This window comes from Neorhizobium sp. BT27B (genome assembly GCF_050455485.1).
Taxonomy (GTDB): domain Bacteria; phylum Pseudomonadota; class Alphaproteobacteria; order Rhizobiales; family Rhizobiaceae; genus Neorhizobium.
In genome coordinates, this window is record NZ_JBCIYT010000001.1 from 314,923 (window position 1) to 371,872 (window position 56,950).

55 protein-coding genes (2 of these 55 running past the window's edge) are annotated in these 56,950 nt (G+C 59.8%); 28 read left to right on the top strand and 27 right to left on the bottom strand.

Features of this window, described 5'->3' with window-relative positions; genetic code table 11:
• The 3 genes from AAIH70_RS01685 to AAIH70_RS01695 all read left to right on the top strand — a co-directional run.
• Window positions 1–63, top strand: partial view of a YjhX family toxin gene (locus AAIH70_RS01685; protein WP_132273261.1) — the end only. 195 nt of this gene lie to the left of the window's left edge; 63 of the gene's 258 nt are visible here — the last part of the coding sequence; its start codon lies beyond the left edge, outside the window; its stop codon occupies window positions 61–63.
• Between the two features lie 73 nt (window positions 64–136).
• Window positions 137–331 (top strand): hypothetical protein, encoded by a 195-nt coding sequence (locus tag AAIH70_RS01690; protein ID WP_132273260.1) that lies wholly within the window; start codon window positions 137–139, stop codon window positions 329–331.
• Complete coding sequence (locus tag AAIH70_RS01695) at window positions 315–611, top strand: type II toxin-antitoxin system RelE/ParE family toxin (RefSeq protein ID WP_348639718.1); 297 nt, start codon at window positions 315–317, stop codon at window positions 609–611. The genes AAIH70_RS01690 and AAIH70_RS01695 overlap by 17 nt, the downstream gene beginning before the upstream one ends.
• 4 nt (window positions 612–615) lie before the next feature.
• On the opposite strand, the gene AAIH70_RS01700 is transcribed toward AAIH70_RS01695, so the two are convergent.
• The 3 genes from AAIH70_RS01700 to gatC form a co-directional block, all read right to left on the bottom strand.
• The gene (locus AAIH70_RS01700) at window positions 616–888 is read right to left on the bottom strand and encodes a hypothetical protein (RefSeq protein WP_132273743.1); all 273 of its coding nucleotides are present in this window, start codon (window positions 886–888) and stop codon (window positions 616–618) included.
• 82 nt (window positions 889–970) lie between these two features.
• Window positions 971–2,452 (bottom strand): Asp-tRNA(Asn)/Glu-tRNA(Gln) amidotransferase subunit GatA, encoded by a 1,482-nt coding sequence (gene gatA, locus AAIH70_RS01705; RefSeq protein WP_132273259.1) that lies wholly within the window; start codon window positions 2,450–2,452, stop codon window positions 971–973.
• A gap of 62 nt (window positions 2,453–2,514) precedes the next feature.
• Entirely contained in the window at window positions 2,515–2,802 is a 288-nt protein-coding gene (gene gatC / locus AAIH70_RS01710) for an Asp-tRNA(Asn)/Glu-tRNA(Gln) amidotransferase subunit GatC (protein WP_132273258.1), read from the bottom strand.
• Between the two features lie 256 nt (window positions 2,803–3,058).
• On the opposite strand from gatC, the gene AAIH70_RS01715 reads away from it, so the two are divergent.
• Window positions 3,059–3,916, top strand: coding sequence for a M48 family metallopeptidase (locus AAIH70_RS01715; RefSeq protein WP_132273257.1), 858 nt, complete (start codon window positions 3,059–3,061; stop codon window positions 3,914–3,916).
• A gap of 53 nt (window positions 3,917–3,969) precedes the next feature.
• On the opposite strand, the gene AAIH70_RS01720 is transcribed toward AAIH70_RS01715, so the two are convergent.
• Complete coding sequence (locus AAIH70_RS01720; protein ID WP_132273256.1) at window positions 3,970–4,677, bottom strand: metal-dependent hydrolase; 708 nt, start codon at window positions 4,675–4,677, stop codon at window positions 3,970–3,972.
• A 227-nt stretch (window positions 4,678–4,904) separates the two neighbouring features.
• On the opposite strand from AAIH70_RS01720, the gene AAIH70_RS01725 reads away from it, so the two are divergent.
• Together AAIH70_RS01725 and ruvX are read left to right on the top strand one after the other, a co-directional pair.
• Entirely contained in the window at window positions 4,905–5,210 is a 306-nt protein-coding gene (locus AAIH70_RS01725; RefSeq protein WP_132273255.1) for an alkylphosphonate utilization protein, read from the top strand.
• 14 nt (window positions 5,211–5,224) lie between these two features.
• Complete coding sequence (gene ruvX, locus AAIH70_RS01730) at window positions 5,225–5,710, top strand: Holliday junction resolvase RuvX (protein WP_132273254.1); 486 nt, start codon at window positions 5,225–5,227, stop codon at window positions 5,708–5,710.
• On the opposite strand, the gene AAIH70_RS01735 is transcribed toward ruvX, so the two are convergent.
• Window positions 5,656–5,979: a DUF6105 family protein gene (locus AAIH70_RS01735; RefSeq protein WP_132273253.1), complete on the bottom strand. Its 324-nt coding sequence runs from the start codon at window positions 5,977–5,979 to the stop codon at window positions 5,656–5,658. The two genes, ruvX and AAIH70_RS01735, sit on opposite strands and share 55 nt — an antisense overlap.
• 304 nt (window positions 5,980–6,283) lie before the next feature.
• Window positions 6,284–7,936 (bottom strand): acyl-CoA dehydrogenase family protein, encoded by a 1,653-nt coding sequence (locus tag AAIH70_RS01740; RefSeq protein WP_132273252.1) that lies wholly within the window; start codon window positions 7,934–7,936, stop codon window positions 6,284–6,286.
• 157 nt (window positions 7,937–8,093) lie between these two features.
• Here AAIH70_RS01740 and AAIH70_RS01745 point away from each other — a divergent pair, with 157 nt between their 5' ends.
• The 6 genes from AAIH70_RS01745 (at window position 8,094) to dprA (ending at window position 12,788) form a co-directional block, all read left to right on the top strand.
• Window positions 8,094–8,360: a ribbon-helix-helix domain-containing protein gene (locus AAIH70_RS01745; protein ID WP_132273251.1), complete on the top strand. Its 267-nt coding sequence runs from the start codon at window positions 8,094–8,096 to the stop codon at window positions 8,358–8,360.
• Between the two features lie 5 nt (window positions 8,361–8,365).
• A complete protein-coding gene (locus tag AAIH70_RS01750) occupies window positions 8,366–8,680 on the top strand; it encodes a type II toxin-antitoxin system RelE/ParE family toxin (RefSeq protein ID WP_132273250.1) in 315 nt (104 codons plus the stop codon).
• Between the two features lie 74 nt (window positions 8,681–8,754).
• Window positions 8,755–9,696: an aspartate carbamoyltransferase catalytic subunit gene (locus AAIH70_RS01755; protein WP_132273249.1), complete on the top strand. Its 942-nt coding sequence runs from the start codon at window positions 8,755–8,757 to the stop codon at window positions 9,694–9,696.
• The gene (locus AAIH70_RS01760) at window positions 9,693–10,997 is read left to right on the top strand and encodes a dihydroorotase (RefSeq protein ID WP_132273248.1); all 1,305 of its coding nucleotides are present in this window, start codon (window positions 9,693–9,695) and stop codon (window positions 10,995–10,997) included. The genes AAIH70_RS01755 and AAIH70_RS01760 overlap by 4 nt, the downstream gene beginning before the upstream one ends.
• Before the next feature lie 12 nt (window positions 10,998–11,009).
• Complete coding sequence (gene plsY, locus AAIH70_RS01765) at window positions 11,010–11,627, top strand: glycerol-3-phosphate 1-O-acyltransferase PlsY (protein ID WP_132273247.1); 618 nt, start codon at window positions 11,010–11,012, stop codon at window positions 11,625–11,627.
• A gap of 18 nt (window positions 11,628–11,645) precedes the next feature.
• Entirely contained in the window at window positions 11,646–12,788 is a 1,143-nt protein-coding gene (gene dprA, locus AAIH70_RS01770) for a DNA-processing protein DprA (RefSeq protein WP_132273246.1), read from the top strand.
• A 51-nt stretch (window positions 12,789–12,839) separates the two neighbouring features.
• Here the strand turns inward: dprA and AAIH70_RS01775 are convergent, their stop codons facing one another.
• A complete protein-coding gene (locus AAIH70_RS01775; protein ID WP_132273245.1) occupies window positions 12,840–13,061 on the bottom strand; it encodes a hypothetical protein in 222 nt (73 codons plus the stop codon).
• A 261-nt stretch (window positions 13,062–13,322) separates the two neighbouring features.
• Here AAIH70_RS01775 and topA point away from each other — a divergent pair, with 261 nt between their 5' ends.
• From topA to rpmG, 6 genes are all read left to right on the top strand, one after another.
• Window positions 13,323–16,013: a type I DNA topoisomerase gene (topA, locus tag AAIH70_RS01780; protein ID WP_132273244.1), complete on the top strand. Its 2,691-nt coding sequence runs from the start codon at window positions 13,323–13,325 to the stop codon at window positions 16,011–16,013.
• Window positions 16,014–16,102: 89 nt separating this feature from the next.
• Window positions 16,103–18,379: a ribonuclease R gene (gene rnr / locus AAIH70_RS01785; RefSeq protein ID WP_245519144.1), complete on the top strand. Its 2,277-nt coding sequence runs from the start codon at window positions 16,103–16,105 to the stop codon at window positions 18,377–18,379.
• A 9-nt stretch (window positions 18,380–18,388) separates the two neighbouring features.
• The gene (locus AAIH70_RS01790; protein ID WP_132273242.1) at window positions 18,389–18,862 is read left to right on the top strand and encodes a DUF983 domain-containing protein; all 474 of its coding nucleotides are present in this window, start codon (window positions 18,389–18,391) and stop codon (window positions 18,860–18,862) included.
• Window positions 18,859–19,548, top strand: coding sequence for an NUDIX hydrolase (locus AAIH70_RS01795; RefSeq protein ID WP_165931986.1), 690 nt, complete (start codon window positions 18,859–18,861; stop codon window positions 19,546–19,548). Before AAIH70_RS01790 ends, AAIH70_RS01795 begins: the two co-directional genes overlap by 4 nt.
• Before the next feature lie 10 nt (window positions 19,549–19,558).
• Entirely contained in the window at window positions 19,559–20,743 is a 1,185-nt protein-coding gene (locus AAIH70_RS01800) for an MFS transporter (protein WP_132273241.1), read from the top strand.
• 93 nt (window positions 20,744–20,836) lie between these two features.
• Window positions 20,837–21,004 carry a 50S ribosomal protein L33 gene (gene rpmG / locus AAIH70_RS01805; RefSeq protein ID WP_052637931.1) on the top strand — a complete coding sequence of 56 codons (168 nt, stop codon included), beginning with the start codon at window positions 20,837–20,839 and terminating at the stop codon, window positions 21,002–21,004.
• A gap of 747 nt (window positions 21,005–21,751) precedes the next feature.
• Here rpmG and AAIH70_RS01810 read toward each other — a convergent pair.
• A complete protein-coding gene (locus AAIH70_RS01810) occupies window positions 21,752–23,119 on the bottom strand; it encodes a PleD family two-component system response regulator (RefSeq protein WP_132273240.1) in 1,368 nt (455 codons plus the stop codon).
• Between the two features lie 18 nt (window positions 23,120–23,137).
• Window positions 23,138–23,509, bottom strand: a complete 372-nt coding sequence (locus AAIH70_RS01815; RefSeq protein WP_132273239.1) for a response regulator — start codon at window positions 23,507–23,509, stop codon at window positions 23,138–23,140.
• 162 nt (window positions 23,510–23,671) lie between these two features.
• On the opposite strand from AAIH70_RS01815, the gene AAIH70_RS01820 reads away from it, so the two are divergent.
• From AAIH70_RS01820 to AAIH70_RS01835, 4 genes are all read left to right on the top strand, one after another.
• Window positions 23,672–23,977, top strand: coding sequence for a DUF3572 domain-containing protein (locus AAIH70_RS01820; protein WP_132273238.1), 306 nt, complete (start codon window positions 23,672–23,674; stop codon window positions 23,975–23,977).
• 12 nt (window positions 23,978–23,989) lie between these two features.
• Window positions 23,990–24,646, top strand: a complete 657-nt coding sequence (locus AAIH70_RS01825; protein WP_132273237.1) for a hypothetical protein — start codon at window positions 23,990–23,992, stop codon at window positions 24,644–24,646.
• A 117-nt stretch (window positions 24,647–24,763) separates the two neighbouring features.
• Entirely contained in the window at window positions 24,764–26,065 is a 1,302-nt protein-coding gene (locus AAIH70_RS01830; RefSeq protein ID WP_132273236.1) for a DNA polymerase IV, read from the top strand.
• A 130-nt stretch (window positions 26,066–26,195) separates the two neighbouring features.
• Entirely contained in the window at window positions 26,196–27,542 is a 1,347-nt protein-coding gene (locus AAIH70_RS01835; protein ID WP_132273235.1) for a L,D-transpeptidase family protein, read from the top strand.
• Window positions 27,543–27,601: 59 nt separating this feature from the next.
• Here the strand turns inward: AAIH70_RS01835 and dnaE are convergent, their stop codons facing one another.
• On the bottom strand, window positions 27,602–31,099 hold the full coding sequence (gene dnaE, locus AAIH70_RS01840; protein ID WP_132273234.1) for a DNA polymerase III subunit alpha: 3,498 nt from the start codon (window positions 31,097–31,099) through the stop codon (window positions 27,602–27,604).
• A 316-nt stretch (window positions 31,100–31,415) separates the two neighbouring features.
• Window positions 31,416–31,604, bottom strand: coding sequence for a hypothetical protein (locus AAIH70_RS01845; RefSeq protein ID WP_132273233.1), 189 nt, complete (start codon window positions 31,602–31,604; stop codon window positions 31,416–31,418).
• Window positions 31,605–31,726: 122 nt separating this feature from the next.
• Between AAIH70_RS01845 and AAIH70_RS01850 the strand changes: the two genes are divergently transcribed.
• Complete coding sequence (locus AAIH70_RS01850) at window positions 31,727–32,497, top strand: phosphodiester glycosidase family protein (RefSeq protein ID WP_132273232.1); 771 nt, start codon at window positions 31,727–31,729, stop codon at window positions 32,495–32,497.
• Here AAIH70_RS01850 and AAIH70_RS01855 read toward each other — a convergent pair whose 3' ends face one another.
• Together AAIH70_RS01855 and AAIH70_RS01860 are read right to left on the bottom strand one after the other, a co-directional pair.
• Complete coding sequence (locus tag AAIH70_RS01855; protein WP_430032901.1) at window positions 32,498–33,613, bottom strand: metallophosphoesterase; 1,116 nt, start codon at window positions 33,611–33,613, stop codon at window positions 32,498–32,500. It lies immediately after the preceding gene.
• 204 nt (window positions 33,614–33,817) lie between these two features.
• Window positions 33,818–35,053 (bottom strand): metallochaperone AztD, encoded by a 1,236-nt coding sequence (locus AAIH70_RS01860; RefSeq protein WP_132273230.1) that lies wholly within the window; start codon window positions 35,051–35,053, stop codon window positions 33,818–33,820.
• Between the two features lie 387 nt (window positions 35,054–35,440).
• Here AAIH70_RS01860 and AAIH70_RS01865 point away from each other — a divergent pair, with 387 nt between their 5' ends.
• Window positions 35,441–35,905 carry a PAS domain-containing protein gene (locus AAIH70_RS01865; RefSeq protein WP_132273229.1) on the top strand — a complete coding sequence of 155 codons (465 nt, stop codon included), beginning with the start codon at window positions 35,441–35,443 and terminating at the stop codon, window positions 35,903–35,905.
• Window positions 35,906–35,909: 4 nt separating this feature from the next.
• On the opposite strand, the gene AAIH70_RS01870 is transcribed toward AAIH70_RS01865, so the two are convergent.
• The 3 genes from AAIH70_RS01870 to AAIH70_RS01880 form a co-directional block, all read right to left on the bottom strand.
• The gene (locus AAIH70_RS01870) at window positions 35,910–37,169 is read right to left on the bottom strand and encodes a hypothetical protein (RefSeq protein ID WP_132273228.1); all 1,260 of its coding nucleotides are present in this window, start codon (window positions 37,167–37,169) and stop codon (window positions 35,910–35,912) included.
• 143 nt (window positions 37,170–37,312) lie between these two features.
• Window positions 37,313–38,641 (bottom strand): GH1 family beta-glucosidase, encoded by a 1,329-nt coding sequence (locus tag AAIH70_RS01875; protein WP_132273227.1) that lies wholly within the window; start codon window positions 38,639–38,641, stop codon window positions 37,313–37,315.
• An 88-nt stretch (window positions 38,642–38,729) separates the two neighbouring features.
• Window positions 38,730–40,253 (bottom strand): ABC transporter substrate-binding protein, encoded by a 1,524-nt coding sequence (locus AAIH70_RS01880; protein ID WP_132273226.1) that lies wholly within the window; start codon window positions 40,251–40,253, stop codon window positions 38,730–38,732.
• A gap of 259 nt (window positions 40,254–40,512) precedes the next feature.
• Here AAIH70_RS01880 and AAIH70_RS01885 point away from each other — a divergent pair, with 259 nt between their 5' ends.
• The 4 genes from AAIH70_RS01885 (at window position 40,513) to AAIH70_RS01900 (ending at window position 44,202) form a co-directional block, all read left to right on the top strand.
• Window positions 40,513–41,769 (top strand): sensor domain-containing diguanylate cyclase, encoded by a 1,257-nt coding sequence (locus tag AAIH70_RS01885; RefSeq protein ID WP_132273225.1) that lies wholly within the window; start codon window positions 40,513–40,515, stop codon window positions 41,767–41,769.
• Between the two features lie 83 nt (window positions 41,770–41,852).
• The gene (locus tag AAIH70_RS01890) at window positions 41,853–42,632 is read left to right on the top strand and encodes a DeoR/GlpR family DNA-binding transcription regulator (protein ID WP_132273224.1); all 780 of its coding nucleotides are present in this window, start codon (window positions 41,853–41,855) and stop codon (window positions 42,630–42,632) included.
• Window positions 42,633–42,679: 47 nt separating this feature from the next.
• Entirely contained in the window at window positions 42,680–43,819 is a 1,140-nt protein-coding gene (locus tag AAIH70_RS01895) for an MFS transporter (protein ID WP_132273739.1), read from the top strand.
• Complete coding sequence (locus tag AAIH70_RS01900) at window positions 43,819–44,202, top strand: VOC family protein (RefSeq protein ID WP_132273223.1); 384 nt, start codon at window positions 43,819–43,821, stop codon at window positions 44,200–44,202. The genes AAIH70_RS01895 and AAIH70_RS01900 overlap by 1 nt, the downstream gene beginning before the upstream one ends.
• Before the next feature lie 150 nt (window positions 44,203–44,352).
• Here the strand turns inward: AAIH70_RS01900 and AAIH70_RS01905 are convergent, their stop codons facing one another.
• The 11 genes from AAIH70_RS01905 to AAIH70_RS01955 form a co-directional block, all read right to left on the bottom strand.
• Entirely contained in the window at window positions 44,353–45,582 is a 1,230-nt protein-coding gene (locus AAIH70_RS01905; protein ID WP_132273222.1) for a sensor histidine kinase, read from the bottom strand.
• Between the two features lie 220 nt (window positions 45,583–45,802).
• On the bottom strand, window positions 45,803–48,229 hold the full coding sequence (locus AAIH70_RS01910) for a methyl-accepting chemotaxis protein (RefSeq protein WP_132273221.1): 2,427 nt from the start codon (window positions 48,227–48,229) through the stop codon (window positions 45,803–45,805).
• A gap of 744 nt (window positions 48,230–48,973) precedes the next feature.
• Window positions 48,974–49,657: an ABC transporter ATP-binding protein gene (locus AAIH70_RS01915; protein ID WP_132273220.1), complete on the bottom strand. Its 684-nt coding sequence runs from the start codon at window positions 49,655–49,657 to the stop codon at window positions 48,974–48,976.
• Window positions 49,658–49,671: 14 nt separating this feature from the next.
• Complete coding sequence (locus tag AAIH70_RS01920) at window positions 49,672–50,979, bottom strand: lipoprotein-releasing ABC transporter permease subunit (RefSeq protein WP_132273219.1); 1,308 nt, start codon at window positions 50,977–50,979, stop codon at window positions 49,672–49,674.
• Between the two features lie 88 nt (window positions 50,980–51,067).
• The gene (proS, locus tag AAIH70_RS01925) at window positions 51,068–52,396 is read right to left on the bottom strand and encodes a proline--tRNA ligase (RefSeq protein ID WP_430032914.1); all 1,329 of its coding nucleotides are present in this window, start codon (window positions 52,394–52,396) and stop codon (window positions 51,068–51,070) included.
• A 567-nt stretch (window positions 52,397–52,963) separates the two neighbouring features.
• Window positions 52,964–53,527 carry a GNAT family N-acetyltransferase gene (locus AAIH70_RS01930; protein WP_132273217.1) on the bottom strand — a complete coding sequence of 188 codons (564 nt, stop codon included), beginning with the start codon at window positions 53,525–53,527 and terminating at the stop codon, window positions 52,964–52,966.
• A 35-nt stretch (window positions 53,528–53,562) separates the two neighbouring features.
• Window positions 53,563–53,832, bottom strand: coding sequence for a DUF1467 family protein (locus AAIH70_RS01935; protein WP_132273216.1), 270 nt, complete (start codon window positions 53,830–53,832; stop codon window positions 53,563–53,565).
• Window positions 53,833–53,978: 146 nt separating this feature from the next.
• Entirely contained in the window at window positions 53,979–54,380 is a 402-nt protein-coding gene (gene mce / locus AAIH70_RS01940) for a methylmalonyl-CoA epimerase (RefSeq protein WP_132273215.1), read from the bottom strand.
• A gap of 223 nt (window positions 54,381–54,603) precedes the next feature.
• Window positions 54,604–54,732, bottom strand: coding sequence for a hypothetical protein (locus tag AAIH70_RS01945; protein WP_281033573.1), 129 nt, complete (start codon window positions 54,730–54,732; stop codon window positions 54,604–54,606).
• 126 nt (window positions 54,733–54,858) lie between these two features.
• Window positions 54,859–56,526, bottom strand: coding sequence for a ribonuclease J (locus AAIH70_RS01950; protein ID WP_132273737.1), 1,668 nt, complete (start codon window positions 56,524–56,526; stop codon window positions 54,859–54,861).
• Between the two features lie 17 nt (window positions 56,527–56,543).
• On the bottom strand, window positions 56,544–56,950 hold the 3' portion of the coding sequence (locus AAIH70_RS01955; protein ID WP_132273214.1) for a biotin--[acetyl-CoA-carboxylase] ligase. The gene runs 352 nt beyond the window's last position; the window shows 407 of its 759 coding nt (coding positions 353–759); the start codon falls outside the window, past its right edge — the gene reads right to left on this strand; it ends in the stop codon at window positions 56,544–56,546.

A 56,950-nucleotide genomic window follows, 5' to 3' on the forward strand; every position in this document is an offset into this window, starting at 1 on the left:
AAGCCGTATCGCATCACCGAGAGGGGGCTGGTGCTGGTGCGGGCGGAGCAGGATAATCGGTAGGTAACGATGGCGGGCGCTCTGCCGGCGTCCGCCATTTTCAATACGGCAGTTGGCTGAACTCCGGTTTCAGAGTATGTTCGCCGTCATGAGCGAGTTAAAGGAAGACCTCAGCTTTAAAGAACTGACCGAGCCGCAGGCACCCGCCAGCGACCCGGACTATCTCGCATGGAAAGAACGCAAGATCAGAGCCGCACTGAAGCAGGCCGAAGATCGCTCGTGCATGGTGCCCGCCAAGACCGTGTGGGAGAAATTTGGACTTGAACGTTAATCTCACGCCGCTGGCCATTGCCGACCTGAGACACATTCATCGTCAGATTGCCAAGAATGATCCTATGGCTGCCGATCGCGTCATATCGCGCATTCGGCAGATCATCGAAATCTTTGAAAGTTTTCCATTGATGGGCCGTGTCGGCGACATGGAAAACACGCGTGAATTTGCGATCTCGGGGCTGCCTTATACAATCGTTTACCGCATCATATCCGCCAGCGAACTCGACATTTTGACGATTGTTCACAACAGACAAAATTATCCACCACAGCCCGACTGACGCTTTATGAACTGCCGATAAGCGCCACCCGCATCGCCGCCCATTCTTCCGCAAACGATCCGGCCACAACCGGCTTACCCGCGCGCCGGTACCAGTAACCGGCATTCCATTCGTCGCCTTCGATGCGGTGGCAGAGCGCATGTCCCCAGTCGAATTCCGCCTTGCCTTCATGCGCCTGGCAGAGATCGTGACCGGCTTCCCATTCCGGGCCCATGGCGAAGCCGGCGGCCGCGAGACGATCAAAGGCTTCAACAAGGGTCAGCAGCGAATTCACCAGACATCCTCCCTCAGCACCCCTAAAACAACTTCCCCGACCACAAGGTGATCGGCGACAGTCATTTCCCGAATTTTTAGCCCGCTTACCACCACTTGGCCGGCGTGAACTTGCCGGCTGCCTGTTCGATGACATGGGCGGTGCGGAACAGCGTTTCCTCCTCGAAAGGCTTGCCGATCAGTTGCAGGCCGAGCGGCAGGCCCTTGGCGTCGAGACCGGCCGGAACGGCGATGCCCGGCAGGCCGGCCATGTTCACCGTCACGGTAAAGATGTCGTTGAGGTACATGGCGACCGGATCCGCAGCCAGCGCTTCGTCGGCAATGCCGAAGGCAGACGACGGTGTGGCCGGCGTCAGGATGGCATCGACACCAGCATGGAAAGCCAGTTCGAAATCGCGCTTGATCAGCGTGCGAACTTTTTGCGCCTGCAGGTAATAGGCATCGTAATAACCGGCAGACAGAACATAGGTGCCGATCATGATGCGGCGCTTGACCTCGGTGCCGAAACCGGCGGCGCGGGTCTTTTCGTACATGTCGGCAATGTCCTTGCCGTCGACGCGCAGGCCGTAACGAACGCCGTCATAACGGGCAAGGTTGGACGAGGCTTCTGCCGGTGCGACGATATAATAGGCCGGCAGCGCGTATTTGGTGTGCGGCAGGGTGATGTCGACGATTTCTGCGCCGGCATCCTTCAGATAGGCAATGCCCTTCTGCCACAGCTTTTCGATGTCTTCCGGCATGCCGTCGACACGATATTCCTTCGGAATGCCGATCTTCATGCCCTTGACCGACTGGCCGAGAGCCGCCTCATAATCAGGGATCGGCAGATCGACCGAGGTCGTGTCCTTGGCATCGACCGATGCCATCGACTTCAGAAGGATGGCGGCATCGCGCACGTCGCGGGCAATCGGGCCGGCCTGATCGAGCGAGGAGGCAAACGCAACCGTGCCCCAGCGCGAGCAGCGGCCATAGGTCGGCTTGATGCCGACGGTGCCGGTGAAGGCTGCCGGCTGGCGGATCGAGCCGCCGGTGTCGGTGGCGGTGGCGCCGGCGCACAGATGCGCTGCAACGGCTGCGGCCGAACCGCCGGACGAACCACCCGGAACCAGCTGCTGGTTCGAACCTTCAGCCTTCCACGGGTTGATGACCGGGCCGTAATACGAGGTCTCGTTGGACGAACCCATGGCGAACTCGTCCATGTTCAGCTTGCCGAGCATGACTGCGCCATCGTCCCAGAGGTTCTGGGTGACAGTCGATTCGTACTTCGGCTCAAAGCCATCGAGAATGTGGGAGCAGGCCTGGGTGTGCACGCCTTCGGTGGCGAACAGGTCCTTGATGCCCAGCGGAATGCCTTCCAGCGCGCCGGCCTTGCCGCTCGCGATACGTTCGTCGGACGCCTTTGCCATGGCGCGCGCCTTGTCCGGCGTCACGGTGATATAGGCGTTGATCGTCGCGTTGGCGGCATCGATGGCGCCGAGATAGGCGTCGGTCAGTTCGACGGCAGTGATCGCCTTCGAGGTCAGCTTGTCACGGGCTTCGGCAATGGTCAGGCTGGTGAGTTCTGTCATGGGTGCGGCTTTCGGATGCTTTGGGCTGGCAGGGCAAAGGGACGGAATGCGCGATAAAGCGCTTATTCGACGACCTTCGGCACCAGGAAGAAATTGCGATCGGTTTCCGGGGCATTGGCGACGATATCGTCGGCCTTGTCGCCATCGGTCACGGCATCGGTGCGCTTGCGCATTGCCATCGGCGTCACCGATGTCATCGGCTCTACGCCCGTCACATCGACTTCGGAAAGCTGCTCGACGAAATTGATGATGCCATTCAGCTCGCCGACCATGCGATTGGCCTCCTCTTCGCTGACAGCGAGACGAGCAAGGCGGGCAACCCGCTTGACGGTGGCAAGATCGACGGACATGGCATTCTCCGAGGGAATAAGAAGTTCCCCCGCTATAATGGCCACGCTCGCCCTTCGCAACTGCCTAAGCTTGGCATGACGCTGCAAATCCCCTGATCACGTCATTCCCGGCGGTTTGGCCGGGCAGTCAGATTTGATATTTGCAAATTTTCGTCGCGATTGCGGAATCTACCGTTCACTTTCCCGTTAACGAATGATTAACCCGCCAGTCACTGGGCAGCTGGGTAACATTTTTCGAGTACAGGACGGGTAATACATGGATTTCAAGATTTCAAAAGTTCGGCATCCCAAGGAGAAATTCTACGGAACCTTGATGCTGGCGTTTGGCGTGTTCATCTGGGCGGTGGTTGCTCTCGCCCTCGCCACCATCGCCATCAAGGATAGCGCCCTCATCCTCGTCATATATTTGGCATATGGCCTGATCTTCTGGTTCGTGAGCTACGTCACACGCGCCCTGCTGCGCGCCTATATGATCGGGCACTACGTGATGATCAGCGAACAGCAGTTCCCGCATCTGCACAAGATGGTCCAGGAAGGCGCACAGGCGCTTGGCCTCAAGGACGTACCGCAGGCATTCGTCTACAATTCCAGCGGCGTGATGAATGCCATGGCCCTGACGCTGGTCGGTCGCACCCGTTATATCTGGCTGACGTCGCAGTTGATCGACGCGGACGATGAAGAACAGGTCAAGTTCGTGATTGGCCATGAGCTCGGCCACCATGTTGCAGGCCACCTCGATACGGTTCCGGGCCTCATTCGCCTGCCCGCTTATATGGTGCCGTTCATTTCGCAGGCCTATTCGCGTGGCCGTGAACTCACCTGCGACCGTGTCGGCTATATCGTATCGAACAACCTGCAGGCTTCGCGCACCGCGCTGCAGATGCTCGCCTGCGGCAGCGCCAAGCTGAACGCCCAGATGAACTCTGCCGCGTTCGAAGCACAGGAAAAGATGGTGCCGTCGACTGCCGGCTTTTTCCTGCACATCTTCTCGCTTTATCCGCGCCTGACGCGCCGCGTCGAAGCCGTCGGCCAGTTCGCACAGAAGACTCCGACAGGCACTTTCGCACCGCAGGTCAGCGCGCCTTCCGTGCGCGTCGAACCGCAGATGGCCTGATCATTCGAACAGGCGCCATGCCGGACGAACCGGCATGGCGCAATTCAAAGATATCAGTCGAAGCTCAGAACCGTGCCCGGCTTGGGCACTTCGATATTGGTCTTCATGCCTTCCATGCCCTTCACGAATTTTTCGGGTGTCTGATCGAGCAGACCGAACGTGCCGTAGTGGCAGGGAATAGCATGCTTGAAATCGAAGAAGCGCTGGCAGGCGAGTGCTGCCACCGCGCCGCCCATGGTGAAGCGGTCACCAACCGGCACGATGCCGATATCCGGCGCGTGCAGCTCGTTGATCAGACCCATGTCGGAGAAGATGTCCGTATCGCCCATGTGCAGGATCGAAGGTTCATCCTCGATATGCAGCATCAGGCCATTGGCGCTGCCGAGAGAATGGGCGATGCCGTCCTCTGTCACCTCGGCTGAGGAATGAAGCGCATTCGTCAGTGTAACAGTAAAACCGTCGAATGACACAGTGCCACCCGTGCCGGCCAGTTCGAGCTTGTCGACGCCACGCTTGCTCAGCCAGTCCCCAAGATCGGCATTGCAGAACACCGTTGCACCCGTCTCCTTGGCGAGTGCAATCGTGTCACCGACATGGTCAGCATGACCATGCGTAAGCAGGATCTGGGTTACGCCTTCGGTCGCATCCTTGAGGTTCAGACCCTGAAAACTGGGATTGTGGGTCAGGAAAGGGTCGATAAGGATTTTTGCCTTGGCTGTTTCGAGACGAAAAGCGGCATGGCCGAGCCAGGTGAGCTTCATGGGTAACTCCTTGGAATGTGGGGACTTCAATATAAGGCGGATCGCCTTGGTGACAACATCGCAAACGCGGTTCTACGCCATTACGCCGTCAATGCGACAGACCAGTGGTGGCAGGACCGGACGCGCTCGGTTGCAAGCCCGCCTTGGGTAGGTTAAGCGACCGGAACTGCTGCAATCTCAAATGGCTGCGGGCAAAACTTCATTTTGCATCACGTAAAGGTACCGATATGGCCGGCAATGACGACGAATATGTTTATGATGAAGCGACTGGCGAATGGCTGCCCGCATCGGAAGTGGCTGCCAAGGCCGCCGCACAGAATGCCGTGCACGATGCCGCCGGCAATACTCTGGTCGATGGCGATGCCGTGACGCTGATCAAGGACCTCAAGGTCAAGGGCGCCGGCCAGACGCTGAAACAGGGCACCGTCATCCGCTCGATCCGCCTCACGGACAATCCAGAGGAAATCGATTGCCGGCATGATACGATCAAGGGACTGGTGCTGCGCACCGAATTCGTCCGCAAGAAGAGCTGAACAGGAAACCGGATATGGCAACGCTGACAATCGAGGAACTGGCTTTACAGCTTTCGCCCAATCAGGCGATCGCCGGGCTCGACCTCGGCACCAAGACGATCGGCCTTGCCATGTCGGACCTGGGGCGCCGTTTTGCCTCGCCGCGCACGGTCATCAAGCGGGTGAAATTCACGCAGGATGCGGAAGTGCTGCTGGCATTTGCAGAAAAGGAGAAAGTCGCGGCCTTCGTCATCGGCCTGCCGATGAACATGGATGGTTCCTCCGGACCGCGCGTGCAGGCAACACGCGCCTTCGTGCGTTCGATGTCAGACAAGACCGCCCTGCCCTTTATCTACTGGGATGAGCGGCTATCGACGGTCGCGGCCGAACGGGCCCTTCTGGAAATGGACGTATCGCGCGCCAAGCGGGCCGAACGTATCGATTCGGCCGCCGCCAGCTTCATTCTTCAGGGCGCGCTGGACAGGCTCTTGTCGCTCGGCAGGACCGGCTCCGAAGACTGACGACCGTTCCACCAGGCGGCAATCGCCTTGCGCTTGCGGTATGCGATGATGGCAAACACGATCAGACTGTCGAAAGCGATCGCCCGCGCCACAAGCGGCGGAAGGTCTTCGGCGGGAATACCCAATATCTGACTGTAGACTTCAAACACCAGATCGTGCGTCTGGCGCGTCAGCATGAAGAAGCCAAAGCTGATGTCGTAGTAGGACAGGCCGTACCACGCCCCCAGGAGCAGGACAGGACCTGCCCACAGAATCAGAAACCACTTCATGCGGCACCCCTTGCCATTGTCGCCGGACCAATTTCCAGCGACACCACCCACCGCAACAATGCCATCCCACTGAGCACGACGGTCGGAACCGCGATATCCAGAGCGAGGACCGCGAAAAACGCGACCGCTGAGATTAGCAAATACTTATGGAAATAAGTCGTTCCCATAAAGAGCAAACGCCGCCTTGCGATGGTTAATTTTCTATTAACCCCAACTTAGAGCGCAAGCGGCCGGCCGCAACGAAAACCCCGCCGTATGGTTAACGACGGGGTGAAGCCTGTGGAAAGTCGGGGTTTTGCAAGCGTTAGCTGGCAGCGGGATAAAGCAGATCGACGATGTAGGAAGCGTCGAATCGTGAGTCCAGCATGCCGTAAGTGGAGCGCCAGCCACCGGCGAGACGTGTTTCCACGAAAGCATCGACGATTTTTCCGGCACCGAGCCGTGCAAGTTCGGCAGCGCCGGCGGCCAGCGCCAGTTGCTCGATCAGCAGGCGTGCAGCCCCCTCGTCCCGTTCAGCCAAAGCCATGGCGGCGCGCAGCACTTCCACTGTCTTCTTGCCGGAAGGACCAAGGTCACGCTCAAAACCGCTGATGACAGTCTCGAACAGGTCGCGGCCGCGCGACAAGACGCGCAGAACATCCAGCGCCATGACATTGCCGGAACCTTCCCAGATCGCGTTGACCGGAGCCTCGCGATAATGGCGGGCAATCGGCCGCTCCTCGATGTAACCGTTGCCGCCGAGGCACTCCATCGCCTCGTAGATCAGCGAAGGGGCGATCTTGCAGTTCCAGTATTTGATCACCGGCGTCATGACACGGGCATAGGCAGCGTCCGCGGGTGACGTGCCCGCCTTGTCGAAAGCTTCGGCAAGGCGATAGGCAAGCGCGGTGGCCGCCGCCACATCCAGCGCCATATCGGCCAGAACACGCGTCATCAGCGGTTGGTCGATCAGGTTCTTGCCGAAAGCGCTGCGCCCACGGCAATTGTGCACGGCTTCCGACAGCGAAGCGCGCATGATGCCGGCCGATGCCAGCGCGCAATCAAGGCGGGTCAAGGTCACCATATCGAGGATGGTACGAATGCCGGTACCTGGCTCACCAAGCAGGTAACCGAAAGCGTCGTTGAACTCGACCTCCGACGAGGCGTTCGAACGGTTGCCGATCTTGTCCTTCAGACGCTGAAAGCGCAGGCCGTTCGCCGAACCGTCTTCCAGAAGCCTCGGCACGAGGAAGCACCCCATGCCTTCGCGTGTCTGTGCGAGCATGACAAAGGCGTCGCTCATCGGCGCCGACATGAACCATTTGTGACCGGAAAGGCGATAAACCCCTTCACCGACCCGCTCCGCCGACGAGCGGATGGCACGCACATCAGTGCCCGCCTGCTTTTCGGTCATGCCCATGCCGATCGTCACCGCACTCTTCTGCAAGGCCGGCTTGTTGGTCGAATCATATTTGCGCGACAGGATTTTCGGCGCCCATTCCTTCTGCACACGCGGCGATGCCATGAGTGCTGCAATCGATGCGCTGGTCATGGTCAGAGGGCACAGATGGCCGCATTCCAGCTGCGACGTCAGGTAAAAGCGGGCGGCGCGCGCACGATGGGCAGCACCGCGGGTTTCCGGCACGCTTTCCCATAATGACGAATGCAGACCCGATGACATCGAGCGACGCATCAGCGCATGCCAGGCCGGATGGAACTCGACCTGATCGAGTCGCTCGCCACGCGGCCCGTGGGTACGCAGCGTCGGCGCATTCTCGTTGGCCATGCGCGCCAGATCCTGCGCCTCCGGCGACGTCACATAACGACCAAGCGCATCATATTCCTCGCGCAGGCTGCGATTGAGGCCAGCCGTCAGGTCAACGATCAGCGGATCGGAGCGATAGGCATTGACCCCGCTCCAGAGACCTGGCTGGTTGAGTTCGGCATTTTTTTCTTCGTCGCGAGACATCTCATTCATGAGCCGGTTCTAGCGGAAGTTACATTGCGTGGAAACGGCCATTGCCAATCGATTTTCAGCTTTCAGACAAAAAGCTGCCAATGGCAGAAACTTAATTGGCGGCATTTGCGAAATGGCTGCGTTGACCCTAAAATGACCGGCACTGCGGGAGAGATCCATGAGCGTGCGAAAACTCAGCATAGAACTGCCGGAAGTAATGATCGAAGCGATCGAGCACCGGATTGACGCGGGTCGATACCAGTCGACAAGCGATGTCATGCGCGCGGCTATTGATGCGCTTTTGCGCGAGGAAGAAGCACAGGACACACAACTCGACGCTGTTCGTGAGCAAGTGCGCGCGTCACTGGACGATCCCCGCCCCAATTTGAGCAGTGCCGAGATGCATAAGCATATCGAGAACCTTTACGCCGGCCATCGAGGCTAAGCGCAATGAAGCGTCTGCCGATCCAGTACAGGCCGACGGCAAAAGACGACATCGAAGCAGTATTTATCTACGTACTCGAAACAAGCCAACGCTTTTCCATCGCTCAGCGGTTGGTCGATCGACTGATGGCGCGCTGCGAAAGCATCGGCAACGCGCCTCTCGGCGGTGTCGCTCGTCCGGATCTCGGCAACGGCATTCGGATGGTTCCCTTCGAAAACCGCGCCGTCATTCTCTATCGGGTCGTTGAAGAGACGGTTGAGATTACCAACGTCTTCTTCAAAGGTCGTGACTACCGCGCCATCATCACAAACAAGCCGTAGATAACGGCCGTTCCCGCTTGCGGGCAACTGCCCCACTCTTTATAGACCGCGTGACTGACACGGAGGACGTTTACGTGGTCTTCTTTCCCCATCGCCATCTGCTTGGCATCAAGGGCCTTACCGAACAGGACATCACCATTCTTCTCGACAAGGCCGATGAGGCCGTGAAGATTTCCCGCCAGAGGGAAAAGAAGACGTCCACACTGCGCGGGCTTACCCAGATCAATCTTTTCTTCGAAGCCTCGACGCGGACCCAGTCCTCGTTCGAACTGGCCGGCAAACGCCTCGGCGCCGACGTGATGAACATGTCGGTCGGCAATTCGTCGGTGAAAAAGGGCGAAACCCTGATCGACACCGCGATGACGCTGAACGCCATGCGCCCCGACGTGCTGGTTCTGCGCCATTCATCGGCCGGTGCTGCAGCCCTGCTTGCCCAGAAGGTCGCCTGCTCGGTGGTCAATGCCGGTGATGGCCAGCATGAACACCCGACCCAGGCACTGCTCGACGCGCTGACCATCCGCCGCGCCAAGGGCAAGCTGTCACGCATCATCGTCGCCATATGCGGCGATGTTCTGCATTCGCGCGTGGCCCGCTCCAACATCCTGCTGCTGAATGCCATGGGCGCCCGCGTCCGTGTCGTCGCCCCCTCTACGCTTCTGCCCTCGGGCATTGCTGAGATGGGCGCAGAGGTTTTCCATTCGATGGAAGAAGGCCTCAGGGACGCCGATGTCGTGATGATGCTGCGCCTGCAGCGCGAGCGCATGGCCGGCGCCTTCGTGCCGTCGGTGCGCGAATATTTCCGTTTCTACGGCCTGGATGCCGAAAAGCTGAAAGCCGCAAAGGAAGACGCGCTCGTCATGCATCCCGGCCCGATGAACCGTGGCGTCGAAATCGCCTCGGAAGTGGCCGATGGTCCGCAGAGTGTGATCGAACAACAGGTGGAAATGGGCGTTGCCGTGCGCATGGCCGTCATGGAAACCCTGCTTCTTTCCCAGAACAACGGAGAACGCGCATGACCGCTCCCGTTCTCGACAAACCTCTCGTCATCGAAAACGTCCGCATCATCGATCCGTCGCGTCATCTCGACGAAACCGGCACGATCATCGTCGGCAGTGATGGCCACATTGTCGCCGCCGGTGCCGATGCGCTGAACCAGGGCCGCCCGGACGGCGCCACGGTCCGCGACGGCAAAGGTCTCGTCGCCACACCGGGCCTCGTCGATGCCCGCGTCCATGTCGGCGAACCCGGCACAGAGTATCGCGAAACGATCGAATCCGCATCGCGCGCGGCCGCTGCCGGCGGCGTCACCTCCTTCATCATGATGCCGGACACCGATCCGGTCATCGACGACATCGCGCTGGTCGAATTCGTGCTGAAGACGGCACGCGACAAGGCCATCGTCAACGTGCATCCGGCAGCCGCCCTGACCAAGCGTCTCGAAGGCAAGGAAATGACCGAATTCGGCCTCCTCAAGGAAGCCGGGGCGGTTGCCTTCACCGAAGGGCATCACGGATTGTCGGATACGCTGCTTCTGCGCCGCGCCATGACCTATGCGCGCGAATTCGATGCCGTCATCGCGTTGCAGCCGCGTGAAAAATATCTTGGCAATGGCGTCATGAACGAGGGGCTTTTGGCGAGCTGGCTCGGCCTTTCCGGCGTGCCGAAGGAAGCCGAACTGATCCCGCTGGAGCGCGACCTGCGCATCGCAGCACTCACGCGTGCAAAATACCATGCCTCAAAGCTGTCGGTACCGGAATCGGCAGAGGCCATGCGCGTTGCCCGTAACCGCGGTGCGAACGCCACCTGCGCCGTGTCGATCAATCACCTGACGCTCAACGAAAACGACATCGGCGAGTATCGCACCTTCTTCAAGCTGTCGCCGCCGCTGCGCACGGAAGATGACCGTGTCGCCATGGTCGATGCTCTCGCCAACGGCACAATCGACATCATCGTCTCCTCGCATGATCCGCAGGATGTCGACACCAAGCGTCTGCCCTTTGCCGACGCCGCCGATGGTGCGGTCGGCCTCGAAACCATGGCTTCGGCAGCGCTTCGCCTGCACCATGCCGGACAGGTGCCGCTGATGCGCCTGATCGACGCCATGTCGACACGCCCTGCCCAGATTTTTGGTCTGGACGCCGGCACGTTGAAACCGGGTACCAAGGCCGACATCACACTAATCGATCTCGAAGAGCCTTGGCTGCTGTCGAAGGACATGCTGCTGTCGCGTTCGAAGAATACGCCGTTTGACGACGCCCGCTTCAGCGGTCGGGTGGTTGCCACCTATGTCGGCGGCCGCTGCGTGCATGCACTTTAAGGGGAACGAAGCGTGAGCGAACTCTTCAACTGGCAGATCACCTGGGGCGTGGCCATCGGCGCACTCGCGTTCGGTTATCTGCTCGGCTCCATCCCCTTCGGCCTGCTTCTGACCCGTGCCGCCGGTCTGGGCGATATCCGCTCGATCGGTTCCGGCAATATCGGTGCCACCAACGTTTTGCGCACCGGCAACAAGAAACTTGCGGCCGCAACGCTGCTGCTGGATGCCCTGAAGGCAACAGCCGCGGCGGTCATCGCCTATCTGCTGTTCGGCAAGGATGCCGCAACCCTCGCCGGTTTTGCCGCCTTCATGGGCCATCTCTATCCGGTCTGGCTCGGCTTCAAGGGCGGCAAAGGTGTGGCCACCTATATCGGCACGCTGCTCGGCATCTCGCCCTGGATGGTGCTGGTGTTTGCAGGCGTCTGGTTGTCGATGGCGAAGATCACGAAATACTCCTCGCTGTCCGCTCTGGTTGCAACGCTTGTCATTCCGGTTGTGTTGTGGTTCATAAATGAACCGAGGGTCGCGCTTGTCATGGCCATCATGACGGTGATCTCGTGGTGGAAACACGAGGCAAATATCAGGCGCCTGATTGCAGGTACGGAAAGCAGGATCGGCCAGAAGGGTTAGGCCGGCGAAAGGGTATTAATGCCGGGGGGCAGCGCAGGACGAACGGGAATTGCGCTGACCGACAGGCAAAGGCTCGCCTGGCTTCGGTTGATCCGCAGCGACAATGTCGGCCCCGCCACGTTTCGCGATCTGATCAATCACTTTGGCTCGGCCGAGGCAGCGCTCGAGGCCCTGCCGGAACTGTCCCGGCGTGGTGGCGCGGCACGCTCCGTGCGCATTGCCTCGCACATAGAAGCAGAACGGGAACTGGAAGCAGCATCCCGCAATGGCGCTGTTTTCATCGGCATCGGTGAGCCGGATTATCCGCCGGCACTGCGCCAGATCGAAGGGGCGCCGCCCCTCATCGCCGCCAAGGGCGATCTTTCCGCGGCAACAAGACCATCCGTTGGCATCGTTGGCTCACGCAACGCGTCGATCAGCGGCGCCAAGTTCGCGGCCATGATAGCGCGTGATGCCGGCCGGGCCGGTTACGTCATCACCTCTGGTCTTGCCCGCGGCATAGACACTGCCGCCCACCGCGCCAGTCTCGACACCGGCACGATCGCCGTTCTGGCTGGCGGCCTTGACCGCCCCTACCCGCCCGAAAATCTTGCCCTTCTCGATGACATCACCAAAGGCTGCGGCCTTGCCGTCAGCGAAATGCCGTTCGGCTGGGAACCCCGCGCACGTGACTTTCCCCGTCGCAACCGCCTGATCGCCGGCATTTCGCTGGGGGTCGTGGTGGTCGAAGCGGCGGAACGATCCGGTTCGCTGATCACGGCGCGCATGGCGGCGGATTTCGGCCGACTGGTTTTTGCCGTGCCCGGCTCACCGCTCGATCCGCGCTGCCACGGCACCAACCACCTGCTGAAGGAAGGCGCCACGATCACCACCGGGGTCGAAGACGTCCTTGCTGCCCTTGCCCCACTCTCACAGCTTGATCTCTTCACACCGCCGATCGTCGAGGAACCGGGCAAGGACGCGGGCCACGACATGATGCCGCCGGATGACGACGCCCGCGGAATCATCGTCAATGCGCTCGGCCCGACACCTGTCGAAGTGGACGACATCATCCGCCATACCGGACTGCCCGCCTCCACTGTTTATCTCATCCTGCTGGAACTGGATCTCGCCGGCCGACTCCATCGCCACTCGGGCGGAACGGTTTCGCTCGCCTATTGAGAGGGCAGCAACGATCTGTCGCGCATCGATGCCAAAAATGGTTGCCCACAATCAGGGGCGTCTTTCCGGGTTATTGCGCCTCGTCGGTGACAATGAACGCCGGCCGGCTTGCAGGTCTCCGGCCTCCACGCAAGCCATTTCGATGAGATAACAGAGCATGTCTGCACCTTCCAACTGCGCAACCAGACGCAACTGCCCCAGCATCTCATGGATGTAGGCGATGTTCTGCCGTGATTGCTCTACGCCACTGGCATGTCCAAGCCCTGAAATCATCCCATCCCCTGCTGCCCAACGGCAAGAACCGCCGCCAGGCGCCCGGTTCAACGCTACATTTAATGAAGGATAGGATATTTATTTATAATTGCAACCAACGACAAATATCGCATAAGTTGCATTCCGTTGAGTAAGCTAATTTGGCCGTGCCCTCTTGACCACAGGGCAAACGCCCTCCATGTCGGGAGGTCAGATTTCCGGCCCTGCTGCGATCAACTCGCGGATTTCGAGTGGCCTGCCTCGTTCCAGAGAAAAAGCAAGATGAATGTAGTCGTTGTAGAATCTCCAGCCAAAGCCAAGACAATCAACAAATATCTTGGCCCAGGTTACAAGGTTCTCGCCTCTTTCGGCCACGTGCGGGACCTGCCCGCCAAGGATGGCTCGGTACTTCCCGACCAGGACTTTGAAATGTCCTGGGAGGTGGATCCCGCATCCCAGAAGCGCATGAAAGACATATCCGACGCTGTCAAAGGCTCCGACGCACTGTTTCTCGCGACCGACCCGGATCGCGAAGGTGAAGCTATTTCCTGGCACGTGCTCGACCTTCTGAAAAAGAAGAAGGTGATCGGCGACAAGCCGGTCAAGCGCGTTGTCTTCAACGCCATCACCAAGAAGGCCGTACTTGATGCCATGGCCAACCCGCGTGATATCGACGTGCCGCTGGTGGACGCCTATCTGGCCCGCCGCGCACTCGACTACCTCGTCGGTTTCAACCTCTCGCCGGTTCTGTGGCGCAAGCTGCCGGGTGCCCGTTCGGCTGGCCGCGTGCAGTCGGTGGCACTGCGCCTCGTCTGCGACCGCGAAAACGAGATCGAGCGTTTTGTCGCCGAAGAATACTGGAACCTGTCGGCTCTCCTCAAGACGCCGCGTGGTGACGAATTCGAAGCCCGCCTGACCCAGGCCGACGGCAAGCGTCTGCCGCCGCGTGGTGTCAAGAATGGCGAGGATGCCGCACGCCTCAAGACGTTGCTGGATGGCGCCGCCTATACCGTCGATACGGTCGAGGCAAAGCCGGTCAAGCGCAATCCCGGCCCTCCGTTCACCACCTCGACGCTGCAGCAGGCCGCATCCTCCAATCTCGGGTTCAACGCCTCGCGCACCATGCAGGTGGCGCAGAAGCTGTACGAAGGTTTCGATATCGGCGGCGAGACTGTCGGTCTGATCACCTATATGCGTACCGACGGTGTGCAGATGGCACCGGAAGCCATCGAAGCTGCCCGCAGCGCCATCGTCGACAAGTTCGGCCAGCGTTACCTGCCGGAAAAGGCGCGCCATTATTCCACCAAGGCGAAAAACGCCCAGGAAGCGCACGAAGCCATCCGCCCGACCGACTTCAACCGTTCGCCCGACAAGGTGCGTCAGTATCTCGATGCCGACCAGTTGCGTCTCTACGAATTGGTGTGGAAGCGCGGCATTGCCAGCCAGATGGCGTCTGCCGAAATCGAACGTACCACGGTCGAGATCATCGCAGACAATAACGGCGAGAAGGCTGGCCTTCGCGCCGTGGGTTCCGTCGTCCGCTTTGACGGTTTCCTTGGTGCCTATATGGACCAGAAGGAAGACGGCGAAAAAGGCGAGGACGACGATGAAGATGGTCGTCTGCCGCCGATCAACGCCCGCGAGAAGCTCGACAAGAACAAGGTCAGCTCGACCCAGCATTTCACCGAGCCGCCGCCGCGTTATTCGGAAGCCTCGCTGATCAAGAAGATGGAAGAGCTCGGCATCGGCCGTCCTTCCACCTATGCAGCCACGCTGAAGACGCTGTCCGATCGTGAATATATCGTCGTCGATAAGCGCAAGCTGATCCCGCATTCCAAGGGACGGCTGGTGACGGCGTTCCTCGAAAGCTTCTTCACGAAGTATGTGGAATACGATTTCACTGCCGATCTGGAAGAGAAGCTCGACCGGATTTCGGCTGGCGAACTCGACTGGAAGCAGGTTCTGCGCGAATTCTGGCAGGACTTCTTTGCCCAGATCGAAGACACCAAGGAACTGCGCGTCACCAACGTGCTCGACGCGTTGAACGAGACACTGGCACCGCTGGTCTTCCCGACCCGTGAAGACGGTTCGGACCCACGTATCTGCCAGGTCTGCGGCACAGGCAACCTGTCGCTCAAGCTCGGCAAATACGGCGCTTTCGTCGGCTGCTCGAACTATCCGGAATGCAATTTCACCCGACAGCTTTCCTCTGATGGCGCGGAAGCTGTCGCATCCGGCCTCAACGAGCCGAAGGCGCTTGGCGCCGACCCGATGACCGGTGAAGAGCTGACGCTGCGTTCTGGCCGTTTCGGACCCTATATCCAGCGCGGCGAAGGCAAGGAAGCCAAGCGTTCGTCTCTGCCCAAGGGGTGGAAGCCGGAAGATATCGACCATGAGAAGGCGCTTGCCCTCATCAACCTGCCGCGCGATGTCGGTCAGCACCCGGAAAGCGGAAAGATGATCTCCGCCGGCCTTGGCCGTTACGGACCCTTCCTGCTGCATGATGGCGGCTACGCCAATCTCGAAAGCATCGAGGACGTGTTTTCGATCGGCCTCAACCGCGCCGTGACCGTGATTGCCGAAAAGGTTGCCAAGGGCCCCGGCGGTCGTGGACGCGGCACACCGGCAGCGTTGAAGGATCTCGGCGAGCATCCCGATGGCGGCCCGATCACCGTGCGTGACGGCAAGTATGGTCCCTATGTCAATTGGGGCAAGGTCAATGCCACCCTGCCCAAGGGCAAGGATCCGCAGGCGGTGACGGTAGAAGAAGCGCTTGCGCTGATCGTCGAAAAGGGCGGCAAGACGCCTGCAAAGGGCAAGGCCAAGAAGGCACCCGCGAAAGCCAAGGCTGCTCCGAAGGCCGCCGCCAAGACGGCAGACGGCGAGACCAAGAAAGCCGCTCCAAAGAAGGCTGCGGCCAAAAAAGCGCCGGCGAAAACGGCCGCGACCAAGGCAAAGAAGACAACCACGTGAAGACGCCGCGCGACAGGAACAGGCCGGCTCGTAACGGCGATCAACCGAAAAGCAGGCGCACCGACCGGCGCGCCAATGGCGAAGCGAAGATCGCAGGCGGTGGCTCTGCCATCGTCCATGGTGCCGTTCCGCCGCGCGAAGCGCTGCTGGAATTCATCGCCGAAAACCCGGATCGCGCCTCCAAGCGCGAGATCGCCAAGGCTTTTGGTCTTAAAGGTGAGACCCGCGTCGAACTGAAAGATTTGTTGCGTGATCTCGAAAGTGAAGGATTGCTGAAGAAGGATCGCAAGTCGCTGACACGGCCCGGTGCCCTGCCCCCGGTTACCGTCCTCGACATCACCACGCGTGACAAGGACGGCGAGTTGATTGGCCGCCCGGCGGAATGGCCGGACGATGCAGGGGTTGCTCCTGCTGTGCTGATCCGCCAGGGCTCGGAAAAGCGCGGCAAGGGCAAGGTTGCGATCGCCGGGCTTAACGACCGCATCCTCGCCAAGATATTTCCGAACAAGGACCGCTCGGGTCCGGCTTATACCGCCCGCGTCATCAAGGTCATCGACAAGCGCCAGAATGCATCGCTCGGCGTCATCCGCATGATGGCGGAAGGCGGTGCGCGGCTGATGCCGATCGACCGTCGTGGCGAGGAAATGCAGATTTCCGCAGACGATCTCGCCGATGCCAAGGACGGCGACCTGATCGAGGCCGACATCCTGCGCGGCAACCGTTTTGGCCTGACGCGCGCCAAGGTTCTAAATATCGTCGGTTCTGTCGCCAGCGAAAAGGCGATCTCGATGATCGCCATCTATGCCCACGGCATTCCACACATATTTCCGCAGACTGTCATGGCGGAAGCCGAGGCCGCCACAGCGGCTGACATGTCGAAGCGCGAGGACTGGCGCAAGCTGCCGCTCGTCACCATCGACCCGGCCGATGCCAAGGACCATGACGACGCCGTTTATGCCGAACCGGACACATCGCCGGACAACCCGGATGGCGTCATCGTCACCGTCGCGATCGCCGATGTCTCATGGTATATCCGCACCGGTTCGGAACTCGACCGCGAGGCGCTGAAGCGCGGCAATTCCGTCTATTTCCCCGACCGCGTCGTGCCGATGCTGCCGGAGCGTATTTCCAACGACCTCTGCTCGCTGCGTGAGGGTGAAGACCGCCCGGCTCTGGCCGTGCGCATGACGTTTTCCAAGGAAGGCCGCAAGGCCGGCCACACGTTCCATCGCATCATGATGAAGAGCGCGGCCAAACTCTCCTACCAGCAGGCACAGGCCGCAATCGACGGCAAGCCGGACGACAAGACCGGCCCGCTGCTCGAACCGATCCTGAAGCCGCTGTGGCACGCCTATGAGGTGATGAAGCGCGGTCGCGACCGCCGCCAGCCGCTCGAACTCGACATGCCGGAACGCAAGATCGTTCTGAAATCCGATGGCACGGTCGACAAGGTGATCATCCCGGAACGTCTCGATGCGCACAAACTCATCGAAGAGATGATGATCCAGGCGAACGTTGCCGCCGCCGAAACGCTGGAAAAGAAAAAACAGCCGCTCGTCTACCGCATCCATGATGGTCCGTCGCTCGCCAAGCAGGAAGTGCTGCGCGAGTTTCTGGCAACGCTGTCCATCCCGATGGCCAAGGGCGGCCAGGTGCGCGCCAATTCCTTCAATGGCATTCTCGCCAATGCCGCCGGCACCCCGCATCAGATCATGGTCAACGAGATGGTTCTGCGCTCCCAGAGCCAGGCGATCTACAGCCCCGACAATCTCGGCCATTTCGGCCTCAACCTGATGAAATACGCGCATTTCACCTCGCCGATCCGCCGTTATGCCGATCTGATCGTACATCGCGGCCTCGTCGGCTCGCTCGGTCTCGGCGAAGGCGGCATCACGCCGGCGGAAGAAACGCAGCTGGAAGATGTCGCGGCTGAGATCTCGACCTTCGAGCGCCGGGCCATGGCCGCCGAACGCGACACGATCAACCGCCTCATCGCTCATCACCTGAGCGAGCGTGTCGGACAGGAATTCGAAGGCCGCGTATCGGGTGTCACCAAGTCCGGCCTTTTCGTGTCGCTGCCGACCTATGGCGCCGACGGTTTTGTGCCGATCTCCACGCTCGGCCGCGACTATTTTATCTATGATGAAGCGCATCAGGCTTTGATCGGCGACAAGTCGCGGCTCGGCTATCAGTTGGGCGACCCGGTCGATGTCAAACTGGTCGAGGCCATACCGCTGGCCGGCTCGCTGCGTTTCGAAATGGTCAGCGAAGGCCGCAAGATCGCAGCCGGCACGCGCTCCTTCCACAAGGCAGGCCGGCAGCGGCGCACCGCCCGCGGCAAGACGGGCATGCACCCAAGACGATAGGAACGGATCATGACGGTCAGGGAGGCGGCCAAAGAAACAGCAGGGAGCCAGAAACCGGTTCGCTACGGCGACACCGGTGACGCTGAACGGCCTCTCGGCCGCTCCATCATCCGCGGCCTCAGATGCCGTTGCCCTTCATGCGGCAACGGCCGCCTCTTCGGTGCCTTCCTGAAACCCGTCGACGCCTGCGCAAAATGCGGTGCCGACATGCATCACCACCGTTCCGACGACCTGCCGCCCTATATCGTCATCGTCATCATCGGCCATGTGGCTCTTGGTGGTTTCATGATGACCGACATGGTGTTCGACATGTCTCCCTGGGCGCATCTGGCCATCTGGGCGCCGCTGACGGTACTTTCCGCACTCCTCACCATCCAACCCGTCAAAGGCGGTGTGATAGGCCTGCAATGGGCACTGAGGATGCACGGCTTCGGCGGTGAGCGTGAGGATATCGATCCCGGTCGCGGTGGGCCGCTGGAATGACCGACGTGCCGGAGAAGAGTGTGCCGGCAACCGGCGCACCTTCCACGAGGGCGCCGACAGTCCGCATTCGCCCCAGAGATGCCGCCGCCCTTATTCTGATCGATCGCTCAGGTAGCGCGCCACGCGTGCTGATGGGGCGGCGTGCAAGCGGCCATGTCTTCATGCCGGATGTCTATGTGTTTCCCGGTGGCCGGCGTGATCCGGGCGATCATGCCCGGCCTTACGGCGGCGATCTGCATCCAAACGTGCTTGCAAAACTTCTCGACAATGCGCCATCGGGCAGCAGTCTCAGGCGTGTGCGCGCGCTGGCACTTGCGGCTCTTCGCGAGATGCACGAGGAGACGGGTATCGCACCCGCCACCGCGGCACCGGACCTGTCCCGCCTGCGCTATATTGCCCGCGCCATTACGCCGCCGGGCCATGTCCGCCGCTATGATACCCACTTCTTTCTGGCCTTTTGCGACGAAACCGTCTTCGACCTGACGCATTTGCGCGATACGGACGAGTTGGAGGACTTGCAATGGCTTGACATTGCAGCAATTTCCGGTGTGAAACTCGCCCGCATCACGCAAATGGTGCTGGAAGACGTAAAGAGACTGATGGAAGCGGATAACATCCTCCCCTTCGAAAATCCCGTCCCCTTCTACTCCATGCGTCACGGGCGTTTCGTCCGCAGCCGACTGTAAGGATTGTTGAATGTCGCAGCCGACGACCGACGAGAACGGCCATGTCGAAACGATTCATTGGCCGTCCCTCATCGCTGCAACCGCCGCTATCAGCGCGGTCGGCATCGCCATCGGACTCGGCCTGCCGCTGCTCAGCATCATTCTCGAAAAGCGCGGGATCTCCTCGACGCTGATCGGCCTCAATGCCGCCATGGCCGGCGTCGCCTCGATGGCCGCTGCGCCACTGACGACCAAGCTCGCCCATGACTTCGGCGTCGCCCGCACGATGATGCTGGCCGTCGTCATCGCTGCATTCAGTGCGCTTGGTTTCTATTATGCGCAGGATTTCTGGATGTGGTTCCCGCTGCGCTTCACTTTTCACGGTGCAACGACCACGCTTTTCATCCTCTCGGAATTCTGGATCAACCAGGCGGCACCACCGAAACGCCGCGGGCTCGTGCTCGGCATTTACGCAACCGTGCTGGCCGTCGGCTTTGCGGTCGGCCCGCTGCTGTTTTCCAAGCTCGGCAGCGATGGCGTCCTGCCCTTCCTGGTTGGTGCCATCATCATCCTGCTGGCCCTGATCCCGATCTTCATCGCCCGCAACGAAAGCCCGGTGCTGGACGAGAAGCCGGAACGCCACTTCTTCCATTATATCTTCCTCGTGCCGTCTGCGACCGCGGCCGTGTTCGCCTTTGGCGCCGTATCGGCCGGCGGCCTGTCGCTGTTCCCGATCTACGCGCTGCGTGAAAGCATGCCGGAATCTCAGGCAGCCGTCCTTCTGACCGTGATGGGCGTCGGCAACATGGCCTTCCAGATCCCTTTGGGGCTGATCTCCGACAAGATGCGCGACCGCCGCCCTCTCCTCTTCGGCATGGCCGTCCTCGGGGTCATGGGTGCCCTTTCACTGCCCTTCCTCATCCATGACTGGGTATTGATGGCGATCGTGCTGTTCTTCTGGGGTGGCTGTGTCTCCGGCCTCTATACGGTCGGCCTCGCGCATCTGGGCGCGCGCCTCAGCGGATCGGACCTTGCGGCCGCCAATGCGGCGTTCATATTCTGCTATGCGGTCGGCACGGTAGCGGGTCCACAGGGAATCGGAGCAGCCATGGATGTCGCCGGCAATGACGGTTTTGCATGGGCGCTGGCGGGTTTCTTCGCCTTTTACGTGCTGGTTTCCTTGGCCAGACCGCTTTTCCAGTCGAAACAGAGTTGACTTTTGGCCCGCGATTTGTAATTTCGCGCCAGATTTCGCCGTGGGCTCCGACTGGCCGTCCACGGCTTACATTTTTCCAGAAGGCAGAAAACCATGGCGAAAGCTACGACCATCAAGATCAAGCTGCTGTCGACGGCGGACACGGGTTTCTTCTACGTAACCAAGAAGAACAGCCGTACGTTCACCGACAAGATGAGCAAGACCAAGTACGACCCGATTGCAAAGAAGCACGTCGAGTTCAAGGAAACCAAGATCAAGTAATTGATCCCAAAGGTTTCGGCTTTTAAGGCGCGTCAGCCATTCGGCTTCGCGCCTTTTTTGTTGTCCGGATTCCTGTCCTTCCCCCCTTCCCGGCACGATCTGACCGGCAAGATCTGAAAAGCGCGCAAAGAAAAAGCGCCGCTCCCGAGGGAGACGGCGCTCTTGATTGGGGGTCGATCAGCCTGCAATCACGGCACGAGGAACCGTTTTTAGCATGCCTGCCGATCGACCGACCCCACGACCCAGGAGATGCGGCGGACCTGAGCATCATGGGGTGTCGCTGCTCCCGAAGGAACATCTGCTTGTTGATAGCAAACTCGCGCAATTTCCGCTGAAAAGCAACATAATCTTAACAAGCGGTGCATTTTTGCACCGCTATGGTTAAAAATGACGCGCATTCTTCATCGGCCGCATGAGTTCTACATAAACAAGAAACCATAAAGCCGCAGCATAGGGCGTTTGGTTTCAACAATTTAGCCCGGCTAGGAATAAAAGCATTTTTTAATATGAAATCTTTAGCAAGTACAAATTAACGAATTACACCTGACAACCGACCATATTTTCACAGAGATAAACTCAAATGTGACTATGTGGCGGATTTCTACTTCGAGTTAATCTTTGCAATGCCGCCGATCACGCAGCCAATCAATTTCGCGCCAGACGCCTGTGAACAGCTGCCAGGCCAGCCTACCACGGTCGTTTGCGTTCTTGATCCCCGTCGGACCGACGCCGGACCGATTCGAAAACCTACGCCGCGAAGGCCACGACCCGGTTTCGGCCGCCATTCTTGGCTTCGTAAAGCGCACGATCAGCCTGCTTCAACAACTGGTCCGGCGTCTCGACACCCTGCTCGTTTCCGGCGATCCCCAGCGATGCGGTCACCGTCAGGCTGATGCCAAGACTGCGGATCTGGAAAGGCTGCGTTTCGATCATGGCGCGCAGGCGCTCGGCAATGGTTGCCGCCTGCCCGGCATCGGTATCCGGCATGACGACCACGAATTCCTCGCCGCCATAACGGCAGGCAAGATCGGCGCCGCGTACTGTCGAGCGGATACGCGAGGCAAATTCCTTCAACACCTCGTCGCCGACATCATGGCCGTAGGTGTCGTTGACCTGCTTGAAGCGATCGATATCGACAAGGCAGATCGATAGCGAACGGCCACGCGCGGCGGCGCGGTTGAACAGCGTCTTCAGATGATTGTCGAGATAACGGCGGTTCTGCAGGCCCGTGAGGCCGTCGGTGACGGCAAGCTCGATGGTTTCGCGCACACTGGAGCGCAGACGGTCGTTGTAGCGCTTGCGCTTGATCTGCGTCAGCGTGCGCGCCACCAGCTCGTTCGGATCGATAGGGCGAACGATATAGTCGTTCACACCGAGATCGAGCGCCCGCACGATCAGATCTTCATCGCCCAGATCAGTGACCAGTAGCAGCGGGATAAACCGGGTACGTTCCAGCGAGCGCAGCTGCGAGCAGAGGCGAAGCGGATCATATTCATCGGAATTGCCGTTGACGATGACCAGATCGATCGGATTCTCGGCGGCTTCGAACAAAGCTGCCTGCGGATCGGACATGGCGGTCACGTCACCGATCGGCTTCAACGCCTTGATGATGCGTTCCTGCGAGCTGGCGCGGCTATCGACCAGCAGGATCTGCCCCGCCTCCTCACGCCCCTCGCCCTTCAACATGTCTTCCATGCCGATCGTGCGCGCCGTTTCGGAGCGGATGCGCAATTCGTCGCTGAGCGTCTTCAGGCGCACGAGGCTTTTCACGCGCGAAATCAGCTGCAGGTCGTTGACCGGCTTGGTCAGAAAATCATCAGCCCCGGCCTTGAGGCCACGCACGCGGTCGGAAGGCTGGTCGAGTGCCGTCACCATGACCACAGGAATATGGGAGGTGCGCGGGTTTGCCTTCAGGCGCTCGCACACTTCAAAACCGCTCATGCCGGGCATCATGATGTCGAGCAGAATGAGATCGACATTGGTGCTGTCGACAATGGAAAGCGCCTTCGGGCCATCCTCGGCTGTCAAAACGTCGAAATATTCCGCCAGAAGCCGTGCTTCCAGCAACTTCACGTTTGCAGGGATATCGTCGACAACAAGGATGCGCGCCGTCATGGCCAGTTTTCCCGAACTTTAGGCGTCGCCCAGATAAGTCTTGATGGTTTCAATGAATTTTGGAACCGAGATAGGCTTCGATACATAGGCCTCGCAGCCGCCTTGTCGAATCCGTTCCTCATCACCCTTCATGGCAAAAGCCGTGACGGCAATGACCGGGATGACGTGCAGCTCGTCGTCTTCCTTCAGCCACTTGGTCACTTCCAGACCGGAGACTTCCGGCAACTGGATATCCATGAGAATGAGGTCCGGGCGATGTTTGCGGGCCAGATCAAGCGCTTCCATGCCATTGCGAGTCTGGATAGTCGCATAGCCGGAAGCCTCGATGAGGTCGCGAAAGAGCTTCATGTTCAGCTCATTGTCTTCGACGATCATGACCTGCTTGACCATTTATGAACGATCCTCATTGCGCACGGAAACTTGGCCGGGAACGGCCGGTTCCGGCCTTGTAACGACATCGCGAAGATATAAGTTCACCCCACGACCGATTCCAAAAACTCTTGTTCGTTTCAGTCTAGAGTAATTTGTTTGAAGAAAAGGTAACTTACGAGCATGCAAGGACCGCTTGAGCCGCGACAGAAAGACAAAGCGGCAGCCGTCGACCCGGAAGAAACCGCTGTCACCCTGCTGGGCTGGCTTGCGAGCGAGCCGGATATGATGAGCCGCTTCCTGGCGCTTTCCGGCATACAGGCGCCACAACTGCGTCAGGCGATCAACGATCCGGGCTTTCTCGCCGGCATGCTGGATTTCGTCATGGCGCATGAGCCATCGCTGATGGCCTTTTGCGAAACCACAAATACTAGACCGGAAAGCGTGGTCGCCGCTTGGCATCACTATTCCGGCCCGGTGATGGATTGAGACGGACGTGACATGACGACGGCGGCAGATAGCATTCTCGACATCACGCATGTTTGCGTCACCGACCGCCCGCTGGTGGTCTGCGATGTCGATGACGTCGTCCTGCATTTCACGGACCCGTTCGTCGATTTCCTGAGCGCCGAAGGCTACGAGTTTCTGCCGCGCTCCTTCAAGCTGACCGGAAACATCCTCGCCCGCGAGAGCGGTCTGGAGATCGATGCGGCCGAGGTGAAACGGCTGATCCACGCCTTCTTCGAGGCGCAGGAAACCTGGCAGCTGCCGTTCGAAGACGTTGCCCGGACGCTGGAGGCACTTTCCGCCGATGCCGACGTGGTGTTCCTGACCGCCATGCCGCCCTGTTATAGCGAACAGCGGCGCCGCCTTCTCGACAGGCTCGGCCTTGCTTTTCCGATGATCGCCAGCGAAGAACCCAAGGGGCCGATCATGCGGCGCCTGAATGCCGAGCGAATTCTGCCCACCACCTTCATAGACGACATGGCCTACAATCTGCATTCCGTGCGCGAGCATATGCCGGACAGCCTGCTCATTCAGTTGATGCCGGACACGCCACTGCGCCTGATGGCGCCGAAACCGCAGGACGATATCGTTCGCGCCCGCGACTGGCGGCATGCCGAAGAACTGATCCGAGGCCATTGGCAACCGCGCTGAAGCGCGCCTTGCTTGCCTCAAAAATCCGGTCTGGAAGTTGTGCATGCCCACGCCCTTCCTGCTTGAGAGTTGCGATCTTACGGCCTAATGTGAATTTGTTCAACATTTGTTCCGAAGATGGCAGCCGAGCACGATACCACAGAGAAACCCGGGTCATTTTGTAGAGACTGCCTGACGGAACAGCCGGAGGGCCGTACCCGCTGTCGTGCCTGCGGTAGTCCTCGCCTGTTGCGACACAAGGAACTCTATGGCCTGACGCTGGCCCATATCGATTGCGACGCCTTTTACGCCAGTATCGAAAAACGCGACGACCCCAGCCTTGCCGACAAGCCGGTGATTATCGGCGGCGGCAAGCGCGGCGTCGTATCCACCGCCTGTTACATTGCCCGTATCAGCGGCGTGCGCTCCGCCATGCCGATGTTCAAGGCGCTTGAAGCCTGCCCGGATGCAGTGGTGATCAGGCCCAATATGGAAAAATACGTGACCGTCGGCCGGCAGATGCGATCGATGATGCAGGACCTGACGCCGCTGGTGCAGCCGCTCTCCATCGATGAGGCCTTTCTCGAACTGGCCGGCACCGAACGGCTGCACCGCGACCCGCCGGCCCGCACGCTTGCCCGCTTCGCCAAACGGGTGGAAAGCGAACTTGGCATTTCCATTTCGGTCGGGCTTTCCTACTGCAAGTTTCTCGCCAAGGTCGCTTCCGACCTGCAGAAACCGCGCGGCTTTTCGGTGATCGGCAAGGCCGAGGCATTGAGTTTCCTGGCGCCCCGCCCCGTCACCACGATCTGGGGTGTCGGCAAGGCATTCAATGCCTCGCTGGAGGCCGACGGCATACGCACCATCGGGCAATTGCAGGCGATGGCGGAGGGTGACCTGATGCGCCGTTATGGCGTAATGGGGCAGCGGCTTTTTCGGCTGTCGCGCGGCATCGACGACCGTACCGTGCATCTCAACGAGGCAGCCAAAAGCGTTTCGGCGGAGACCACCTTTTTCGATGACATTTCCAGCCATGACCAACTGGTGCCGATCCTGCGCGAACTCTCGGAAAAGGTCTCTACCCGGCTGAAGAAACACGACATTGCCGGGCATACGGTTGTGCTGAAAATGAAGACGTCGGACTTCAAGAGCCGCACACGCAATCGCCGTCTGGAAGACCCGACCCAGCTGGCCGACCGGATCTTTCGCACCGGCCTGCAATTGTTGGAGCGGGAGACGGACGGCACAAAGTTTCGCCTGCTCGGCATCGGCGTGACCGACCTCGAAGGCTCCTCCCGCGCTGACCCGCCTGACCTCGTGGACCAGCAGGCAACCCGGCGGGCGCAGGCGGAAGCGGCCATCGACAAGCTGCGCGACAAATTTGGCAAGAGCGCGGTCGAGACCGGCTACACGTTCGGCGGAAAAGACCGCAAACGCTGAACCTGTCACGCTTGCCGTCACTGCAATGTGAGACATTCGTGTTGCGAAACGACAATTCTGCGCGCGCCGGTCAAACCTTTATTAAGCATGTGACGATAGACTGTGAGCCTGTATTGCGTATGAGGTTTCCATGTACCGGCTTGCGGCCTTCGGCCTTGCATTGATGTCCACCTGCGTCATGGCCGGCACTGCCGCCGCCGAAAACGCCCGGACCCTGCAGATCATCGTTTCCAAGGACAAGCAGTCACTGGCTGTCTATGATGGCGACACGGTGGTTTCGACCTCGAAGGTCTCCACCGGCAAGGAAGGCCATGACACGCCGACGGGGATCTTTTCGATCCTCGACAAGAAAAAATACCACGAGTCCAACATCTATTCGAATGCGCCGATGCCGTGGATGCAACGCCTGACATGGTCCGGCATCGCGCTGCACGAATCCAGCAGCGTGCCGAATTACCCGGCCTCGCATGGCTGCGTGCGCCTGCCGGCCGCCTTTGCGCAATCGCTATACGGCCAGACCGAGCGTGGCGTGCATGTGATCATTACCGATGCGCAGGTGACGCCCGTCATGCTGCATGACGCAAAACTGTTTGCGCCGAAAAAGCCGGTGCCCGCAAACCTTATGTCCGACGTGCCGTTGCGCGCCGACAATTTTTCCCGCACGACCAAGCAGCTGGAAGTGGCCATGAACATGGCGCCCGCCGCACCCGCTTTTGCCGCGCCGAAAAAGGCGCATGTAGAAACCCCGGAAGCCGCCCCGTTGCGTATCCTGATCACCCGCCGCGGCGAACGCGAGCAGGTGGCCGACGTGCAGGCCATGCTGAACGACCTTGGTTTCGATGCCGGTTCGCATGACGGTTTTGTCGGGCCGATGACCCGCTCTGCCGTCGAGGGTTTCAAGCGCTGGAAAGGCGTGGAGCAGAAGGGTTTTCTGACCGACGCGTTTCTGACGGCGCTCTATGAGACCAGCGGCAAGCCAAAAGCGCCGGTCGGGCAGCTGATGATCCGCCAGGGTTTCAAGCCGATCCTCTCGGTTCCGGTCGGCATCAAGGATCCGGAAACGGCGCTTGGCACACATCTCTTCACCGCCACTGCCTTCGACCGAGAAGAAGGCACCGCCGGCTGGCAGGCGCTGACGCTGCCGAACCGGCTGCCGGAAGCGATGATGAAGCGACTGGGCATCACCAATAGCGATGCCGCGTTCACCTCGACCGAAACGGCGGCACAGCAGGCGTTCGACCGCATCGAGATTTCCACCGAGTTGCGCGACCGGATCGAGACCATGCTGACCAGCGGAAGCTCGATCACCATCAACGATCAGGGCATCGGCCAGGACACCGGCGACGGCACCGACTTCATCACCATCACGCGTTCTTCACCGGAGCGGATCGAGGCGCAGACGGTATCGTCCAAGCCACGGACTGAAAAGCCGGCGCGAAAAGTGCGGGCCATTCCGTTGGGCGTGGGGCTTTACTAAGACCCACTTTTCCACATTCCCAATCATGCAGAGGGGTCGGCCAGCCGGCCCCTTTTTGCTTATACCAGTTCCACATCCAGCACGCCGGGTGCTGCCCTCAGTGCCGCTGCGACTTCCGGTGACAGGCGGTAGCGGTCGTTGAGCGAGACTTCGATCTCGCGGCGGCCATCATCCTTGATGACGACGAAGGAGACCTGGCCATCGCCACGGCCGTTCAGGTGCTTGGCGACGATCTTCATCGGGCTGGCATCGCGCACAAAGATGCGCAGCGCCTTCTGCATGCGCACCGATTGTTCTTCCAGCGACTGGACATTCTGGATGCGCAACCCGATGCCTTCCGGGCGCTCGTCCGCCTGCACGATGATGACCAGCGATTTTCCGGGCTCCAGCATGTCGCGATATTGCGCCAAGGCTTCGGAAAACAGGATGGCTTCGTAACCGCCCGATGAGTCGGAGAAGGTGACGATGCCCATCTTGTTGCCGGTGCGGGTTTTTCGCTCCTGGCGGCCGGTGACGGTGCCGGCAAGGCGTCCGGCGCTGGCGCCCTTTTTCACCGCAGCGGAGAAATCGGCAAAGGTCTGCACGCGCAGTTTCGCCAGTGTTTCCTTGTAGCTGTCGAGCGGGTGGGCAGACAGATAGAAGCCGAGGACCTGATATTCCTTCATCAGCTTTTCCGACGGCGTCCACGGATCGAAGACCGGCATGGTGATCTTTTCCGGTCCACCGCCGCTGCCGCCGCCAGATCCAAAAATATCGAACTGGCCGCTGGTCTTGTTTTCGGCGGCGCGCTGCGCGTAACCGATGATACGGTCCATGCCCGTCACCAGCGCCGCACGGTCGATGCCGAAACAATCGAAGGCACCGGCAAAGATCAGGCTTTCCAGCACACGCCGGTTGACCTGTTTCGGATCGATGCGCAGGCAGAAATCCTCGAGACTTTCGAACGGCTTGTCGCCGCGCACTTCAACGATGTGCTCAACCGCGCCTTCGCCGACGCCCTTGATGGCAGCGAGCGAATAATAAATGCGCATGTCGCCGGTTTCGAACATGCGGAACGAGGTCTGCACCGAGGGCGCCAGAACCTTGATGCCAAGACGTCCGGCGTCCTGACGGAAATCGTTGAGCTTTTCCGTATTGGCCATATCATAGGTCATCGACGCGGCGAGGAATTCGACCGGGTAATGCGCCTTCATATAGGCTGTCTGGTAGGACACGATGGCGTAGGCGGCGGCGTGTGACTTGTTGAAGCCGTAGTTGGCGAATTTCGCCAGAAGTTCAAAGATGTTCTTGGCCTGCGGCTTCGACACGCCGTTCTTGATGGCGCCATCGACAAAGCGTTCGCTCTGCTGGTCCATCTCCGCCTTGATCTTCTTACCCATGGCGCGGCGCAGAAGGTCTGCTTCGCCGAGCGAATATCCCGACAGGACCTGGGCGATCTGCATCACCTGCTCCTGGTAGACGATAACGCCCTGCGTTTCCTTGAGCAGATAATCGATCGACGGGTGGACTGACTCGATCTCTTCCTCACCATGCTTGCGGGCATTGTAGGTCGGAATGTTCTCCATCGGACCCGGACGATAGAGCGCCACGAGCGCGATAATGTCCTCGATACAGTCGGGTTTCATACCGAGCAGCGCCTTGCGCATGCCCGCACTTTCCACCTGGAACACGCCGACCGTTTCGCCGCGCGACAGCATTTCATAGGTCAGCGTGTCATCGAGCGGAATGGTGGCAAGATCGACATGAATGTCGCGCTTGCGGCAGAAATCCACCGCGGTTTTCAGAACGGTCAGCGTTTTCAGGCCAAGAAAGTCGAATTTGACGAGGCCGGCCTGTTCCACCCATTTCATGTTGAACTGGGTGACCGGCATGTCGGAGCGCGGATCGCGATACATCGGCACGAGTTTCGACAGTGGACGGTCGCCGATGACGATACCGGCGGCATGGGTCGAGGCGTGGCGGTAAAGGCCTTCGATCTTCTGGGCGATATCGAGCAGGCGTGCGACAACCGGTTCCTTGTCGATCTCTTCCTGAAATTTCGGCTCCTCCTCGATGGCCTTGGAGAGCGGTGTCGGATTGGCCGGATTGTTGGGCACCAGCTTGCAGATCTTGTCGACCTGACCATAGGGCATTTCGAGAACGCGGCCGACGTCGCGCAACGCCGCGCGGGCCTGCAGCGAACCGAAGGTGATGATCTGCGCCACCTGCTCACGCCCGTATTTGCGCTGCACATAACGGATCACCTCTTCGCGGCGATCCTGGCAGAAGTCGATATCGAAGTCGGGCATCGACACGCGGTCGGGATTGAGAAAACGTTCGAACAGCAGCGAAAAACGCAAAGGGTCGACGTCGGTAATAGTGAGCGCATAAGCGACCAGCGAGCCGGCACCCGAACCACGGCCGGGACCGACCGGAATGTTCTGATCCTTGGCCCATTTGATAAAGTCGGCAACGATGAGGAAGTAGCCGGGGAACTTCATCTTCTCGATGACGCTCAGCTCGAAATCCAGCCGCTCGTGATAATCCTTTTCTGTGTAACCGGCCGTCATGCCGAGCAGCTTGATGCGGTTTTCCAGTCCTTCTACGGCCTGGCGACGCAGTTCCGCCGCTTCCTTGCGCTCGTCCTCTTCCGGATGATCACTGACGCCGGTGAAGCGCGGCAGGATCGGGTTACGGGTTTTCAAAATATACGAGCAGCGTCGCGCGATCTCGACGGTATTGGCAAGCGCCTCGGGAATATCGGCAAACAGCTTTGCCATTTCCGCGCGGCTCTTGAGATAATGATCCGGCGTCAGGCGAAAGCGGGTGTCGTCGGAAACGATGGCACCATGGGCGACAGCCATCAGCGCATCATGGGCATCGTAATCATCCCGCGTGGGGAAAAAGGCCTCATTGGTGGCGACCATCGGGATTTCGTGGTCATAAGCAAGCGCGATCATCGATTTTTCGTGACGGCGATCGTAACGACCATGGCGCTGCAGCTCGATATAAAGCCGATCGCCAAAAATCTGTTTCAGCCGCAGCAATCGGGCAATCGCCTGCGGGCGGTGGCCTTCGTTGAGCGCCATATCGACCGGGCCGGTGCTGGCACCGGTCAGCGCGATCAGTCCCTCGGCGCCCATTTCCTCCAGCCAGGACTGGCGGATGTGGATGGCGCCGCCATCACCGCCGAGATAGGCGCGGCTGACGAGGTCAACGAGGTTCTCATACCCAGCTTGCGTGGCGGCAAGCAGCACGATGGCCGGCAGCTTCTGCAGACCGTTGCCGCGCTTTTCGTCGCCGGCATCCTCCATGTCGATCGACATCTGACAGCCGATGATCGGCTGCAAACCGTCACCCGACGCCTTCTGGGCGAATTCGAGCGCGACGAAGAGGTTGTTGGTATCGGTAATGGCAATGGCCGGCTGGCTGTCCGACACGGCCTTGCCCAGCACCTTTTTCAGCGGCAGCGCGCCTTCCAGCAGCGAATAGGCCGAATGGACGCGCAAGTGCACGAATTGCGGCGTGCTGGCGCCCTGCCCGTTCGTTGCCGCTGTCACGTTTGTCTGGTCTGCCATAGTCGCGCCGATACCCAATTCATGAATCGGTGCATTGTCCGGCTTAGGCGTGTGAGAGTCCAGTTTCTATTCCGGATCCTACCGTCTTTCACAGGCCTGACGTTCACTTTCGACGGTTTGGCCGTGTAAGGCCCCGGGCAGATCCCGAGGCGGTTTTCGATGGACGGCCACGCCTATTACGCCAGCTGTCCAAAAGGTCTGCTCACATGGCCATCATCAGCAATGACAGGCTGGCCAGAAAGGTCGCGATCGATGCGAATGCGGCAATATCACGAAGAAGGTCGGTCATTCGTTGTCTCCCGTGTTCGTTATGTTTCTATTTTGTTCTTATTTCGTACTCCGAGTCAATAAGAGAACAAACAGTGAATGAAGATTCTTTTCGATTGACGTTTTCCCACTGCTCTTTCGCCAATGCGAAGGCGTTGAGTCGTTTGAGGAATTCCAGGCCGAGCTTGCCTTCGGAATTTTTCGATTTTTCTCTTTTCCCGGCATCGTTCCAGGTCATTCACGGTTCAGCCATGCCAGATTGCCTCAACATATGCCCGGCGCGCCGTAACACCTGCTGTTCGCCTTGAACCCGCCACCGAAACACGGTTAGTCACGCCATCCGCCAACGAGAGCCAAACCATGACCGTTCCGCGCCAATGGCTTCTTGCCGCCGCTTCACTGCTTTTTGTTGCCGCCCCTGCTGCCGCAACGGAAGAACCATGCGAACGGCAGGAGTTTGATGGCGCCCGCTACATCGTCTGCTCCGTTAAGGCGAAAGACGCGCGGCTGAAACTGTTCTGGCAGAAGGCTGATGGTTCACCCCATCGCTGGTTCGGTACGCTGGCAGATGGCCTGAAAACGCAAGGCAAGGCGCTGGTGTTTGCCATGAATGCCGGCATGTATGGCACCGACTATGCGCCGATGGGGCTTTATATCGAGGACGGGAAAGAGCTGCGGCCGGCCGATCTGAAAAAGATGGCGGGGCCGCAATCGAAAATTCCGAATTTCTACAAGCAGCCGAACGGGATCTTCTATTTCGGCGCGGACGGTGCCGGCATCCTGACCACCGAGCGGTTTCTGAAGGCGCGGCCGCAGGCAGGGTTTGCCACACAATCCGGGCCGATGCTGGTGACGGACGACACGATGAACCCGATCTTCATCAACGGATCGAGCGACCGCACACGGCGCAGCGGCGTCGGCGTGTGTGATGGTGGCGACATGCGGTTCGTCATCAGCGAGGACGACGTCAACTTTTATGATTTTGCAAAACTGTTCCAGAAACATCTCGCCTGCCCGGATGCGCTGTTTCTCGATGGCGGACAGGGGGCGGGATTTTTCAACCCCGCCCTGAAGCGTGCCGACTGGTCATGGCATGGCGGTTACGGGCCGATGATCGGTCTTATCGAGTGATCAGGCCGGTTTCAGCGTGATCACCGTCAATTCCGACGGCACGCCGAGGCGCAGCGCAAAACCGATCCACAAGGCCGTGCCGTTATTGACGTAAAGCTGCATGCCATCGACATCGTAGAGGCCGGACACAAAACCGTTGTTGAAACGGGCAACCAGACGGTCGAAGCCGACGATCATGCCGCCATGGGTGTGGCCGGAGAGCTGCAGATCGGCACCGGCGGCGGCGGAAACACGGGCATTGCGCGGCTGGTGATCGAGCAGGATGACGGGAGCACCATCAGGAGCGCCGGCAAGGGCTTTAGTAACATCCGGGCCTTCGAGGTCGAAACGGGTGGCGTTGACATCGTTGACGCCGGCAATCGTCAGCTTTGCATCACCGCGCGAAAGCACGACATGGCCGTTGGAAATGGTTGTCAGGCCAAGCTGCTGATATTTCGCCATCCAGCCGTCATGGCCAAAATGATATTCGTGATTGCCGGGGATGGTGAAGACGCCGTCCTTTGCGCGCAGTTTGGCGAGCGGCGCGATATCCTTTTCGCGGGCCTGCAGCGTGCCGTCGATGAGATCGCCGGTCAGCACGATGAGATCGGCATTCTGGGCGTTGGCGAGCGCCACGGTCTGTTCCGCCCATGGGGCTTCGAACAGACGGCTGAGATGCAGATCGGTCAGCTGGATCATGCGATAGCCATCGAATTCGGGCGGCAGGTTTTTGATGCGGATTTCCATTTCCTTGACCGGCGGCACCCGGATGGCCTGGCTGACGGCGAAGGCTGCGGTGGAAAGCGCGATGACGCCGACGGCATAACGCAGGAAGGCCGGCACCCGGATAGAGCGGCGGCGGATGGCGGCGGTGACCAGCGAGATGAGATCGACGGCCAGCTGCAGGATGGCGAGAAAAAGGATGGAGCCGGCCAGCCAGTTGACGGCAATCATCATCACACGCGGCACTTCCGGCGAGAACATCGTGCCAAACACGAGCAGCGTGATCAGGCTGTGCTGGAAAACCACCATCAGGGTGATGGCGATCAGCGCCTTTAGCCATTTCGGCCAGGGCATGGGCCAGAGAAAACGCGTGACGACGTAAAGGCAGAGCAGAGCTTTGAACAGATGAAACACGGGGAATGGCACTCGCAGGGCGGGATCGGATGCCCTACTTCGGTGAGTTGCCTTGTGATCTCAAGGGGATGACGTGATTTTGATTGTGGGCGGGCTCATCCGGCCGCATTCAGCACACGCGACGAGCCTTCCCTCCGCGTTGATGGAGGGAAGGCCGGATGGCGGGCAAGGCCGTTGGCAGGCGCCCTGCCCGCCGTTACCCGATCAATGCGTGGCGCCGGAGCCGCCAGCTGCGACGATGACAAACGGCTTGCCTTCCACGTCGATGGTGCGGACTTCCTTCAGCGTCTTTCGGTCAATGATACGCACAGTCGAATTGCGTGGATCGGTGACGGCGATGTGATCGCCGGCAACGGCCAGACGCGGGCGCGGATCGCGCCAGTGACCATCCTTGCTATAGGGTTCGGTGACAGTTTCGGACAGTTTGATCTTTGCATCGATCGTGTCGATCAGGTGCAGTTTTCCGTCCTCGGTCAGCACATAGGCATTACGCGGTTCAGCCGGATCGAGCGCAAAATCGACGCGACGGGTGGGCAGATCAACGAGGCGATAGGGCATTTCGGTATCATCGGGATCGATCAGCGCCACCTTGTCCTCCCCGTAATTGCCGAGGAAGAACTGCATGGACGTGCCGCCCAGGAGGGTCGAAACCTTGCCCTTTGGCAGCTTGTCGCCATAGGCGATCAGGTCCAGCTTGGGGGCTTCGTCGCCATTCGGACGGACGACGAGCACACCTTCCGTGCAACCGAAGGCAACGAGACGGGCAGATGTGGCTTCACCATGCAGGTCCGAGCAGGTGGCGATATCCCCCACCTGCTTGCCGTTGCGATCGAGCACGCGCAGGCCGCGGCGCGGCGGCAACTCGCCTTCCTTCACCGTCACATCGGTCTTCGGCACCGAGGTGAGCAGGTAACTTCCCATCGGCACGGCGACGCCGTGATGGGCGAGCGTGGTTTCGAAACCGCGAATTGCGGGTTTGCCGTCAATCAGGGCGTCTTCGGACAGGAGGTCGAAACGGTTGTCGCGATCGTAGAAGACGGCAATGTCATCGCCATGGGTCACGACGTGGCCGGGCTTCTTGCCGGTGATCGTTGTCGCCAGCAATCTGGGATCGGAGAGTTCGATATCGCGGTGATCGCCGTGGTCGGAGAGAGCGACGCCGGTATCGATGGCCTGCACGAGATTTTCGTCGCCCTGGATGGCGAACAGGGTGCGGCCGCTTTCCGACAGCGACAGGGCATTAAATCCCTTGGTGTCGAAACGGCCAATCTCCTTGCCCGAGGCAAGATCGATGGCGCGCACGACCGGTAATGTGTGATCGGCAACAAAAAGCCGCCAGCTTTCCGCATGTTCTTCTTCGGCAAACGAACTCTGCGGCACGAGAAAAGTGGATGCAAGCGCGGAGGCGGCGAGCGCGAGGCCGTAACCGGTGCGGGACATGAGGTCTCCTGTAATAATGTAACGCATGTACCGTTATAAAGTTACGTTCGGGTTGTCCAGCCTGTTTTGCGCATCCACATCGCGAATGCGACATTCCTCGTGGGGGTGTGGAAAAGGTGCAGTGGAGCGCGACGCTAGCCCGATCAGTATGCGTGGGCCGAATTGTGACTGGTCATTCATCACCTATCCGCATGATCGGATTGGGTAAAACTACCCGAATGCCATACCGGATACGGTATCTGGATATGCCGCCCCATAAAAATCGACGGGATGGGCGAAAAAACGACAAAGTCTCCCTTGCCCGGAAGTCGTTTTGCGAAAGATCATGTCTCGACTGATTTGAAAAAGAACAATTTTAACGGGCATTAAAAAAAAGGGGGACAGGTGATGGGAGACACCTATTCGTTCAACAACAAACCGCAATATGGCTATTTTACCTGGGACATCGCCCGGGACGAAATCTGGGGCGACGCCACGTTTGCCGCCAATATCGGCATTGACGCCGAGACGGTAAACAATGGTTTTTCGGTGTTGCGCTACATGGAACTGGTGCATCCGGACGACCGCGAGCAGGTGGCAACGGCGACCCGAACGGCAGTGCTGACAGGCAATCCCTATATGGTCATCAACCGGATCTGCCGCGGCGACGATATCGTCACCATCCGCAATCGAGGCACGTGTTTTCGCTACCGCGACGGCCTGCCGAGCATGGCAACCGGCATGCTGGAAGTGCTGGCTGTGGAAAGGCTTCGCCCACCCGCCGCAAACGAACAGCCTTGTGAGGACAATCGGCGGGCATCGGCAGGCGGTGGCAACAGGGTCTGGGTCGAGTTTCTCGAGCCACAGAACTGAAATTTCATTTTCCGGAGGACACCTTCCGGTATGCTTCATCCAGCGCAGCCCGTCGGGCATTCGGCGGCAGAACACCAATCTGCAGCCGCTGTCCGGCTGACAATGGCAGATGCTCCAGCAGCCAGCGCGCCAAGGCGTCGTCGTTATCAGAGGCGCGCAGTTTCAGCGCCTCGTAGGATGCGATGCCGCCAAGACGTTTTGCCAGCGGACCGCCCTCCTCCAGATCGGTGACGAGCTTTTCACGCAAAACTGCCTGTTCGATGGTGACGGGCGTATCGGCTGTCGGGTTCAGAGGCGCGATGCGAACCAGCGGCAAGGCATCTGCCGGCACCGGTTTCGGGCGACGGCGGAAAAAGCCGGTCGTGCCGAGCGGTCCGCGTTTGCCGTTTTTCACCTGCCCTTCGATGGCGACGATCTTGACCGCTTGCCCGACACGAAAACCGTATTCCTGCGGTTCGTCCGGGGCGCCGCCGTAACTGCGGCAATCGACGACAACCGCCGGTGCGCCGGGTACGAGTTCAGCGGCAGCGATATAGGGCTGATCGAAGACGTCTGCATCGCCATCCTCATCGGCAACGACCGCAGTTCCGATCGGCGCTTCACCCTTCGTTTCGAACGTCTGGCCGGTCCATGCGACATTTTTCGAGACGAAGGCGGGATAGAGAGGCTGGTAATCGACGGCAGCGGGTGTACGCCCGGTTCCTGAAGACAGCCTGTCGGTGGCCACGAAATCGGTCAGGCATTCGAGGTCCGGCGGGCGGCGGGCCGGTTCGATGACACGGCCATCGCGGGGCTGAAACTGCACGACATAGTTGGGCAGCTTGTCGAAATCCTCGTCATGGGCGCCCGGTTCCTTGTCCCATTCGATCGCCGTGACGGTGACGGCGTAATCGCCATTCTCGACCTCGATCCAGTAATCCTCGTTATCCGATGTCTTGGCCATCTGTTCGAGGCCGGGCAATGCGTCCGAATTGTCGAGAAAAACGCGGCCGTGTCGCACGGTGTAGGCAAAGGTCCAACTTGGGCCGGCATATTTTTGCTCGCGTTCGGTGACGGCGCCATTGGTCAGCCGAACGGCAAAACCGCCATCGCTACCGGTGCACCAGGCGACCAGACGGCCGGCGGCACTCTCAGCCGGATAGATGAAGGGTTCGCTATACCAGGCGATCGGCCACTCGGCGGCATGTGCCAGATCGTCGGGATGGAAAATGACGATATGCGCGACATCGGTCGGCATCATCAGTTTTTTGGAAAATTCGGTCATGTCGTCCGCTGCAAGTCATTGGTCCCGCGCGGGGAAATAGGCAGTGGCGGACGAATGGGAAGTCTGGCTGAACGGATTGGGGGATTATACCCACAGGGTGGCGGCCCGGACATGCCGGGCCGTTGGCGTTTGCATTCAATACCTTACAGCGCGTTCCTGCGAATAACCTCGCTCAGCCAGTGATACGACGCTTTCGGAATACGCTGCAATGTCGGGTAATCGACGTAAACGAGGCCAAAGCGTTTGGAAAAACCCCTGCCCCATTCGAAATTGTCCATCAGCGACCAGGCGAAATACCCTCTCACATCGTGGCCCTCTTCCAGCGCGTCGAGCAGGACGTTGAGGTAGCCTTCAAAGTAGGCGATGCGGTCCTTGTCGATGACCTTGCGGTCGGGGCCGAGAGCGTCGGGATAGGACGCACCGTTTTCGGTGATGTAGATCGTGGGCTTGTTGTAACGCTCGCTGGTGTCGCGGATCTGTTCGAGAAACGCCTGCGGATCGACCACCCAGTTGACATCGGTGAGCGGGCCCATGCCGGTTGGCGGGGCGGTTTCGGCGATGCCGAACGTGGTGTTCTTGTTGGGGCCGACAAAGACCGGATTGTAATGGTTGAGGCCAAAGAAATCCATTTTCTGGCTGATATCGGCCATGTCGTCGCCGAGGATCAGTGGCTCCATTTCCTTGGCGATCGGCTCCGGATAGGTGCCGAGCCAGAGCGGATCGACCAGGGCGCGGCGCCACAGGCAATCGCCGAGAATACGGGCTTCCTCATGGGCGGCATCGTCATAATGCGGGCGCACCGGGCCGAGCGAGACGATGTTGCCGACCTGCGCATCCGGCGCTTCAGCGCGCACGGCTTTCACCGAATAACCATGGGCAAGGTTGAGCGTGTGGATGGCCTTGAGGCTGTCCTCGTAGGACTGTTTTCCCGGCGCGTGGCGGCCGACATTATAGGCCACCCACGGAATGACGTTGGGTTCGTTGATCGGCGCGAAACGTTTGACGCGGTCGCCAAAATGGCGGGCGATGGTGGCGGCGTAATCGGCAAAAATCTTCGGTGTTTCGCGGGAGCGCCAGCCGCCCTTTTCCTCCACCGCCACCGGCATGTCCCAGTGATGCAGGCAGATCCACGGCTCGATGCCTTCATGCAGCAGAAGGTCGATGACGCGATCGTAAAAATCCAGCCCGCGCTGGTTCACCTGACCCGAGCCTTCCGGGAAGATGCGCGGCCATGCGGTCGACAGGCGGTAGGCGCCGACGCCCAGCCCGCTCATCAGGCCGATATCCTCCGGGTAACGATGGTAATGATCGCAGGCGATGTCGGCGGTTTCGCCATTGGTGGTGCGGCCGGGCGTGTGGGCATAAACGTCCCAGACGCTCTGGCCGCGGCCATCCTTGTTGACGGCGCCTTCGGTCTGGAAGGCAGAGGCGGCGACGCCCCAGAGAAAGTCCTTGGGAAATGAACGCGTCATGACGGATGCTCGTTATCGATGAATGAGATTTTGGGCATGCCCCGCGAGAGGCGCGGGACATGCGGGATGTCAGGAAGTGGCGGCGGGATCAGTTGGCCGTGCTGACATTCCAGAAGAACGGCCAGGGCGACGGCTGAAAGTCCTTCAGCGTCTTCTTTTTCGAGCCGAGCGCGTTGAAATCGCCGACCTTGTAGACCGGGGCTTCCTCGTAAAAGGTCTTCTGGATTTCAGCCCAGAGAACTTTACGCTTTTCCTGATCCGGCTCGGCGATGAAGGGTTCGACGGCAGCGGTCTTGGCAGGCGTTGCCCACCAGCCGGGATAGCTGTCGGACATCCAGCCGTTGAGGATCGGCTCCGGCGGGAACGGGCCGTGGGTGATAAAAATGTCCCACAGCTTTGGATCGGCGCGGCGGGTGGTGAGTGTCGCCCAGTCGAACACACCGAGTTCCACCTTGAAGCCGGCGGCCTTCAGATATTCAGCTGCGACCTGCGCCATCTTGTAATGGAATTCGTACTGGCGGCTCGTCAGGATGCGGATCGGCTTTTCGCCGTCATATCCGGCTTCCTTGGCCATGGAGGCTGCGGTTTCGGGATCACCATTGCCGTAACGCTCGATGCCCTCCTGCGTGTGCCAGACATACCCTTCCGGATAAAGCGCGCCATTGACGGCAAAAAATTCCGGATTGCCGAAGGCGGCAAGCAGCATGTCTTCCGGGTTGAGCGCCGCCTGTATGGCGTGGCGCATTTCCTTTGTCGCCAGCACGCCTTCCTTGGTGTTCATGACGAAAACCGGTGCACCATAGGGTTTCAGCACCACCGGTTCCGAAGCATCCGAGGCTTTCAGGCGGTCGAATGTTTCAGGCGCCAGCGAGTCGGCATAATCGAACTGGCCGGAGATCGCGCCTTCGAGTCGTGTATTGGCATCCGGCACCGGCACGAAACGGATTTCATCGAGGATCGCCTTGCGGGCGCCGCCAAAACCGTTGGCCACTTCCGAACGCGGCTGATAGCCATCGAAACGGGTGAGCTGCAGATACTGGTCGGCCTTGCGCTCCTTCAGGAGATACGGGCCAGTGCCGATGAACTTTGTCAGCGGGTCTTCGGCAAGGTTCGCCTTCGGCATGATGACGGCGGCCGAATTGTTGAAAGCGAGCAACGACAGCAGCGGCGCATAAGGCTTGCTCAGCACGATCTGCACGGCATCGTCACCCTTGGCGGTGATCGAGGTGAAGTATGGCGCAATCTGTTTGCCGCGCGAGGCGATCTTCACCCAGCGCTCGACCGAGGCGACCACATCTGCGGATGTCATGGTCGAACCGTCGTGGAACTTGATGCCCTTGCGAAGGGTGATGTCATAGGTCTTGCCGTCGGCGGACACGGTCGGCATCGCTTCGGCGAGAAGCGGCACGACATTCCATTCGGCATCGAAGGTGAACAGCGTTTCAAAGATGTGCTGCGTGGTCATGCCGACAACGTCGGCCGTGGAGGCCATCGGGTCGAGCGTCGGCGGCTCGCCGATCGTGGCGACATTAACGACGCCGGCTGCAAAACTCTGATTTGGGATGGCGGATAAGAGCAGGAAAGGCGCTGCGAACAAGGCGTGTCTGAGCATGGAGTTCCCTTTTTCGATAAACCACAATTATGGAATATGCATTCTTATTATGGATATAGTGTCGGGCATGATTTTGTTTGTCAAACGCGAATTGCGCTTTTCGCAATCATGGAAGGTACGGCGGCGGAGCGAGATAACGTCGGCTTGAACGCCGGGAAGCGGTCCGGATGTCGGGTACGGTTGCGTAGGAAGCCGCATCGAATTATGCCTAATATATCAAATGACACAGCGGCAGCACGGCTTCCGGGAGACATGCACGATGACGGCCACGAGAATTCTCGAACAGACGCCCGCCATGACGCTGCAGCGGGAAGCCGACCGGCTGGCGGCGCTGCAGGAACTCGACCTGCTCGACAGTCCGCGCGACGAAGGTTTTGACCGCATCGTGCGGCTGATCCAGCAGATCTTTGATGTCGAGATCGGCATCGTTTCGCTGATCGATGCGCACCGGCAATGGTACAAGGCCTGCGATGGCCTTTCCTTCGGTGAAATTCCCCGCGATGCCAGTTTCTGCCGGTATGTGGTGGCAGCCGAGGAAGCGATCATCGTGCCGGACGCGACGCTCGACGAACGGTTTGCCGACCACCCTGCCGTGACCGGTGATCTGCATGTGCGTTTTTACGCCGGCATCCCGATGAAGACAAAAGCCGGCCATGTGATCGGCACACTTTGCGCGGTCGGCAAACGCCCGCGGGCTTTTGGCATTCGCGAAACCGGCATCATGCAGGAACTGGCGGGCGTGGTGATGGAACGCATCGAGCTTCTGCAGACCGCTTCCACCGACAGCCTGACCGAGGCGCTGACACGCCGCGCTTTCAAGACCGAGGCCGATCAGATGGTGACGCTGGCGCAGCGCCACGCGCATGCGCTGTCCTGCATCGTGCTCGATATCGACCATTTCAAATCGATCAACGACACCTATGGCCATGCGGCAGGCGACATTGTGCTGAAGGCGGTCTCGGCCACCTGCAAACATACGCTGCGGGCTACCGACCTGTTCGGCCGGTTCGGCGGCGAGGAGTTTGTCGTCGTGCTGCCCTATGTGGATATGGACGGCGCCATGGCGACGGCGGAACGGCTGCGCAAGGCACTCGAAGGCCTGACGGTCGATATCGGCGACAAGACGATTTCGGTGACGGCGAGCTTTGGTGTCGCTTCGCGCTCGCTGACCGGCAAGGATATCGAAACCCTGCTAGCACAGGCGGATGCCGCCATGTACCGCGCCAAGCAGGAAGGCCGCAACCAGTGCCGCTCATGGAGCGCATTGCAGAAAGATGCCGTCACGGGGGGCGAACGCAAGCGCGTGCTGCGCACCGGCTTCATCCTGTTCGACGATCGCAGAAACCTCGTCAACTGCTCGGTGAAATCGCTGGGATCGGACAGCGCCGGGCTTGTTGTTTCTGATGCCAGCGACTTGCCGGAAGAGTTTCTGCTACAGATCCCGGCTGACGGCATCGAGACCACCTGCCGGGTGATTGCCCATGACGGGCATAATCTGGAAGTGGTGTTTCAATAGGATGCATGATTATGCACGCCCGTCACAAATCGTGAAACATCACGACAATTGACCCACAACATCATGCACGTTAATGCATGATTATGAACACTTCACTTTCCATCTCCCGTCGCGACATCATCGAAGCCAGGCTTGCGCAGGGGCAGGAAATCGTCGCCTCTGCCGTGGCGATCGAATTCGATATTTCCGAGGATGCGGTGCGTCGTGATCTGCGCGCACTGGCAGCCGAGGGCAAATGCCGGCGGGTTTATGGTGGCGCCTTGCCGCTCGTCACGCCATCACGGCCGATTGCCGAGCGGATCGGCAAGGCATCGGAACGCAAGACTGCATTGGCGCGTGTCGCGGCTGGTATGGTGGCGGCAGGAGAATTGCTGTTTCTCGATTGCGGCAGCACCAATCTCGCCATGGCTGCGCTTTTGCCGGGCGATCAGAAACTGACGGTCGCGACCAATTCCATCGATATCGCCTCAGCCATCATGGCGCGTGGCGATATTCCGCTGATTTTGATCGGCGGTCTGGTCGATCCCGTCATCGGCGGTAGTGTCGATGCTTCCGCGATATCAAAGCTGGACGAGCTGAACATCGACCGCTGTTTTGTTGGCGCCTGTGCGGTGTCCGCCGAAACGGGCATGAGTGTGCAGGAACATGCAGACGCGATCTTCAAGCGTAAACTGATGACACGCAGCGCCATCAATATCGTGCTAGCGACATCGGAAAAATTTCGCGAACGCGCGCCGCACCGTATCGGAGCTTCCCAAAACATCGACTGGCTGATCGTCGAGGACGATCTGGCCGCTGACACACGACACGCGCTGGCTGACGCCGGTTATGCGCTGCTGGCACCCGGCCAGAGCGCAGCCTGATCCTTCTTGCAGGAAAGAAAAACTCGATGAACGCACAGGGACATATCATGCCGACCGCTGACCGCCCCGCGACCCGGCTTGCCACCCGCCTCTCCTTTCTGGTTGCCGGTTTCGGCATTGCCTGCTGGGCACCGCTGGTGCCGTTCGCCAAGGCGCGGCTGGGCGTCGATGACGGCGTGCTGGGCATGCTGCTGCTCTGCCTCGGGCTCGGCTCTGTGCTTGCCATGCTGGCGACCGGCGTGCTTTCGGCCAAATACGGCGCAAAGCCGATCATTCTCGCCAGCGGTTTTGGCATCGCCCTGACGCTGCCCCTCCTGACGCTTGCCGGTACACCGTTGACGCTGGGCATCGCGCTTGCCCTTTTCGGTGCTTCGCTCGGCACGCTGGACGTGGCGATGAACATCCATGCAATCGAGGTGGAAAAGGATGCGCCCAAACCGCTGATGTCAGGTTTTCACGCACAATACAGCATTGGTGGTTTTGCCGGTGCGATGATCGTGACGCTGCTGTTTTCCGCCAATGTCGGACCGCTTCTCACCACGCTGGTCTGCTCGGGCATGATGCTGGTGGCAATGGCCTTCACCTGGCCGCGCCTGCTGGCGACGGTGCAGGCAGAGGACGGGCCACTGTTCGTTATGCCGCGCGGCATTGTCGTGCTGCTGGCAGCGCTTGCCGCCATCACCTTTCTGGTCGAAGGCGCGGTGCTGGACTGGAGCGCGCTGCTGCTGACCTCCGAAGGCCGGGTCGAGGCGAGCCAGGGTGGTCTTGGCTACATGCTGTTTGCCATCGCCATGACGGTTGGCCGCCTGTGCGGCGATGCGATCACCGCCAGACTGGGTGACCGGCCGACGCTGTTCTGGGGCGGCATCGTGGCGATTGCCGGTTTTGCCGTGCTGCTCGCCGCTCCCGGCACCGTGCTGGCGATGAGCGGTTTTCTGCTGATCGGCCTTGGTGCATCGAATATCGTGCCCGTCCTGTTTCGCCGTGCCGGATCGCAGACGGTGATGCCATCAGGCCTTGCCGTCGCAGCGATTACCACGACCGGTTATGCCGGCGTGCTGGTCGGCCCGGCCGGCGTCGGTTTTGTCGCCAAACACACCGGCCTGCCGATCTCCTTCTGGCTGCTGGCAGGCCTTCTCCTCCTCGTGCCGCTCTGTGCCGGCATCGTGACCCGGAAGGCCAGCTGATGCGGATCGCCCATACGGCACTGTGGACGCGTGACATCGAAACGGCTGCCGATTTCTGGCGGCGTTATTTTGGCGCGACAATCGGCGAGGAATATCACAGCAAAAACCGACCGGGTTTTGTCTCGCGGTTCGTGACGCTGCCGGAGGGTGGCGGCCAGATCGAACTGATGACCGGGCCTTGGCTACCGGCCGACACCCATGCCGAGCGGATCGGTTGGGACCATATCGCCATCTCGCTCGGGTGCGGCGAGGCCGTGGACGCGTTGGCGGAAAAATGCCGGGCGGATGGCTGCCTGAAATCCGGCCCGCGCTGGACCGGCGACGGATTTTACGAAGCGGTGATCCTGATGCCGGACGGCACGCCTGTGGAGATTACGGCTTAAGAGAAAACTTCAGGAATCGAGGCGAAGCGTCTACATTCATTGTAATTTCGAAAACAATGGTGCTGCCGATTGGCGAGGCTTCAATCCGCAAGCACCGCTTTCGGCAACAGCGTAAAAAGCCTTGAGTAGCGGATGGTGAATGGCTCCCGCCTATTCAGCACCTTGCAACTCATTCAGCCGCGCGCTGATCTCGCACATCAGGCCAGTGCTGTTGTAGGCAAGGACCACGTCACCGGATCCGGTCAGGCCGGCGCTGATCAGTCGCGATCCAAAGCCGTTGCGCTCGGGTTTGACGACCACCGGCCCCTTTGTTTCCCGCCAGGTCATGCGCAGGGTTTCGTCGGAGCCTTTGCCCTCGACGCGCCATGTGAGGTCGACGCCGCCACCGCCGACAGACAGGGAGCCATGTTTGAGCGCATTGGTGGTCAGTTCGTGCAGAAGCAGCGCAACGTTCAGGGATGCTTTCGAGCCTATCCCGACATCCGGGCCATCGAGACGGATGCGCCCTGCCACGCCCGCGCCATTGACCGCTGCCGCCGCAACATCTCCGAGCAGCGCCGCCTTCCAGCTCGATTGCAGCAGGATGTCATGTGCAGAGCTGAGTGCCATCAAACGCTGTTGCAGCGTCTGAACCCGTCCAAGATCGCTCGATCCCCTCAAGGTGTGGGAGGCAATGGCCGTCACCATGGCGAACAGGTTCTTGACGCGATGACCGAGTTCTGCGGCCAGAAGCGTCTGCAGTTCCTGCGTCTCACGCAGCGCTGCGACACTCGCCTCAAGCTCCTTCTCGCGTTCGCGCAACGCCTCTTCGGCAATGGTGCGCTCCAGCAGGTCGGCGGCCTGGCGGGCAAGGATGTCCAGCAGGCGCAGGTCGCGGTCTGACGGCTGATGCGGCTCGCTCCAGTGGGTCGAGATCATGCCCAGCAGGGTTCCATCGCGCGACAGGAGCGGCGTCGTCTGGGCCGAGCGGATGCCGGCCCTGCGGAAGGCCAGCAAATCGGGCGTGCCGGCAATCTCTGTCCATGCTTCGAAATCGGCGATGATCGCACGGCGGCCGAATTTCAGCGCTTGCGTGCAACTGCTCAGGGCAGTCGGCAAGACCCACTGCCAGACCGCCTTGTCCTGCGGGGCCAGACCGCGCGACACCAGAAGGTGGAGACCATTTCCCGAACCGTCATCGGACTTGCGCAGAAGCTGCATCGTGCCGAACTGCGACCGGGTGATCGATATGGCGGCATCGACGATCTTGCCATAAAGCGCAGCGAGGTCCTGCTCTCCGATCAGATCCATGCTGATGGCGTGCAACAGCTCTATATCCGAGGCTTCATCCGTCGGCTTGCCGGCCTGCTGACCGCTGGAGACGATGCGAAGATTGGTCATTGAAGAGCCCCCGCTTATTGCTTGAGCCGCATAATCGACAATCGTCGCGATGGGTTCAAGATCACAAATGACCGGCCCTAACGCGCATGTCGCAAAACAGTTCCCGCGAAAATATCATTGGCGGAATTTCACGTGCCTCTAACGGGATTGGAGACGCAAAAGGCCCCGGCCGAAAAGATCGACCGGGACCTGTTTCTGATCGAACAAGGGGGATTATCGATCAGAATTCCGTCCAGTTGGACTGTGCTGCGGCCGCACCGCCGCCACCGAAGGCGCTGGCGACCTTGCGGCCCAGAGCCTTGACAGGCGAGACGACCGGCTGGCTTTGCGCTGTTGCCACTTTCAACTCGGGCCCGGCTGCGCCGTTGCCGAGATTGAACTGGCGGATCAGGCCGTTCAGGGCATCAGCTTCACGCGCAAGGCCATGGCTGGCGGCGGTGGATTCTTCCACCATGGCGGCGTTCTGCTGGGTGCCCTGATCGATGCTGTTGACGGCCTTGTTGATCTCCTGGATGCCGACCGACTGTTCGCGGGCCGCCTCGACGATGGCCGTGACGTTCTGGTTGATCTGGTTGACCTCGCCGACCATGGTTTCCAGCGACTTGCCGGTTTCGCCGACCAGTTCGACGCCGTTCTGCACATGCTCGTTGGAGGTGGTGATCAGCGCCTTGATTTCCTTGGCGGCCGTGGCGGAGCGCTGGGCAAGTTCGCGGACTTCCTGAGCGACGACCGCAAAACCCTTGCCGGCTTCCCCTGCCCGCGCCGCTTCCACACCGGCATTCAGCGCCAGAAGATTGGTCTGGAAGGCGATCTCGTCGATAACGCCGATGATGTTGGAGATTTCTCCGGACGAATGCTCGATCTGCTGCATGGCGATGACCGCATCGCGAACGATCTGGCCAGCCTTTTCGGCACCGATCCGGGTGCGGGAGACCAGCGTGCCGGCTTCTTCGGCGCGGATGGTGGAGTCCTTCATCGTCGTGGCGATCTCTTCAAGCGCTGCGGCGGTTTCCTCGACGGAAGCGGCCTGCTGTTCGGTGCGTTTGGCAAGGTCGTCAGCGGCAGAGCGGATCTCGTTGGCACCACCTTCGATAGCGTGGGCGTTCGACTTCACGGTCTGCAAGGCCTGCTGCAGCTTGGTCAGCGATTCGTTGAAGTTGAGACGCAGGCCATCGAGATGGGACACGAAAGGTCTTGAGATTCGATAGGCGACATCGCCGTCCGACAGACGCTTGAGACCTTCTGCCAACGCATCGACGGCGTGCTGGATATCACCGGCGTCACGCGCCTTTTGGGCGTCGCGTTCCTGCCGCTCGGTCTCGCTCATGTTGCGTTCCGCCTCGGCGGCGCGTTCGATGCCGACCTTGGCGATCGCGTTTTCCTTGAACACTTCGACGGCGTCCGCCATGTGGCCGATCTCGTCGGCCCGGCCGCGGCCGGGAACATCGACGGACGTGTCATTGCCGGCAAGACGGCGCATGGTTTCGGTCAACAGGGCGATGGGATTGGCGATGGAGCGGGCGACGAACCACATGCCGCCGATACCGGCTGCGGCGATCAACAGCGCCACCAGCATCTGCAGCTGCATGTCATTGCCGTTGCGGGCCGACAGGCTGCCGTCGAGCGCGATGCCTTCCGACATGGCGACATTGCGCGGCACATCGACCACGACCGACCATGGCGTGGTGGTGCGGCCGATGGTGATGGGGGCGAAGGCGGTAAAACTATCGGCATCCAGCGTGACTTCGCTTCTGGCTCCACGAATGATCGACAGCGCCGCATCACGGCTGGCATCACCCTGGGCATATTGGCGACCGATGGTTTCCGGGCTGGAGCTGGAAGCGACGATCAGGCCCTTGTAGCTGACGATCTCGACATTGGCCTTGCCGCCATAGATCGACGATTTCACCTGTTCGGCCAGTTTCTGCACGAAGGTCAGATCGAAATCAGCGCCGGCCACGCCCTTGAACTTTCCGTCGATGGTGATCGGCACCGACATGGTGGCCAGAAACACCTGCTTGCCCTGCACGACATAGGGAAGCGGATCGAGAATGCTTTCGCCGTTGCCCGACTGCGGGCCGATATACCAGCCGCCCTTCATGACACCGTTGGGGTGCAGATCGTGGCTGTCGAACTCGACCAGTTGCTGCAGGGCGATCTTGCCCGCGGCATCACGCGTCCAGTACGGCAGAAAACGGCCATTGGCATCGGAGGCGAACTGCTTGTTGTTGCGGAATTCGGCATCGCGGCCATCGAGGCCGTTCGGCTCCCAGGCGCTGTAGGTGCCGTTAAAGCGCGGATTGCCCTCCAGCACGTTGAGCAGCATGTCGTTCAGCTGCGCGCGGCGGTATTCGACCGGGGTCGCGGTTGGCCCCGAAGAGGCGGCGACTTCGAAAGCGCGGGCAAGGTTGCGGGCGGAATCCATGGCGCTATCAAGCGACGAACGGATCGTGCCGGCCTGCGTCGAGGCCAGCGTCGCCAGGCTTTCCTTGGTGTTCTGCACCAGAAGATCGTTGACCTTCTCGCCGACAAATACTTGCGTATTGCTGGCAGAAACCATGCTGTAGCCGACCAGTGAGCCGGTGGCAGCGATGACGCAGAAGCCCGAAAGCAGTGCGATTTTCATCTGTATGGAACGGAATTGCATGTGTTCCTCTTGGGATCTGGATGTCAGTCGATAGCGGCTGGCGTGGTTGGCGATGTCGAAATTTTTGGTGTCAGATGCCCTGCCCCAACCGCGTCATGCGGTTGTGGCTGCGGCGAACCCGGCCTCGAGGGCGGTCGGTGGAAACGATGCTTGGGAGGATCGTAAGAGGAGAAAGATCGGCGCGACGTGCTTCGCGCCGATCTTCCCGCGTCGGAGCGCGCCGTTACTGCAGCGTCTTAGGGGTCAGTGCAGTCAAAACGCGCTCCATTGATTCAGATCTATGAACCGCCAGCGCCCTTCATGAGGCCAGGTTCTTTACAGTCACATTTCATCCGCGACGCCCAAGAGCTAGAATTAAATGCTGAATAGAATATTAATCAAAAAATCATCGAAATGACAATCAATCGTATTTAATGTAAAAATGAAATTACTACTCGAATTATACTTTCTCAATCATCGATACGCATCACACTCACAGAACACCTACTCAGAGACGAAAATCGAAAACGGTGTGTCGCAGGTTTGAGACACTCTTACACGCAGGCTGAGCGGAACCTGATCACGGTACAATCGGCATGTCGCGCATCTACGCGCGCATCAGGGCGCGCAACGCGAATAAAAAAAATTGCGATTTGAAAAATAAATATGACAGTCACAGCACTGCTGACCGCCTCAGCGTGCCTGAGGCACATCGAGAGACCATCTTTCGTCATTTGAAACGCGATTCGTCGTCTGCCGCAGCGGTCAGAAATCGACGATCTTGCCGCCTTCCAGCGTCACGCGCCGGTCCATGCGGGCCGCGAGATCATGGTTATGGGTGGCGATCATGGCGGCAAGGCCAGACTGGCGCACCAGCGCCTGCAACGCATCGAACACGTAGGATGCGGTTTCCGGATCGAGATTGCCGGTCGGCTCGTCGGCCAGAAGCAGAAGCGGTGCGTTGGCGACGGCGCGGGCGATTGCCACGCGCTGCTGCTCGCCGCCCGACAGTTCGGCCGGGCGGTGTTCGGCGCGGTGGCCGATGCGCATGTAGTCAAGCAGCGCTGCGGCGCGTTCCTTGGCTTCCTTGTGCGGAAGGCCGGCGATCAGCTGCGGCATCATGATGTTTTCGAGCGCGGTGAATTCCGGCAGGAGATGGTGGAACTGGTAGACGAAACCGATATCGCCACGGCGGATGGCCGTGCGGCGATCGTCGGACAGGCCACCGCAGGCCTCGCCATCGATATGGATCTCACCCTCATCCGGGTGCTCGAGCAGGCCGGCAAGATGCAGAAGCGTCGATTTTCCGGTGCCCGAGGGGGCGACGAGCGCGACGATTTCGCCTGACTTCAGCGAAAAATCGGCGCCCTTGAGGATGGACAGCACGGTATCGCCCTGGCCGTAATGCCGGCCGACACCCGTGAGCTTCAGAATGGTTTTGGTTGCCATGGAGGTGTGCGTTCCTATTCGTAGCGCAGCGCCTGCACGGGATCGAGCCTTGAGGCCCGCCATGCCGGGAATATGGTTGCGATGAAGGACAGCGTCAGCGCCATGATGACCACGGTCGAGGTTTCACTGAATGTCATTTCGGCGGGCAGTTCGCTGAGGAAATAAAGTTCCGGATTGAACAGCACCGTGCCGGAGAGCCACGAGAAGAAGCTGCGGATCGATTCGATATTGAGACAGACGACAACGCCGAGAAGAACACCGGCCGCCGTGCCGACGAAACCGATGGCAGCACCGGTCATGAAGAAGATGCGCATGATGGCACCGGAACTGGCGCCCATGGTGCGCAGGATGGCGATGTCCGATCCCTTGTCCTTCACCAGCATGATCAGGCCGGAGATGATGTTGAGCGCGGCGACGAGCACGATCAGCGTCAGGATCATGAACATCACGTTGCGCTCCACCTGCAGGGCGGAGAAGAAAGTCTGGTTGCGCTGGCGCCAGTCGGTGAGAAAGATCTGGCGATCGCCGGCGGCCATTTCGATCAGTGGCCGCATGCCATCCACCGCATCCGGGTGTTCGATGAACAGCTCGATCGACTGGACGATGCCATCGGCATTAAAATAGGCCTGCGCTTCTTCAAGCGGCATGTAGACGATCGAGGCATCGTATTCCGACATGCCGATCTCGAACGTGCCGGAAATCGGATAGGATTTTACGCGCGGGCTGACGCCCATCGGTGTGACGTCGCCTTCCGGCGCGACAAGCGTGATGCGATCGCCGGCAGACAGACCGAGCGAGGACGCGAGGCGCGAACCGATCAGGACGCCATCGCCCGAGGCAAAACCGACCATATCGCCTGACTTGATGTTGCCGGAGACTTCCTTCAGCTTTTCAAGGTCTTCGGCGCGCACGCCGCGCACCAGAGCCCCGGAACCGCCGCCGGTATTGCCCTGCGCCAGCGTCTGGCCTTCGACCAGCGGCAGCGCCATGGTGACGCCGGGGACGGCTGCAAATTTGGTGGTTAGATCGGCATAATCATTGAGCGGGCGATCGACCGGCTGCACGATGATATGGCCATTGATGCCGAGGATGCGCGAGATCAGTTCGGTACGAAAGCCGTTCATGACGGCCATGACGATGATCAGCGTGGCAACGCCCAGCATGATGCCAACGAAGGAAAAACCGGCGATGACGGAGATGAAGGCTTCCTTGCGCCGCGAGCGCAGGTAACGCCAGGCGACCATGCGCTCGAACCCGGAGAACGGACCGGCCGAGGGTGCTCCCTGCCGCGTGCCATCACCTTCGCTCACGACCTTCGCCATGTGTTCTCCTCGGTCACCGCGCATGGGCGGTCAGTTTTGTCTGGCGTTCGGGCGACCTCACGAGAGATCGCCCGAACGGTATTCAGTGTCAGGCCTTGGCGGTCAGGCGGTTCAGCGCCGCTTCCACCGTCATGGTTTCGCGCGCACCCGTCTTACGGTCCTTGACCTCGACTTCGCCGGTCGCGGCAGAACGCGGACCAACAATCAGCTGCACCGGCACGCCAATCAGATCGGCGGTGGCGAACTTGGTGCCGGCGCGATCATCGGTGTCGTCGTAGAGCACGTCCAAACCGGCATTTGTGAGGCCGGTATAGAGGCTGTCGCAGACGCGGTCACACGCTTCGTCGCCGGCCTTCATGGTGATGACCATGGCATCGAACGGCGCGACCGAAGCCGGCCAGATGATTCCGTTCTCGTCATGCGAGGCTTCGATGATGGCGGGAACAAGGCGTGTCGGGCCGATGCCGTAGGATCCCATGTGGACAAGGTGTTCCTTGCCGTCCGGTCCCTGCACCTTGGCGCCCATCGGCTCGGAATATTTGGTGCCGAAATAGAAGATGTGGCCGACTTCGATACCGCGCGCCGAGAGACGATCGCCTTCCGGAACGGCGGCGAAAGCGGCTTCGTCGTGCATTTCCGAGGTGGCTGCGTAAACCGAGGTCCACTTGTCGAAGATCGCCTGCATGCCGGCAACATCGTCGAAATCGATATCGGCGGCCGGGATGTCGAAATTGGTGAAAGCGCGGTGCGAGAACACTTCAGATTCGCCGGTTTCGGCCAGGATGATGAATTCGTGGCTGTGATTGCCGCCGATCGGGCCGGTATCGGCGCGCATCGGAATGGCGCGCAGGCCGAGGCGATCAAACGTGCGCAGATAGGCCGCGAACATCTTGTTGTAGGAATGGATCGCGCCTTCCTTGGTGAGGTCGAAGGAATAGGCATCCTTCATCAGGAATTCGCGCGAACGCATGGTGCCGAAACGCGGACGCATCTCGTCACGGAATTTCAGCTGGATATGGTAGAGGTTGAGCGGCAGGTTCTTGTAGGACTTCACCGACGAACGGAAGATATCGGTGACCATTTCCTCGTTGGTCGGGCCATACAGCATCGCGCGGTCCTGACGGTCCGTGATGCGCAGCATCTCCTTGCCGTAGTCCTCGTAACGACCGCTTTCCTGCCATAGTTCGGACGACTGCAGGGTCGGCATCAGAAGCTCGATGGCGCCGGCGCGGTTCTGCTCTTCACGGACGATCTTGTTGACCTTGTCCATGACGCGCTTGCCGAGCGGCAGCCAGGAATAGATGCCCTGGCTCTGCTGGCGAACCATGCCCGACCGCAGCATCAGGCGGTGGGAGACGATTTCCGCTTCCTTGGGATTTTCCTTCAGAATGGGCAAAAAATAGCGGGACAGACGCATCGCGGTTTCCGATTTACGGGCCGGCTCCTCAAATGGAATCGACCGTTAGTGGCTGATATTGCGTGCGTTCATACCCGGTTCGGCCGCACATGAAAACCCGGTTGGGAGCCGGGTTGAAAACATGTGAGCGAATGCCCAAACCATCAACTTTTGCAACAATTGATACGTGCATCATTTCGAAGCAGCACCGCCAGAGGTAGGCAAAACGTGGTTTTTTGAGGGACAAGGGGTGCGACATTTTTGTTCACAGGATTTTTTTACCCGTGTGTAGCAAAAATGCAAAAAATTGGGGTGACAAGATGTCTCACGTGAGCTAGTTTCAGCTCACAAAACGGGCAAGGAGATTAAATTCTTGCCTATTTCGCGGTCAAAGTCTTGGGAGGATTTAGATCTTAGGCGCGCTTCGTTCGCAGCCCCGGCAACGGAAAGATCACGCGAAACTCAAAAAACAAGGCTTCATCGCCTTGTTTTTTTTTGCCTTTTAATCAGCATACGCATCTCCGACTGACCGGCTTATGCCTGCAAAAGGTTACGGGAAGATGACAGTTGGCAGCCGGAACTTTCTCCTTATCCGCGCGCCGCCCACTCCCGCGCCAGAACCGCATAGATATATTCGTCGCCCCATTCGCCCTTGAAGCGATCGTTTTCGACGAGATGCGCCTCACGACGCAGGCCGAGGCGCTCAACGATGCCGACCGAGCTTGAGTTGCGGCTATCGAGACGGGCAAAAATGCGGTGAAATCCAAAAATTTCGAAGCCTGCGGAGATCATGGCCGACACGGCTTCAGTGGCGTAACCCTTGCCGGCGTAATCGGGATGGAAAACGTAACCGACCTCGGCCTGAAGTGCGGCCTTGCTGGCGAGCTTCAGCATGACATCGCCAATCAAGGCGCCATCTTCCGCCCGGGTGACGGCAAGGCGAAAATCGTCGCCGTCGTTTTCGAATGGAGCATCCAGCAGTCTTGCGAACTTTTCCTCCAGCGCACTGCCGACTGACGGCGTGGCATAGAGATAGCGATAGACATCCTCGCGGCTACGATAGGCAGCGTAGGAGGCAAAATCATCGGGTGAAAATTTGCGAAGGATGAGACGTTGCGTGGTGATGGATGCAGGCAGGGTCAGGGCGTTCATTGTCATTCCGTATGCGTTTTGGTGCCACCCCAAGTTCATCCGAAATCCGGCAAAATCACCGGCAGCGAGCTGACGCTGATGCCGAAAAAATGGGAGACCACCATCCAGCCGCCGTGGATGATTGCGGCTATCAGGGTGGTAAGGACAACGACACGCAGGCCACGGAATTTCGCCGGGGCGCTGGCCACCGTGCCGAGCACCACTTCGCCCTCTTCCTGCTGGCTGCGCATGCCGATCGGCAGCACGATAAACAGGGTCAGCCACCAGATGACGAAATAGACCGCGAATGTGGACAGCAAGGGCATGCGTCATTCCTTGTGCGTTCAGCCATCTCAATGATGGCTGCCTCGACAGACTATACCGGCAATGGCGGCAAGCTCAATTGCAGCAATGTGTGAGAGGTGTGGCAGCATGATTCCGGCAAAGCAGCCAACCAGCTGATTTTATGGCACTATACCTGTTCCAGTTCGGTGAGCGTGCCGGAAAAATCCTTCGGGTGCAGGAAAAGAACCGGCTTGCCATGCGCACCGATTTTCGGTGCACCATCGCCGAGCACGCGCAGGCCAAGTGCCTCCGCCGTGTCGCGGGCGGCAAGGATATCGGGCACCTCGTAACAGATATGGTGCATGCCGCCCGCCGGGTTCTTTGCGAGGAAAGCCGTGATAGGTGAATTTTCGCCGAGTGGTTCGAGCAGTTCGACCTTGGTGTTTTCGAGGTCCACGAACACGACCGTCACGCCGTGTTCCGGCAGAGGCTGCGGATCGGAAACGGTGGCGCCGAGATTTTTGTAAGGCATCGCGGCGGCCGTCAGATTGGGCACGGCGATGGCGATGTGATTGATACGGCCGAGCATTCGACACCTCCCGAGCAGAGACTTACCCCTCACTTGCGATTTCCAACACTTAGCCTTCGGCTAAAATGTTGAAATCGTTTTCTCTCCCACAAGGGGAGAGATAGGGCCGCAGCATCCTTGCCTCTCCCCCTGCGGGAGAAGATACAAAATCATGGTCTTAGCCCATGGGCTAAGTCATAGTTTTGGTTGGTGAGGGGCAAAATCCTGCCCCTGCATGATCTCGTTACCGAACAACGCTGACCGTCGTGGCGGCCATCTGTGCGTCGGTTTCCTTGGTGATGGTCGCAACGAACACAATCGCCAACAGCGCCACGCAGATGACGGCGGCGCCCAGGAAATTTCCAGGTCTCATTAAAATGTCTCCGAATCGTCCCAGCCGATTGCAGAGCTAACACATGAAAATGGCGCGGAGCTTTCACGTCTCCACGCCATCAGATCACACAAACGTCAATTGGCGGCCAGGTGTGGCCGTTCGGACTCAGAGGCGGGTGACGAAGACCGTGACGATCGGCTTCTTGCCCCAACCGTTATTGGCGGCGGAACGGACAGCGCGACGCACGGATTCACGCAGCATGTCGAGATCCTTGCGGCGGGCGCGCGGAATGCTTTCGATGGCACCGAGAACCGAATCGTACAGCGTGTCTTCCATGCTCTCGCCCTCGTCATCGACTTCCGGCAGGCCGAACAGCACGATATCCGGGTCGGCCAGAAAATCGTAGCGGCTGTCGAGCAGCACGTTGACGGCGACATGGCCGACGAAGGACAGCTTGCGGCGATCGCCGATGCCGATTTCCTCGAAATCGCCGATCAGCTTGCCGTCCTTGTAGATACGACCGAACGGAACATCCGCGATGACTTCGGCCGGACCCGGTGCGAGACGCAGCACGTTGCCGTTGCGCACGCGCGGCACGGTCTTGATGCCGGCGCCAAGCGCCAGATCACGCTGCGCCGTCAGGTGGGCGGCTTCGCCATGGACCGGCACGAGGATTTCGGGACGGGTCCACTCGTACATCTTCAGCAGTTCGTTGCGGCGCGGATGGCCGGAGACATGAACGAGTGCCTGCGTGTCGGTAACGATGTTGACGCCCTGTTCGATCAGGCCGTTCATGATTTCGAGAATGGCTTTTTCGTTGCCGGGAATGGTGCGCGAGGAAAACACCACCGTATCGCCCGAGGCCAGCGCCACATTGCGCATCTCGTCACGCGACAGTTTTGCCAAAGCTGCACGCGGCTCGCCCTGGCTGCCGGTGAGGATGACCACGACCTTGTCGCGCGGGATGTAACCGAATTCGTCTTCGGCGATGAATGGCTTGATGTCGTCCATGATGCCGATATCGCGGGCGACGGAAACAACGCGCTTCAGCGACGAGCCGAGCAGCAGCACTTCGCGGCCGGCGGCCTGGGCTGCAAGCGCGATCGAGCGGATGCGGCCGACATTCGACGAGAAGGTGGTGACGGCGACGCGGCCCTCGGCCGCCTCGATGACCTTCTGCAGGCCACCCGAGACTTCTTCTTCTGAAGGCGAGACACCGTCGCGCATGGCGTTGGTCGAATCACACATGACGGCCAGAACGCCCTCGTCGCCGATGGCGCGAAAACGCTCTTCGTCGGTGAGTGGACCAAGCGACGGATTGTGGTCGATCTTCCAGTCACCCGTGTGGATGACATTGCCGAGCGGTGTGCGGATGACCAGCGACATCGGCTCGGGAATGGAATGGTTGACGCCGACGGCTTCCACTTCGAAAGGGCCGACCGTGATGCGGTCGCCGGCCTTGAAGATGGTGATCGGGATTTCGGCGCGGCTGCCTTCGTAAGCGCGCTTGGCATCGAGCATGCCGGCCGTGAACGGCGAGGCATAAACCGGCACGTTGAGGCCGGGCCAGATATCGTTCAGCGCGCCATAATGGTCTTCATGCGCGTGGGTGATGAAGATGCCCTTGAGGTTCTTCTTCTTGTCCGCAAGAAAACGCACATCGGGCAGGACGAGGTCCACGCCCGGCAGGTCGGGCCCCGGAAAGGTCACGCCGCAATCGACCATGATCCACTGGCGGGTTGCCTCGGGGCCATAACCGTAGAGCGCGAGGTTCATGCCGATCTCGCCTACGCCGCCCAGCGGCAAAAATACCAGTTCGTCCTTGGAGGCCATCTTGTCTCGTTTCTGATTCATGCAAAAAATACGTCGCCGGCGGCAATGGGCATAAGTTCGGTGCCCGTGTCCAGCATCAGCAAGCCTTTATCATCAATTCCGGCAAAGCGCCCGGAAATCGAACGATCCGGCAGATTGACCGTAATCTTCTCGCCGATACCGCAAGCGACAGAGCGCCATTGGGCCGTGACCTCGGCAATGCCGCGGCCTTCGTTCCATGATTCCAGAACCCAGGCCATCTCCTTGTAAAGATGCGCAAAAAGCTCTTCCGGAGAGGCGGTGCAGCCATAGTCTTCAAGCGATGTCACACCATATGGTGCACTATCGGGCTTGTGGCGGATATTGATACCGATGCCGATAACGAGAGCGCGTTTTCCGGTCGGCAACATCTCGGCTTCGAGCAATATGCCGCAGGTTTTCTTGC

Bases quoted from the DNA above. Each gene is read 5' to 3' on its own strand.
- AAIH70_RS01740 (WP_132273252.1), bottom strand. From the start codon at position 7,936: ATGAATGAGATGTCTCGCGACGAAGAAAAAAATGCCGAACTCAACCAG.
- AAIH70_RS01845 (WP_132273233.1), bottom strand. From the start codon at position 31,604: ATGACCTGGAACGATGCCGGGAAAAGAGAAAAATCGAAAAATTCCGAA.
- AAIH70_RS01810 (WP_132273240.1), bottom strand. From the start codon at position 23,119: ATGACGGCGCGCATCCTTGTTGTCGACGATATCCCTGCAAACGTGAAG.
- AAIH70_RS01900 (WP_132273223.1), top strand. From the start codon at position 43,819: ATGCGGATCGCCCATACGGCACTGTGGACGCGTGACATCGAAACGGCT.
- AAIH70_RS01745 (WP_132273251.1), top strand. From the start codon at position 8,094: ATGAGCGTGCGAAAACTCAGCATAGAACTGCCGGAAGTAATGATCGAA.
- AAIH70_RS01820 (WP_132273238.1), top strand. From the start codon at position 23,672: ATGCAAGGACCGCTTGAGCCGCGACAGAAAGACAAAGCGGCAGCCGTC.
- AAIH70_RS01875 (WP_132273227.1), bottom strand. From the start codon at position 38,641: ATGACGCGTTCATTTCCCAAGGACTTTCTCTGGGGCGTCGCCGCCTCT.
- gatA (WP_132273259.1), bottom strand. From the start codon at position 2,452: ATGACAGAACTCACCAGCCTGACCATTGCCGAAGCCCGTGACAAGCTG.
- ruvX (WP_132273254.1), top strand. From the start codon at position 5,225: ATGGCAACGCTGACAATCGAGGAACTGGCTTTACAGCTTTCGCCCAAT.
- AAIH70_RS01775 (WP_132273245.1), bottom strand. From the start codon at position 13,061: ATGATTTCAGGGCTTGGACATGCCAGTGGCGTAGAGCAATCACGGCAG.
- AAIH70_RS01795 (WP_165931986.1), top strand. From the start codon at position 18,859: ATGACCGACGTGCCGGAGAAGAGTGTGCCGGCAACCGGCGCACCTTCC.
- topA (WP_132273244.1), top strand. From the start codon at position 13,323: ATGAATGTAGTCGTTGTAGAATCTCCAGCCAAAGCCAAGACAATCAAC.
- AAIH70_RS01690 (WP_132273260.1), top strand. From the start codon at position 137: ATGTTCGCCGTCATGAGCGAGTTAAAGGAAGACCTCAGCTTTAAAGAA.
- AAIH70_RS01725 (WP_132273255.1), top strand. From the start codon at position 4,905: ATGGCCGGCAATGACGACGAATATGTTTATGATGAAGCGACTGGCGAA.
- AAIH70_RS01880 (WP_132273226.1), bottom strand. From the start codon at position 40,253: ATGCTCAGACACGCCTTGTTCGCAGCGCCTTTCCTGCTCTTATCCGCC.
- AAIH70_RS01945 (WP_281033573.1), bottom strand. From the start codon at position 54,732: ATGAGACCTGGAAATTTCCTGGGCGCCGCCGTCATCTGCGTGGCGCTG.
- AAIH70_RS01885 (WP_132273225.1), top strand. From the start codon at position 40,513: ATGACGGCCACGAGAATTCTCGAACAGACGCCCGCCATGACGCTGCAG.
- AAIH70_RS01800 (WP_132273241.1), top strand. From the start codon at position 19,559: ATGTCGCAGCCGACGACCGACGAGAACGGCCATGTCGAAACGATTCAT.
- AAIH70_RS01895 (WP_132273739.1), top strand. From the start codon at position 42,680: ATGCCGACCGCTGACCGCCCCGCGACCCGGCTTGCCACCCGCCTCTCC.
- AAIH70_RS01950 (WP_132273737.1), bottom strand. From the start codon at position 56,526: ATGGCCTCCAAGGACGAACTGGTATTTTTGCCGCTGGGCGGCGTAGGC.
- AAIH70_RS01715 (WP_132273257.1), top strand. From the start codon at position 3,059: ATGGATTTCAAGATTTCAAAAGTTCGGCATCCCAAGGAGAAATTCTAC.
- AAIH70_RS01735 (WP_132273253.1), bottom strand. From the start codon at position 5,979: ATGAAGTGGTTTCTGATTCTGTGGGCAGGTCCTGTCCTGCTCCTGGGG.
- AAIH70_RS01825 (WP_132273237.1), top strand. From the start codon at position 23,990: ATGACGACGGCGGCAGATAGCATTCTCGACATCACGCATGTTTGCGTC.
- AAIH70_RS01920 (WP_132273219.1), bottom strand. From the start codon at position 50,979: ATGGCGAAGGTCGTGAGCGAAGGTGATGGCACGCGGCAGGGAGCACCC.
- AAIH70_RS01865 (WP_132273229.1), top strand. From the start codon at position 35,441: ATGGGAGACACCTATTCGTTCAACAACAAACCGCAATATGGCTATTTT.
- AAIH70_RS01720 (WP_132273256.1), bottom strand. From the start codon at position 4,677: ATGAAGCTCACCTGGCTCGGCCATGCCGCTTTTCGTCTCGAAACAGCC.
- AAIH70_RS01850 (WP_132273232.1), top strand. From the start codon at position 31,727: ATGACCGTTCCGCGCCAATGGCTTCTTGCCGCCGCTTCACTGCTTTTT.
- AAIH70_RS01935 (WP_132273216.1), bottom strand. From the start codon at position 53,832: ATGCCCTTGCTGTCCACATTCGCGGTCTATTTCGTCATCTGGTGGCTG.
- AAIH70_RS01905 (WP_132273222.1), bottom strand. From the start codon at position 45,582: ATGACCAATCTTCGCATCGTCTCCAGCGGTCAGCAGGCCGGCAAGCCG.
- AAIH70_RS01830 (WP_132273236.1), top strand. From the start codon at position 24,764: ATGGCAGCCGAGCACGATACCACAGAGAAACCCGGGTCATTTTGTAGA.
- AAIH70_RS01910 (WP_132273221.1), bottom strand. From the start codon at position 48,229: ATGCAATTCCGTTCCATACAGATGAAAATCGCACTGCTTTCGGGCTTC.
- mce (WP_132273215.1), bottom strand. From the start codon at position 54,380: ATGCTCGGCCGTATCAATCACATCGCCATCGCCGTGCCCAATCTGACG.
- gatC (WP_132273258.1), bottom strand. From the start codon at position 2,802: ATGTCCGTCGATCTTGCCACCGTCAAGCGGGTTGCCCGCCTTGCTCGT.
- AAIH70_RS01815 (WP_132273239.1), bottom strand. From the start codon at position 23,509: ATGGTCAAGCAGGTCATGATCGTCGAAGACAATGAGCTGAACATGAAG.
- rpmG (WP_052637931.1), top strand. From the start codon at position 20,837: ATGGCGAAAGCTACGACCATCAAGATCAAGCTGCTGTCGACGGCGGAC.
- AAIH70_RS01930 (WP_132273217.1), bottom strand. From the start codon at position 53,527: ATGAACGCCCTGACCCTGCCTGCATCCATCACCACGCAACGTCTCATC.
- AAIH70_RS01890 (WP_132273224.1), top strand. From the start codon at position 41,853: ATGAACACTTCACTTTCCATCTCCCGTCGCGACATCATCGAAGCCAGG.
- AAIH70_RS01835 (WP_132273235.1), top strand. From the start codon at position 26,196: ATGTACCGGCTTGCGGCCTTCGGCCTTGCATTGATGTCCACCTGCGTC.
- proS (WP_430032914.1), bottom strand. From the start codon at position 52,396: ATGCGTCTGTCCCGCTATTTTTTGCCCATTCTGAAGGAAAATCCCAAG.
- AAIH70_RS01760 (WP_132273248.1), top strand. From the start codon at position 9,693: ATGACCGCTCCCGTTCTCGACAAACCTCTCGTCATCGAAAACGTCCGC.
- dprA (WP_132273246.1), top strand. From the start codon at position 11,646: ATGCCGGGGGGCAGCGCAGGACGAACGGGAATTGCGCTGACCGACAGG.
- dnaE (WP_132273234.1), bottom strand. From the start codon at position 31,099: ATGGCAGACCAGACAAACGTGACAGCGGCAACGAACGGGCAGGGCGCC.
- AAIH70_RS01870 (WP_132273228.1), bottom strand. From the start codon at position 37,169: ATGACCGAATTTTCCAAAAAACTGATGATGCCGACCGATGTCGCGCAT.
- AAIH70_RS01915 (WP_132273220.1), bottom strand. From the start codon at position 49,657: ATGGCAACCAAAACCATTCTGAAGCTCACGGGTGTCGGCCGGCATTAC.
- AAIH70_RS01860 (WP_132273230.1), bottom strand. From the start codon at position 35,053: ATGTCCCGCACCGGTTACGGCCTCGCGCTCGCCGCCTCCGCGCTTGCA.
- AAIH70_RS01790 (WP_132273242.1), top strand. From the start codon at position 18,389: ATGACGGTCAGGGAGGCGGCCAAAGAAACAGCAGGGAGCCAGAAACCG.
- AAIH70_RS01750 (WP_132273250.1), top strand. From the start codon at position 8,366: ATGAAGCGTCTGCCGATCCAGTACAGGCCGACGGCAAAAGACGACATC.